Raw genomic sequence first — 57,671 nt, 5'->3', positions numbered from 1 at the left:
TGAGGCTTATTGAAGGGAAGTGGAAGTTAATAGAAATAAATCCAAGAATGTCTGGAGGTGCAATGAATAGAATTATTCAAGAGGGTACAGGAATCAATTTAATTAAAGAAACACTTAAACTTTACTTAGGGCAAGACCCTTATCTAGAAGCAACGAAAAGGACACATGTCTATGCAAAATTTCTCACTGTTAGTTCACGGGGCCGACTCATAAAAGTGACCGGAAAAACTAAAGCCTTAAATTATGTTGGTGTAAAGGAAGTTTATGTGAAACCAAGAAAAGGGGCGATCTTAACCAAGCCGTATTCACTAGGTGATCGATATGCCTATGTGATTGCCAGCGCTGATACACCTGAACAGGCCAAGGAGATTGCATTAATAGCTTCGAAGGAAATCAAGTTTTACTTAGAGCCATTTTAAGGATGTGATGATTTTGAAGTCGATTGGGATGCTTCACTATCGAAAAAATCCGCGAGAAGTTAAAAAAGCTTATCCCTTTGCTGCTGTCGCAAAAATGGAGGGAATCCCCTTTTTTTATTTTTCTTACAACAATGTTGATTTTAATCATTTGAAAATTAATGGCTGGGTGTATCAACATGGTGAATGGACACAAAAAGTTATCGACTTTCCAACAGTCATCATTAACAGCTGCAACCCTAAAACGAAAAGACAATCCGCCATTTTGAAAAAATTAAAGGAATATGCTATTTTTACAAGTTATCCTGTTGGAAATAAGTTCAAAGTGTACAAAAAAATCTTTAATGCGAAAGAATTCTCCAGTTATTTGATTCCTTCCACAAAATTAAATCATCCACAAAAATTTATCTCTTTTTTCCAGGAACATTCTCGAGTTGTAATCAAACCATTAACCGGTAATCAAGGTAAAAAAATATTATTTATCGAAAAACTTAATGAAAAGCAACTGTTCAAATTAACCGACGGTCAGAAAGTTAGCGTACTTAATCAAAAGGAAATGGAGGTTCTAATTGAAGGGCTGGTCCTTGAAAAAAAATATTTGCTTCAGCCTTTTATTGAATGTAAAACAAAAGCCGGATTAACCTATGATTTTCGCTTGCATGTTCAAAAAAATGGACGCGGTTTTTGGGAAATTACCTTAATTTATCCCAGGATCAGCGGTAACGCCCAATTGATTAGCAATATTAGCAGCGGAGGGTACCGCGGTGACTTAGAAACTTTTCTTTTGGATGAATTTGAGGAAGAGTCAGATCGAATAAAAACAGTTCTAGAGCAATTTGCATTAACATTTTCTGCTCATTTCGACACATTATACGAACATTCCTTTGATGAACTGGGTATTGATGTTGGGATGGATCAACTGCAAAGACTATGGTTATTTGAAGTCAATTGGAGGCCAGGTTGTAAGCATAGGGAATTTGAAGTGGCCAGGCGGCTTATTCCTTATTGCATCTATCTTGCGAATAGGCAAAAACTTTAAATAGAACTAGCTGTCTCGACAAGGGACAGCCAGTTTTTATGTTTGCGTCTATTTAGTGTTTTTTTTCTTTGCTGCATTTTCTAGTTTACTTTTTGGTTCTTCAGCGAACTCCGCATCTTGACCATATCCTTGAGGATTAACCCCTGGAGCTTTGACACCTCGATTAGTTTGACCATTTTTACCCATCTATGTTCACCTCCCACTTTTTTAGTATTTCCATGTGGAATAATAAAACACGGGCTTTCGAACAATATTAGCAGGGGTGATATGATGAACAAGGGTGTTTATTTAGCACTTTTCAGCATGGGACTAGCACAAGGGATGAAAATTCCTATTCATTATTATAAAAAGAAAGAATGGCGTCCAGAGCTGTTTTTTGGTACCGGTGGGATGCCTAGCTCACATTCAGCTGGGGTTTCTACATTAACAACATACATTGCAATGCAGCGTGGACTGCCAACTTTTGATTTTGCCCTTTCACTGATTTACGGATTAATTGTCATGTATGATGCGCAAGGGGTAAGAAGGCAAACTGGGGAGCTTACCTTAAAGGTAAATTCAATGAATGAATTAATTGAAAAAATTCATAAAGAGGAAAGTGTTGAATTTAAACAGGACTCTCCAAAAAAGCTAAAAGAAATGTTAGGCCATGAGCCTGAAGAAGTTGTAGGAGGGGCAATTCTAGGTGTTTTGGTGGGAGTCATAGGTCACCTATGTACAAAAAAGAATAGAAAATTATCAAAATTTAAGTTAAGATTCTAAGGGATGTTCACAGTTTGTTGGGAGAGGGATGGCAAAGTTATTGGGAACAGTCGAAGATTATTTGCACCACTTGGAAGGAAAAGGATTTCAATTCCAAGAGGATGCAATTGGCTTTATATTTTTTGGGAAACACTACACAAATGCTTCTGATGAAATGAGTATTACAGCCATTGAACTGACATTAAAAGCGCAAAAAAGTTTTGATGGCAGTTTTTATGTATCGTTACTGGAAACATTAATTTCGAACAGGATCAACTCAAGGAAAGAGGCCATTAGATTCGTTAAAGAAAAGGAACTGTTAGCGATATAATTAGATTAACTCCCTTCACTAAAAGGGAGTTTTTTTATGAGACCTTATCCTCTAGGGATTTTGTTTTTCTTAGTAAAGGGATTTTGTTTGTTGGCATTTCAGCAAAAATCATTCCTGCAAAAATGAGGCAGCACCCAACTAAGGCACTATAGGAAAGTCGTTCATTTGCCCAATAAAAACCTGTAATCGCGGCAAATACCGGCTCCATTGCAAAAATTAACGCAACTCGAGTTGCAGAGGTGTATTTTTGAAAATTTGTTTGAATCATAAATGCCAGCGCTGTTGCAAATATGCTTGTAATGACAAGGGCAACCAGAACATCTTGCTTGAGTAATATATGTGGATTAAATGACTTTTTCCAATCTTCAAATAGGAAAGAGGATAAAATTGATAATATCGCGACTGTTGAAATTTGAATGACTGTTAACAGCAAGGTTGGATATTTATTACTAAACTTACCTGTATAGATGATCTGTAGGGCGAAACTGATGGCGCAAATGAAAACGAAACCATCACCTCTATTTAATGAAGTAACATCAGTCATCGTCAATAGGAATAAGCCAATGGTCGCAGTTAACACGCCCAAGACAGCATTCCTGTTCGGAAACTGCTTTAATAACATCATTGAAAATATTGGAACAAGGACAACATTTAACCCTGTAATAAAGCCGGCTTTGGAAGAGGTTGTATATAACAGGCCGATTGTTTGGGTAGCATAACCAAGGAAAAGCCAAAATCCGATAAATACACCTGATAAAAGCAGCTTTAAATTCAATTGTTTTAACTGTTTTTTTTCAAATATCACAAGGCAGAAAATCAATAAAATCGCTGCCGCAAGAAAGCGAATGCTATTAAAGGAAAACGGTTCAAGAAAATCAATTGCATTTTGGACTAACACAAAAGTGCTACCCCAGATGATCGTTACAAGGAGCAAACTTAAATCGGCAAAAATAGGTTTTTTCATGATGTATCATTGCTCCTCGGGAATATTTTTTCTTATTGCCTGCCTTGCTAGTTCATCCGCCGCCTTATTTTCAGCACTTGGGATCCATTTCATAAAAAATAATTGAAACTTCTTTGATAAGTGTAATGCCTGTTCAAATAATGGTAAGTATAGTTTGTTTTTTACAAATTCCTTTTCTATTGCATTGTTAACTAATTGAGAGTCGGTCCGAAAAGACACGACGGAATTTTCAAATCCCTTTTCTAAACATATTTCCAAAGCCTTAATAAATGCATGATATTCTGCTTCATGATTCGTCATTTTTCCTAATGGAATTGAATATTTTTCTGTAATGCCGTTTCCTTTAATAAATATCCCGGCACCACTTGGTCCAGGGTTTCCGGCACTAGCTCCGTCAATATAAACCTCAATCAATTCTGTTTCCTCCATAAATGTAATAGTGAAAGTTTATCATATTTCTTTTAAGTCAGAAAATATTTATTCTTATAACTACTATGAAGAAGTGGGTATGATAAGAATATATATCAGAATAGGTTAGAATGATGTGGTCGATATAGTGGCATGGAATATGTTATTTAAAAAGCCCTTGAATTCTTTTTAGAAAGGTTGAGGACATTGAACTATAGGTTAGAGTGGATGTATAAAATAAAAAGTAATGAAAAGGTACAGTTTTCCTCTGAAATGGTATCAGGTGAAACGGCTATACAAATTGGTGAAGAGCTTGAAATGACTGGGAAAGTATCTGATTTGTTTTTTTATGATGAAAAGGGAACATCATGGATCTTAAAGGAAATGAAAAAGTTGATGACCGAAATTGAAGATGATCCTCATGAAATAACTGTTTACTTTGATGGAGGGTTTCAAAAGGAAACAAATCAAGCAGGTCTTGGGGCTGTAATCTTTTTTAAGCAGGGGAAGAAGAAATACCGTATCCGAGCCAATGAACGGATTGATGAATTGGAAACAAATAATGAAGCAGAGTATGCTGCTTTTTATTATGCACTAAATATTTTAGAGGATTTAGGAGTTCATCATTTATCTTGTGAATTTAAAGGTGACTCCCAAGTGGTTTTAAAACAGCTGGAAGGGGATTGGCCTTGTTATGAAGATACGCTTAATAGCTGGCTTGACAGAATTGAGGAAAAAATTAAAACGCTTGGTTTAGTCCCTAAATATACGTCCATTGCTAGAAAAGATAACAAAGAAGCAGATAAATTGGCGACACAAGCATTAGAGGGAAAAGAAATTTTTGCAAAAACATTGATTCTTTAGGAAATGGGTGTGAAACTCTTGTGAAGGACTTAAACAAAAGGCAATTATTGGTTCATGTAGAATCCTTAATGGTTCAATACTGTGAAGGCTGCTTTTTACACCAGCATTTGAAAAAAGAAGGTGGGCGGAGAGCAGCACACCGGTTTTGCATTTCAAAGTGTACAGTGGGAGAACAACTTCAGGAGTATGGGAAGAAACTGAGTTGAAAATTCACCTAAGTCCTGTTAGCGCCCATAAAAAAGGCTGACGAAAACGTCAGCCCTTGATTGATTATTTTAGATTATAGTTTTACAACGTTAGCTGCTTGTGGTCCACGGTTTCCTTCAACGATTTCAAAAGAAACTTCTTGGCCTTCTTCTAAAGATTTGAAGCCTTCGCCAGTGATAGCGCTGAAGTGTACGAATACATCGTCGCCGCCTTCTACTTCAATAAAACCAAAACCTTTTTCATTGTTAAACCATTTTACTTTACCGTTTTGCATGTACTTCTTCCTCCTAAGCCTTTCAAGCCACCCTTATTGGTGCCAAAGATAAATATTATCATGCAGCCACTTGCTATGCATATATAGTTACATGATGCTTTAAATATACAATATTGAAAATTTACAGTCAAGGAATGACTTGTCTCTTATATTGAAATTATGGTAGTTTCTATGAAAATATTTAAGTGTCTGATTTTGTCCGTACCCCTAACATGAAAAATACCTTTGCATCATATCTTAAATTAATCAATTTATTTACAGAGGCGGGGATAGGATGTACCGATTTTCCATTGAAGGTGATGAATGGATATTAAGATTTTCACCCCAAGTTTATATTGATTCTGATGAAAAGCAGACCATTTTATTTGCACTGCTCCATATGGGATTAGACCTAGATAATTATTCACATGGAAATGCCTTTATCATTTTTACAAAGAAAATTGGTGCGATTGTGTTCAATGTGGAGAGAATTCCATCCTTAATTTTAACAGTTTCGAATATTATCCCCGAGGGTAATTGGTATAGTCAGGATCTTCCTTCAATAAAGCCGTTGAGTTAACAATAGCAAGCATTATGGGTGATCATTTGATCACTCTTTTTTATTATTTAGTCTATTTGTCAAATAACAGAAAAAATACTAAGGAGATCTCGTGACGTAGTCTGCTATTTTAATAGTAAGAACTTTGAGAGTAATTCTAAAAATAATTATTATCATTATTACCACTGTACTTAGAAATTGAATGAATCTACAATTACTGAAAAGTAAAGAATGATACAGTCGATTATATAGTCTCGATAGACCACTATCATAAAATTGTAGAGGAAATTAGTGGATATGGTGATTATTTAGTCTTTACGTACACGGGATTTAATGGGTAAAATGGATTTCGGGATGCTTTGTAAAAAGGGAGCAATCATAATGAAATTAATTATTGCCGAAAAGCCGGATCAAGGGTCAACCTTAGCATCAATCTTTAAACATAAAAAACAAAATGGTTTTATCGAAATTTATCCAAATGATATTTTTCCTAAGGGAGCCTATGTGACTTGGGCAATTGGTCATGTATGCCAATTAGTCTCGCCCGAAAAATATCAGCAAGGCTGGAAAAAATGGTCGTTAGATAATTTACCAATTATCCCTGAACAGTTTGAATACGAAGTAACGAAAGATAAGGCAAAACAATTTGCGGTCATCAAAAAGTTAGTGTCTGATTCTAATGTGACTGAAATTATTCATGCAGGTGATGCGGGGCGCGAAGGTGAACTGATTATCCGCAATATCCTCAGGTTAACAAAATGTCACAAACCCATGAAAAGGCTGTGGATCTCGTCGTTAACAGCTAATAGCATTAGAGAGGGTTTTAAAAAGCTGTTGGACGAGCAAGAAACACGTAGTTTATTTTTTGAAGCATACACAAGGGCTTGTGCTGACTGGGTGGTTGGTATGAATGCTTCACGTTTGTATAGCTTACTTTTACAAAAACAAGGATTTTCTGATGTCTTTTCAGTTGGTAGAGTACAAACACCAACCTTAGCACTTATTGTTAAAAGAGAAATAGAAATAGAGAACTTTAACTCGGAACCCTTTTGGGAGGTTCTCGCACATTTTTTAATGAATGGAAAAAAATATACTGGAAAATGGCAGAACGATGGGGAAACCCGAGTGAATACAAAAGAGTTAGCCGAAAAAGTTGCTGCTTTTTGCAAGGATAAACCTGCCGAAGTAAGCGAGGTTCTATCAGAAAGGAAAGAGTTCTTTCCTCCACTCTTGTATAATCTTTCCGCCCTCCAAGCCGAGGCAAATAAACGCTTTAAATTCTCACCGAAGAAAACTCTCGATGTTATGCAAAAGCTCTATCAAAAGGGAAATGTCTCGTACCCTCGTTCAGATTCACGGTACGTTACAAAAGAAGAAGCGAATACTTTCCCGGAAGTCTTAAACAAATTAAGTCATATTAAAGATTACGAAAGTTTCTTCCCGTTACCATTTGCTTCGATTTCAGAAAACAAACGCTATGTGAATGAAAAGAAGGTCACAGACCACTATGCGATTATTCCGACGGAACAAATCCCAAATGTGGAGCGGCTCACCCCAGATGAGAAAAAAATCTACGATTTAGTTGTAACAAGTTTGATCGCCGCACACTACAATAAGGCCATAGCTGAATATACTACTGTGACAACATTGGTGGATGGAAGGGCAACGTTTATCTCGAAAGGGAAGGTTCAAATTGAAGAAGGCTGGCGTAAAGTACTGAATCCAAAAGATAACGAAGATGAACCTGCACTACCAATGCTAGCAGAAGGTGAGCAGGGTCGGTCGGATAAAGTGGAAGTTAAAGAAAGCAAAACTCAGCCGCCAAAACGCTATACTGAAGGTCAATTGATTACGTTAATGAAAACGGCTGGTAAGCATATAGATGATAAAGAACTCGAAAAAATTCTGACAAAGACCGAGGGCCTTGGAACAGAAGCAACCAGAGCAGGCATCATTACAATGCTAAAGGACCGTCTATATATTGAGGTTACTAAGAATTTAGTTTATGCTACAGCCAAAGCCAAAATCCTCATTGAGGCCATTGGGAAAGAAATTTTAGCTTCACCTGAAATGACCGCAAAGTGGGAGCAGAAACTAAAGGAAATATCTGAGGGGTCTGCTGCACCAAAGCAATTTATGGAGCAAACAAAGAAGATGGTCATTCATTTAATTTCGTCAAGTATTGGTCAAGCTACTAACTGGTCTTTCTCGGAGGAGATTCGCGAAAATTTTGCACCTGGGAAGCAAAAAGGGAGGAAGCAGGCTTTTACCAAGCTGGGTCCTTGTAAAAAATGTGATGGTTCAGTCGTAGATAAGGGCAGCTTTTACGGTTGTTCAAATTACCAAAAAAATCAATGCGATTTCACTATTTCAAAGAAAATATTAGGTAAAAATATTACCCAGAAGAACCTAAAGCTGCTTTTATCAGAAGGAAAAACCGAGCTGATTGAAGGTTTTACCAATAAAGAAAAAACCTTTAATGCCAGGCTTTTTATAGACCAAACTGAAAAAAAGGTAAAATTTTTATTCGAAGAAACGGCAGCAAAATAAAGAAATGTTATTTTATATAAGTGATAAAGTGCCTTGTCACTATTTTTTTTATATAGTAAACTTTTAGTTGAGTAATTTTTTGGAGGGTATGGGATGCCAACACCAAGTATGGAAGATTATATTGAACAAATATATATATTGATTGAAGAAAAAGGATACGCTCGAGTCTCAGATATTGCTGAAGCGCTGTCAGTACATCCCTCCTCAGTAACGAAAATGGTGCAAAAACTTGATAAAGATGAATATTTAGTCTACGAAAAATATAGAGGACTTGTGTTAACAGCCAAGGGGAAAAAGATTGGCAAGCGCCTGGTCTTCAGACATGATTTACTAGAACAGTTCCTCAAAATCATCGGTGTGAAAAATGAAAATATATATAACGATGTCGAAGGGATTGAACACCATTTAAGCTGGGATTCAATTGATCGAATTGGTGACCTGGTTCAGTTTTTTGAAGAAGACCAAAAGCGTATAGAGGCATTAAATGAAATACAAAAACAGAATGAAAGTGAATAATAAAGAAGCACCTAGCAGCAATTGCTAGGTGCTTTTAATATAAATCTGGGTATTGATCAAAAGATTGGTCGCTCTCTGGGATTAAAGACATTCTACCATGCTCTTCCTCAATAGCCTGAACCCCTTGAATTAAACCATTTTCTGCCTCTAGTATTGCCTTTCGATAAGAAATGATTCGTCCCTCAGAAGTGACAAAGTTGATAATTTCTCCAAAGGAATTACGGTGAAGTGCCACAATTGATTCCATGAAAATTCTCCTATTTAGATTATTATTAAAAGCAATACCTTGCTTTTTCCTATATTCTTTCTATTTTTACAAATAATAAACAAACAATTATAATAAAAAAACATCGGAATTTACCCGATGCTTAGTGTTAACCCCAAAAAAAAGGGGTCTCCTGGTATACATAATAATTAAGCCAGTTTGAAAAAAATAAATGACCATGAGAACGCCAGCGATTAATTGGCGGCTGGGTTGGATCATTGTTTGGAAAATAGTTCTCCGGTATATGGATTTCAAGGCCTTTATTCAAGTCTCTTTCATACTCTTGGGCCAGCGAATCTGATTCATATTCCAAATGTCCGGTAATCATGACATGCTTTCTATCCCGAGAGGCAATTAATAAGGCACCTGCATCTTCAGAGGCGGCTAATAATGTTAATTCTGGATTCTTGTTAATTGCTTCAATCGATACATCAGTATAGCGAGAATGGGGAGCATAAAACTGGTCGTCAAACCCTCGCAGCAAAGTGTCATTAGGTTCGAAAATCCGGTGAGGATAAATACCTGAGCATTTTCGCTGTAACTCAAATTTACCAATCCGATAATGGTAGTTAAGAGCAGCCTGCGCACCCCAGCAAATATGTAACGTCGAAGTGACATTTTGATTGGCCCAGTCCATAATCTCGGTTAATTCCGACCAATATTTAACTTGATCAAATTCTAATAGCTCTACTGGGGCACCAGTAATAATCATCCCATCAAATTTTATGTTTTTCACTTGGGAAAAGGTGGTGTAAAACTGTTCGAGATGCTGTTTACTCGTATGGGTGGATTCATAGGAGTTGGTTTTTAGAAAATTGACATTTACTTGTAAAGGCGAGTTTCCTAATAATCTTAAAAGCTGTGTTTCTGCTTTTTCTTTTTCAGGCATTAAATTCAGAATAAGGATATTTAATGGTCTGATGTCCTGAGCAATAGCACGTTCATTATCCATAATGAAAATATTTTCGTGTTCGAGAATTTCCCTCGCTGGAAGGAGTTTTGGAATGTTAATTGGCAAGTGATCAGCCCCTTTTTCAGGTTAATTAGGAGTATTTCTAAATACTCCATCCATTGATATAACTACCTACGATAAGGAGTCAATGAATATTTTAAATATTTGATATTTATATTATAAACATTATTGTAAATTCAGAAAAGTATTAATTAATTTGTCATAATTAATTATCGGATTGAAAGCGCTTATTTGATACAATGAAACCGTAAGTCCAATTCTAAATGCTGAATGCGGGGGATAAAGGTGGTATTGAAAACTGAAGTGAAATCAGACATTGATATTGCACAAGAATCAAAGATGAAGCCAATTGTTGAAATCGCCGAAAAAATTGGTTTAGAAGAGGATGATCTAGAACTTTTTGGTAAATACAAAGCTAAAATCTCAAATGAAGCTCTTGCTAAACTCAAAACGAAGGATAGCGGAAAAATTATCCTTGTCACTTCCATTAATCCAACACCAGCAGGCGAAGGTAAATCGACTGTGACAGTTGGACTGGCAGATGCTTTTAATCGGTTAGGTAAAAAAACGATGATCGCAATCAGAGAGCCTTCATTAGGCCCAACTATGGGTATTAAGGGTGGGGCGACTGGCGGTGGATACTCGCAAGTCCTGCCAATGGAAGACATCAACTTACATTTTACTGGAGATTTGCATGCGATTACGACTGCAAATAATGCCCTCGCAGCGTTAATCGATAATCATCTCCAACAAGGAAATGAACTTAACATAGATCAACGGAGAATAGTCTGGAAACGATCCCTTGATTTAAATGACCGTGCATTAAGAAAAGTTATTATCGGTCTTGGTGGGCCCCTTCAAGGTGTTCCAAGGGAAGATGGCTTTGACATTACGGTCGCTTCGGAAATTATGGCGGTTTTATGTTTAGCAACAGATCTAAAGGATTTAAAATTACGATTATCACGGATGGTTGTTGCCTATAATTATCATAAGGAGCCGGTAACGGTCGGTGACTTAGGTGTAGAAGGCGCATTAACGTTATTGTTAAAAGATGCGGTCAAACCAAATCTTGTTCAGACGATTGAACATACGCCAGCTCTTATTCACGGCGGTCCGTTTGCAAATATTGCCCATGGGTGTAATAGCGTCATAGCAACTAAAGCTGCGGCTCAGTTAGCGGATTATGTTATCACTGAAGCTGGCTTTGGAGCAGATTTAGGTGCAGAAAAGTTTTTACATATTAAATCAAGAAGTGCGAGGATCCAACCAGAAGCAGTTGTTATTGTTGCGACTATTCGTGCCTTAAAAATGCATGGGGGAGTAGCAAAAAGTGAGTTAGCAAAAGAGAATATTCCTTCACTAACACTTGGTTTTGCAAATCTAAAAAAACACATCGAGACAATCAATAGCTTTGGATTACCAGTAGTTGTTGCAGTTAACAAATTCATCACTGATACAGAACTTGAAGTAACAACATTACTTGGATGGTGTGAAAGAGAGAATGTTCCTGTTGCCTTAACAGAAGTGTGGGAAAAAGGCGGAGCAGGAGGCATCGAGCTAGCTGAAACACTATTGGCTGTCATTGACAAGAATGAAAACAATTTTAAGCCTTTATACGACCTATCTGATCCGATTGAACAGAAAGTTAGAACTATTGTCCAAAAGGTTTATGGTGGAAAAGATGTAGAATTTTCTTCAAAGGCTAAAAAACAATTGATTGATTTTGAAAAATTCGGCTGGTCTAATTTAGCTGTTTGTATGGCGAAATCTCAATATTCCTTGTCTGATGATCCTGAAAAGTTAGGTAGACCGACGGATTTCAGCGTGACGGTCAGGGAGTTTAAACCTTCGATTGGAGCTGGATTTATCGTCGCGTTAACTGGAGATGTTATGACCATGCCAGGCCTCCCGAAAAAACCTGCTGCCTTAAATATGGATGTGGATGAAAACGGGAATGCAGTTGGGCTTTTCTAATTCAAAAAAGAAAGTAATAAAATTTGAACTTAGATAACTGTCTAGCGCAAGCGGCCGAGCGGGTGCTTGCGCATTTCTTAAGAGGAGAGTAGATGGGATATGTTTGATCCGACAGCCTTTGATAACATGAAAGTGGTGATTGAAGGTGCTCTTTATGATTTAGATATTATCGGTGAGATTGTTATTACAGACCGAAACGATCTAATCAACATGGCTAAGATGTCTCGGAAATTTGATGTATCTTTCCGTTTACCTAAAAGCAGTGTAATAGCGAATATTGAAATGGCATCAAACCTGGTTAATCTAGCAGCAGAGCTTTTACCGGCCTTACAATCAGAACAGAAGGCAGGGTGTCATTTAAGGCTCCAATTTTTAATTGAACATAATGACATGGAAATAGACTTTCAAGCGGTTGAAAACATCCTACTAAACGTATGGGGGGCCACGAGAAAGATTACTCAAATTGTTCAGTATCAACCACTTGAAATCGCACGAAAGCATAATCATGTGATTAATGTTGATTTTGATCGATTGATTCGGGAAGACCAAGTGGATGATTTGGTTGAAATGACTGAGTTTATCATGACAACTCTTAAGCAACTGAACAGGAAATTTTAGCAATATGAAGCGAAACCAGCTTTTCATCCAAAGCTGGTTTTAATTAGGCTTTTAAAATATTTACAATATTCAAATTTTTATGTACGATTAATTTACATATCTGTTCATTTTTTTATAAAAAAGGGGAGATGACGTTGGTCAAAACGGCTTGGGTCACAGATAGTACAGCCTATTTAGACGAAGAATTAAAAAATCATCCAGATTTATATACCATTCCATTAACGATTTTACTTGATGGTGAGGAATTTTCTGATGGGATTGACTTAACCCCTGCTCAATTATTCGAAAGATTAAAGGAACTTAAATATCCACCTAAAACATCACAACCTTCTATTGGAGCTTTTCAAGCATTATACGAACAACTGTCTAAGGATTACGACCAAGTTGTCGCCGTTCTTTTATCAGGAAAATTAAGTGGCACGGTATCCTCGAGTGAGCAAGCTGCAATGCTTGTTGAGATTCCAGTAACCACCATTGATTCCAAAATCCTAACCTATCCAATGACGGCTTTACTTAAAGAAGGAATAAGGCTTCTTGAAGCAGGCGCTAGTCTTGAATCAGTAATCAGTCAACTCGAAAGAATTAAGAAAACCAACGAGACTTATGTTCTTGTTGGCAGTTTAGAACAGCTCCACCGAAGCGGCAGAATGTCAGGCTTGAAATTCTTTCTCGGCAGCATGCTTAACGTTAAACCAATTATTTCGATCGAAGATGGTGCGCTGAGTGTGAAAGAAAAAGCAAGAAGTGAGAAAAAGGCAAAGGAAAAAATATTGGATTACTTAAGGTCATCCTACGAGCAGCATCATTTTAAAGAGGTATATATTTTATATGGTTTGCACGAGAGTCACGCAGCTAATTGGATGGATGAATTAAGAAAGGAATTTCCTCAACTAGAAATCAACTGTTGTCCATTAGGCGCGGTAATCGGAGTGCATGCAGGTGAAAATACCCTTGGCATCAGTTGGCATAATGAGTTGAAATAACTTACTTCCAAACTGAGCATACTAAAATTGTATTAAATCTTAGATGAGAGGGAGATGCGCTATTAGTAAGCAAGGGAGACAAAATCCGAACCAAACGAGAGAACAAATTGAAAAGCAAGACAAACGAAATGATATTGAACTCGGAAGCGAGTTTCAAATTGGTAATAGCAAGTCGCAAAGTCAGAAAAAAAGCGGACGCCAAGCTAACAAAAAATAATCCCGAACATTCGGGGTTATTTTTTGTTTGTTTTTCATGTTAAAATAGCAAGGATAAAGGTAGGTGCTTTCAAGCAATGAAGAATCCGATAATTGTGCTAACAGAAGAATTTGTCCGTAATGAATTGGCTGAAGATGCGACAGGCCATGATTGGTTCCATGTCGACCGCGTTCGACGGAATGCCTTACATATTTGCAGGGAAGAAAAGATAGGAGAGGTGTTCATTATTGAAATGGCTGCATTACTCCATGACATCCCTGATGAAAAGTTGAATGAAAGTATCGAAAAAGGTGAAGAAAAACTGGAAACCTTTTTGCAAACCATTCCGCTAACAGATAATGAAAAAAAACATATAAAACAAATTATCGCAACGATTTCCTATAAAGGCGGCATAAATAGTGAGCTCTCAACGATTGAAGCCAAAATCGTCCAGGATGCAGACCGATTAGATGCGATTGGAGCCATCGGGATTGCGAGGGCGTTTGCCTATGGCGGTAAAAAAGGACAACCAATTTATAACCCCGGCATTAAAGTTCGAAACGAAATGAGCTTAGAAGAGTATCGAAAAGGTAAATCAACAAGTATTCACCACTTTTATGAAAAGTTGCTTAAATTAAAAGATTTACTAAATACAGAGTCTGCCCGAGAAATGGCAGAAAGCCGTCAACAAATGATGGAAACATTTTTAGAACAATTTTACCAAGAATGGGATGGACAAGAATGAAAATGCTCACAGGAGAAAATGTTTCGAAAACGTATGGGGAAAAACAGCTCTTTAACAATATCTCTTTCACAATTAAAGAAAAAGAGCGTGTGGGATTAATCGGGATCAACGGGACCGGTAAATCATCATTATTAAAAATTATTGCAGGACTGGATACTCCTGACGAAGGAAAAATTATCACAAGTAAAGACTATTCCATTACATTTTTAGACCAACAGCCGGAGTTAGACGGTGACAAAACGGTCCTTGAACAAGTCTTCCATGGCGATGCTCCCATCCTAAAACTAATGCGTGCTTATGAAAAAACTTTATTAGAACTGAATCTTTCTCCAAATGACACAAAAGTCCAAGAAGACCTTTTTGAATTACAAAAGCAAATGGATGCTTTAAATGCCTGGGATGCCAGTACCAATGCAAAGTCGATTTTAATGAAATTAGGGATTGAGGAATTTACAAAAAGAATCAGTGAACTTTCGGGCGGACAGAAAAAGCGCGTCGCATTAGCTCAAGTATTAATTGCCGAGCCGGATTTACTTATTTTAGACGAACCTACGAACCATCTCGATTTTGATTCGGTAAAATGGTTAGAGGATTATTTAAGTAGATACAATGGCTCGATCTTGCTTGTCACCCATGATCGCTACTTTTTAGATCGGGTTGCGAATCGGATGTTTGAGCTCGATAGTGGTCAATTATACAGTTATAAAGGGAACTATGCCGCCTTTTTAGAAGCAAAAGCGATTCGTGAAGAAAATGAGGCAGCTACCTATGAAAAAAGTAAGAATCTGTTCCGCAGGGAGCTCGAATGGATTAGGCGTGGTGCAAAAGCCAGGTCTACAAAACAAAAGGCGAGGATTCAACGATTTAATGAGCTCGATGAAAAGGTTTCGAGTGGGAAGTCATCTTCTGAAAAGATGGATATCTCGTTAAATGGCAGTCGGCTTGGCAAGCAGGTATTTGAACTGAAGGATGCTTCCAAGCGATACGGATCAAAAACGATTTTATATCATTTTGATTTACTTGTGAAGCCGGGGGATCGGATAGGTATTATCGGGAAAAACGGAACCGGGAAATCAACCTTATTAAATATCCTCGCAAAACATATCCCCCTTGATGAGGGTGAGTTTATCATGGGGCAAACGGTAAAAATCGCTTATTATACACAGGAAAGTGAAGATATGGATGAAAATAAGCGGATGATTGAATACATTAAAGAGACGGCCGAGATTGTCGAAACATCGGACGGGAAAACGATCTCTGCTGCTCAAATGCTTGAACGCTTTCTATTTCCTCCATTTTCGCACGGTACCCCGATTCGAAAACTATCGGGCGGGGAAAAACGACGTTTATATTTGTTGAAAATATTGATGACTGCACCAAATGTGTTATTGTTGGACGAACCAACCAATGATCTCGATACCCAGACTCTGACGGTTCTTGAAGATTATTTGGAAGATTTCCCGGGAGTGGTAATCACAGTTTCTCATGACCGCTATTTCTTAGATAAGGTGGCTGAACAGCTTCTCGTCCTACAAGGGGAAGGTACAATAGATTCATTCTTTGGGAATTATACAGAGTATCTTGAGAAGGAATCAGCGCTTGAAACACAAAAAACAGTCGCTGTTTCGGCCAAGCCATCTAAACCGGTTGAGAAAGAAAAAAAGAAAAAAATGACCTATTTAGAGAAAAAAGAATGGGAATCAATCGATGAAGACATTGCGAAAACAGAGACCCGTATTGAAGAAATAGGTGTTGAAATGGCGAAAACAGGCAGTGATTTTACGAAAGCACAGGATTTGATGAAGCAGGAAACCGAATTAAACGAAAAGCTTGAGTACTTAATCGAACGCTGGTCATATCTGGCAGAGCTGGCTGAAAAGGAATAAGAGTGCGTCCATGGACGTACTCTATTTTTCTTCAAGCATATCCAGTGATTGAAACTTATCCAATATGATAAACTTGAAAAAGAAATCATAAGAATTAGGTGATCTTGTTGAAAATTAAGGCGATTGAACCAACGCCAAGTCCGAATACAATGAAAATTAATTTAGATGAAGAACTTCCTATGGGGAAAAGCCATAATTATAAAAAAGAAACAGCAACAGATGCGCCAGCCGTTATCCAATCCATCCTTCAAATCGAAGGCATCAAAGGCGTGTACCATGTCGCAGACTTTCTTGCTGTCGAGCGGAATGCAAGATATGATTGGAAGGAATTATTACCTCAAGTTCGCCAGGCATTTGGAGAAAAAGCGAATGAAACTGCAAACACAGCAAAAATAGATGAACATTTTGGGGAAATTAAGGTTGAAATCCAAATGTTTAAGGATATTCCACTCCAAGTAAAGCTAACCGATGGCGCAACTGAAAGACGGTTTGGATTGCCGGAACACTTTTTAAAAGCAAGAGAAAGGGCACAGCTTCCTGAAGAGAACTATATCTTCTTGCGAAAGTGGCAAAATCAGGGAGTCCGCTATGGAGATTTTGACCAAATTGGCAAGGAGGTAGTCGATGAACTCATTGCCGCGTATCCACTGGAACGATTAGAAGAATTAGTTACAAATGCTCAATCAGCAGAATCTACTTCAGGACCAAAAATTAATCTGTCTCGCAAAAAGGTAACATTGGAGGATTTACTGAATCCCGATTGGCAGATTCGCTATCAACGCCTCGAGCAAATGGATGATCCGGTACTAGAGGATTTACCTGTGCTTGAAAAAGCATTATCTGATGAAAAGTCTTCGATTCGAAGGCTTGCAACAGTGTATCTCGGGATGATCAAAGAGAAAGAGGTACTTCCGCTTTTATACCAGGCACTGAAAGATAAAACTGTGACCGTTCGAAGAACCGCGGGAGATTGTCTATCAGATTTAGGGTTTCCAGAAGCAGCCGACGAGATGATGGAAGCATTGCAGGATAAGAGCAAGTTAGTTCGCTGGCGTGCAGCTATGTTTTTATATGAAGCAGGCGATGAAAAGGCCCTTCCAGCGTTAAAAGCTGCCGAAAATGATTCGGAATTTGAAGTCAGTTTGCAAATAAAAATGGCGATTGAAAGAATTGAAGGCGGTGAAGCAGCTAAAGGTTCTGTTTGGAAGCAAATGACCGAAGCAAGGAAAGTGACTGAATAAAATTGCAAAGAGCTAATAGATTAGGTATTCTAAAATGGATGAACCGAAACGGAGTGATTTAAAATGTCAAATGCTTATGATGAATATATGAAACAAATGGTTTTACCGATGCGCGAAGAATTAACAAGAGCTGGCTTCGAAGAGCTACCTACTGCATTAGATGTAGAACAATTTTTGGAAAATGTCAGCGGAACCACGCTTGTTGTCGTAAATTCTGTGTGCGGATGTGCTGCTGGATTGGCTCGTCCTGCTGCAACGCAAGCGGTGCTAAATAGCGAAAAAAAGCCAAACCACCTAGTAACAGTTTTTGCTGGACAGGATAAAGAAGCCACTGCGAAAATGCGTGAGTATTTCGAAGGAATTGAACCATCATCTCCATCAATGGCATTATTAAAAGATAAAAAAGTCGTTCATTTCATTCCTAGACACGATATTGAAGGAATGCCGATGGAAACAGTTATGCATAATTTACTTGGGGCATTTGAAGCCCACTGCTAATTAGGATGTCAGCCGACATCCTTTTTCTATGATTAAATTGTGATATTTAAACTGTTTTTTTCCATTTACAAGAAAAAAGAAGTATAATATTTTGTATAATAACTTATTTTTGAAAAAATAGATGATACATAATCTTGCTAAGAATAAGGTGAAATGAAAAATGAACAATTGGCTTCGTAAAACGTTATTTGTATTAGTATCTGTTTTAACTTTTGGACTTGTTACCCCCACTCAATTAATCAATACGGTAAATGCAGAGAATCTCGCCGATCGTGATGCCTTCGAAGCGCCATCGACCGAAAGTCACTTTGGACAAATAAATACGTTTATTGAAGAATCAGAGTTTGATAAAGAAAAGTTTATTGAAGAATTAATAAAACAAGCCGAATTCCAGTCATATCAAAAATTTGGTCCAAAGATTAAACCAGTCATTGAAAATGAATTCCGAGAAATTATTTTACCAAATATCGAAACTGCACTTGAAGAAATTGCTGTCCAATTTCCTGAAGAAGATTTGAAAAATCTCACCATAACCGAACATCCTGGTACCGGCCTTTCTGAAAAAATCTTTAATATTAACAATCGCGCTATCGGTAAAGATATACTTCGATTCCATGTAAGACGAGATAATCCACCGCAAGCAGGCTACTGGTTCAATTTTCATTACCACACCTACCATGATAATTACCAGAGCCATCATGAGTTAGGGTCCATTTTTTGGGCTAAAAATACACCACCTAAATGGATGAGTTAATGTGAATTTGCTTATTGGCAGGAAAAAATTTTATTATAATAAATGAAACCTTTTTATGACAAACTCGTAAATAGACTATTACCTAAATTGGAGGAATGAAAAATGGCAGTAAGTTTATCAAAAGGTCAAAAAGTTGATTTAACAAAAACCAATCCTGGTTTAACAAATGTTGTGGTTGGATTAGGATGGGACACAAACAAATATGATGGTGGAAATGACTTTGATTTAGATTCATCTGTTTTCCTATTAGGAGAAAATGGAAAAGTTACGAATGAAAGTGACTTTATTTTCTATAATAATCCACAAGGAGCAAATGGAGCTGTGGTACATACCGGAGATAATCGCACAGGTGCTGGTGATGGTGATGATGAAGGCATTAAAGTAAGTCTTACTACTATTCCAGCCAATATTCAGCGGATTGCGTTTACAATTACAATTCATGATGCAGAAAGCAGAAATCAAAACTTTGGACAGGTTTCAAATGCCTATGCCCGCATTTACAATGAGGCAAACGGTGAAGAATTGATTCGCTATGATTTAGGTGAGGACTTCTCGATTGAAACAGCAATTGTTGTTGGTGAATTGTATCGCCACAATGGTGAATGGAAATTTAGTGCCATCGGTAGTGGTTATCAAGGCGGATTAGCTGCACTTGCAACTGACTTTGGACTATCTATAGGTTAATATTTCAAAATGAAGAGACCCAATCAATAATGGGTCTTTTTACAAAAGCTTTGTTAACAATATGTCTAGCTGCTGCGCCTAGGGGCTCTATGGTCTACAGCCAATCCGTCATGAAGGTTAAAGAACAACCTTCACGCCGGCTCGACTTATGCTTGTCGCCCCTGAACAAGGCGCTTCCGCTTATCTATTCTAGGAGGAATTACTTTAATGTCAGTTTTGAATCATATCTTGGACACCTATGCGCAATTTTTTGATTTGAATATGTGGGGTCAAATATTGGCCGATCCAGTCAGCTGGGGACTTATTGGGACACTTATTATTTTAGAAGGATTACTTTCTGCCGATAATGCGCTTGTTTTAGCCGTTATGGTTAAACATTTGGAACCTAAAAAGCGTAAGAGAGCCTTGTTCTATGGTTTATTAGGAGCATATATATTCCGATTTATTGCGATTGGAATCGGAGTATATTTAATCAAGTTTTGGGTCATTAAAGCCCTTGGTGCCGCGTATCTTGCTTGGTTAGCGATTAAGTATTTCATCGATAAGTATAAAGGTGATGCTGGTCACGATGAAGAGGAAGCAGAAGGAATTAACCAAGGCGGCTTGCTAATACGCTTATTTGGTACCTTTTGGGGAACGGTAGCTGCCGTTGAATTAATGGATATTGCTTTCTCGGTTGACAGCGTTCTGGCGGCATTTGGGGTCAGCAATCAGGTATGGATTTTATTTGTAGGTGGGATCCTTGGCGTTTTAATGATGCGTGGCGTTGCCGGAGTTTTTCTTACACTAATTGATAGGATTCCTGAACTTGAAACTACCGCTTATATCTTAATCCTAATCATTTCTATTAAGATGGCACTAACCTTACCTTTATTCAACATCCATATTGAATCATTACATTTCTTTATTATTCTAGCCGTAACATTTGGAGCAACCTTTATTGTTCACTTCATGAATAAGAAAAAGGAAACTAGCAAAGAAAACTAAAAATTGTTGACTAAAAAGGGGAGCTGACGAGAGTCCGTCTCCTCTATTTTTTACCTTTAAAGAGGAGTAAATGGTTATGGAATTTTTTACATACTTTTACGAAAATGAAATTAAACGATTCTTCTTTCAAAAACCGCAGACTTATACAAAATATTCTCACCGTGAACTACTGTCCTATGGTTTAGGCGCCACGCTTTATATGCCTGCTACACGCCCTAATATTCATCAAGAAATCCTCTCTAAGAAGCATGAAGGTTTAACCTCCCTTGTCATCGACTTAGAAGATGCTGTTGGTGATAACGAGGTAACTGATGCTGAGGCAATGCTTATCAGTGAATTATTAAAGTTATTTTTTGAATTAAATAAGGGCTTTTTGAGCTATACGGATCTACCACTTATGTTTATCCGAATCCGAAACCTAGAGCAGTTAAAACGGGTTACCGAACAATTAGGGGATGCAATAAGTCTGCTTACTGGGGTCGTGCTTCCAAAATTCAGCGCTGAAATTGGTGAAGAACTATTAATGGAAGTAAACCGATTACATACAAAGGAGCACCCATTTTATGCTATGCCGATTTTGGAGACAGCAAAGGTCATTCAAAAAGAAACGAGAATGGAAGAATTAATGAGTATAAAGAATCTGCTTGATCGCTACAAGGACATTATTCTTAATGTTCGGATTGGGGCTACTGATTTTTGTGGATTATATGGAATTCGTCGTAGTGCGGATACTACCGTTTATGATATCGCTGTCTTAAGAGATTGCATTTCAGATATTATCAATGTCTTTCAACGCTTTGATAGTTCCTACGTTGTATCTGGTCCAGTTTGGGAGTATTTTTCCGCGAAAAAGAGAATGTTAAAGCCGCAGCTTAGGCAAACACCCTTCCGCGAACGGTACGGGGATGAAGGGTTGAAATGGAGAGCAAAATTAATCAATGAACATATGGATGGTTTAATCCAGGAAATCTTAATGGATATTGCAAACGGAATAACAGGAAAAACGATTATTCATCCTTCACATATCAAAGTAGTGCAAGCCTTAAATGTCGTTTCCTACGAGGAATTCATTGATGCTAGCAATATCATAAATGCGGCAAATGGGGATATTGGCGTTTTGAAAAGTAATTTTGCTAATAAAATGAATGAGATAAAACCTCATTATTATTGGGCAAAGAAAACCATTTTAAAATCACAGCTGTACGGGGTGTTACATGAAGAATTCACAACCATTGACCTTATCAAAAAAGAAGTATATGTATAATATCCTAGACTCGATTGAAACAGAGATAGAAGTTTCTGAAAATCCGTATGATTTGCCACTAGAAGAGTTATTTACAATGGCAGCCAGAATAAATAAGAAACGGTCGTTTTTGTTTGTAAGTAAAGTGCTCGGTAAACACTTACCAATTGATCCTAATAAGGGACTGCAAACTGGAGCACTTCTTGGTGCGAGATTCCTTGAAACGGTAAAGGAGATAAAATGTTTAGAAACTGAGAGTCTATTAACCTCCTTTAAAAATGGAGAATCATATCAGAGTAAGTCCTTTATCCCTGACAATATTCGTCCTGTAGTGATAGGATTTGCTGAAACCGCCACCTCACTTGGGCATGCTTTCTTTGATTGCTTTAAATCGGCAGAATACTTTCATACCACTAGAGAAGAACTCGAACAGGAAAAACCAAAAATTACCTTTGAAGAAGAGCATTCCCATGCGACATCACATCGTTGTTTTATTCCGTTAGAAATGATACAAAATGAACGAGAAATCATCCTCGTTGATGATGAACTGACAACGGGTAAAACCGCTTTAAATATTATCCAATCGATCCATGCTAAATTCCCAAGACGTGTTTATACTGTTGTTTCCATTTTGGATTGGCGTTCAGAAGAAAATCGATATGGTTTTATCCGTCTTGAACAGGACCTGGGGATAAAAATCAATGTGGTAAGCCTTTTGGCTGGTACAGTACAGGTTAAACAGCATAATGAAATGAATAATTGGTCAGTAAAAGTGGAATCGAACATGCGCGTCGAGTCATCTGTCGAACGAATAGACCTTTCACCTTTTTTTACCATGACCCCCTATTCAGCATATAACCCGATGAATAAGGCAGCATTTATTAAAGAGACAGGTCGATTCGGCCTAAGCAGTACGGAAAATAGGAGTCTTCAACAGAAAGCCTCTGCAGCTGCGGCCGTTTTATACAAAAAAAGGCTTGGAAAAAGGACGCTTTGTCTAGGCACTGGAGAGTTTATGTATCTTCCGATGAAATTAGCTGCCGAGATGGGTGAAGGTGTTTATTATCAATCAACAACCCGAAGCCCGATTTTTATTGAAGACAAAGTAGGATACGGAGCGAGGTATGGTGCGTCTTTTCCTAATCCTGAAGACCAAGATATTACTAACTTTTTTTACAATATTCCACCAGGATTCTACGATGAAATATTTATCTTTTTTGAAAGAACAGTAAAGTTAGAGAATCTTCAACCATTACTGAAAGAACTAAGTAAATTACAAATAAAGATGATAAGACTCGTCTTTTTTTCTGAATATCGAGGTGAACAAGTTGAAAACCACAATCAATAAACCGGCAAAAATCGGAAGCTATAATGCGGAGGATGTTCAATTTCTATTAAAGGATTTAAGTGATATAAAGCTAGAGGATTCGACTGAAAATCGGGAATTGATGGTTCAATCAGGTGTTCACTACAGCGAATCACTGCCAATAGAGTACCAGCCGCCAAAGGCGTATGTGGATTTATTTTGGGAAACCTTACAGGAATACAAACAAAAAGTTGCCCTATGTATTGGTGTTGTGGCTGAACAAATCTATCAATCTAAGGGTGATCGGGCCGTTCTTGTTTCTCTGGCTCGTGCAGGAACGCCTGTGGGGATATTAATAAAAAGGTATATTCACATGCATTACCATGTATTATTGCCGCATTACAGTGTTTCAATTATCCGCGACAGAGGGATTGACGAAAATGCCCTTCAATATATACTTAGCCAACATCCAGAGGCCGATATTCAATTTGTTGATGGGTGGACAGGTAAAGGGGCAATTTCGCTTGAATTGACCAAAGCCTGTCATGATTATCAACAAAAATATGGGATAAACCTAGACGACACATTAGCAGTCATCGCAGATCCAGGTTATTGTACCACTTTGTTCGGAACTCGCGAGGATTTTTTAATTCCTAGTGCATGTCTGAACTCAACTGTATCTGGGTTGGTGAGCAGGACGGTTTTAAATGATCAATATATCGGGAAGGATGAATTCCATGGAGCTAAGTATTACGAGGAATTGATTCCTGTTGATGTTTCCAATAAATATATTGATTTGATTAGCAATGAATTTGTAAACATTGCAAGCGAAGCGGCGGAGATGGCTACACATAAGGAAAATGAGAAAATAGAAACTGGATTCTTGGGGATGGAGGACGTCAAGCGAATTCAATCTGAGTTTGAAATTGAAAGTACCCATTATATCAAACCAGGAGTCGGAGAAACAACAAGAGTTTTGCTTCGCAGGGTTCCATGGAAGATACTGATGCGCGATCCGTCAAGTCCATTTGTCAAACATATTCTAATGCTTGCCGAAGAAAAGGGTGTAGAGGTTGTACCATATCCAAATTTAAAGTATTTATGCTGCGGCTTAATCAAGTCGGTTAAGGGGATTAAAAAATGATCTTTGCATCTGACCTTGATCGTACATTGATTTATTCGAAACGGGCTATAGAGGAACTAGGAGAACTAGATAAAACAGTCATAAAACCCGTTGAAAAAAAAGATAATAATTGGGTTGCCTATATGACAGAACGATCCTTTTTTGCTTTAAAAGAGCTATCACTAACTAGTCTTTTTGTTCCGGTTACAACGAGGACAACAGAGCAATTTAACCGTTTCTACATTTTTAAGGAGGACATACAGCTAAAATATGCAATTACTTCAAATGGGGCCAATATTATTAATAAAGGTGAAATAATGAAAGATTGGTCGACCTATATTTTTCAGCGTATGAACGCGGAATCGGTTCCCCAAAATGAGTTACTTGCGCTTTTAAAAAGAGAAGGCTTTCAATTTGATGGGCAAATAAAGCAGGCGGAGAATTTATTTTTCTATTTCATCTTAAACAGTCTTCCACCTGCTTCAGATCGAAAAGCGATTAATGATTTGGCCGTATCAAATGGTTGGAGGATCTCCATACAGGGGAGAAAGCTCTACTTTATCCCTCTTGCGATCAGCAAAGGTGATGCACTTGAATTTATCTCTAAGCGAGAAGGTTTGGAAGTCATTGCGGGTGCGGGGGACTCCGTACTAGATTGGGACTTTCTGAAAAACTGCCAATATCGATTTGTCCCAGCCCACGGTGAGCTTGCAAGGGTGTTAGGCACTAGTAATTTTACACTTACAAAAAATTATGGTATTAGTGCAGGGGAGGAGATTACCCAACAATTTTTACAGCTGCAACAACTTATAGTTTAATCTATTTCACTTTTCGGTTAAAAACAAATAAGTATACGCAAGAAAATAAACTATAGGATCCAAAAAAGAATAGAATTGACATGGCTAGTGAATGCAATGTTGAAGAAAGCAGCATCGTAAAGATTAAGCTAAACACAAATAAATCTAGGTAAATAAAAACATCGGAAACCATCACTTCCATCACGGTATTTAATTCTTCCTGAATGTGTTCCATCCTAGGCCGCTTATATAAAAATCTCATTCGAGTCACCTACTTTAACGTCAGTACTCAAATAGTATGTAAGGACAAGGAAAAAGGTGAAAAATGAGGAAATGGTGAAAAAGACGAAACATTTTTTTATGACATTCGTATAAACAAATGAACCAATTAAATAACTATGATATGATGTTATGGAAACCTTACATAATTTTCTAGCGCTAGAAAAATAGCTTTCTTTTTTGAGGAAGGGATTATGAATGCATCCATCATTAAATCAGCTAATCGCCCATCCAGTATCCCTTTCATATGAAAATTGGCACGCCTTGCTGAAAAAACCGCTGCCTGAACGGCCAGATTATTCATTAGAAAATGGGAAAATTCACATTGGGCAAGTACTTGGAAAGTTCCTTGGGATACCAATCGATACGGATACCTATTATAACCAGCTTTTTGATTATGTTAATAATGAGGAATGGAGACTTCATTTGCTAAGTGAGGAATCACTAGACAAAACAATTAACAACACTCACTTTCAATCCATTCAAAAAGTCATAAATATTAATCGTGAACAAAAGCTGTCCATCAACCGATTTACGGCTTTTCTAGATGGGGAACAGTTATTGTTGAAATCAAAGGTACCGGTAATCCATAGGAAGATAAGAGAAGCGATGATCGCAACACTGGAGTTGTACGCAAAACTTGAAAGGGACGGGCTAAAGAACCACGAGCTTAGGCGGGTGCTTGTTGACATTGTTAAATGGTCTATCAATCATTTACAGCCCGTTTTGGAAATGGCTGATCCACAAATCGAAATGCCTAAATTTTTGTGGTACGGCGACTTTAAGAAAAGCCACCAATATTTTTTATATTATTTAAGCAGGCTTGCCTGTGATATTGTTATTTTCCATCCAGAAGGTAAGGATATTTTAGAAGGTATGATGGAGGACCCAATCTTCTCGCATCAATTTCAAAATAAGCTGCCTGCGGAACCGTTCCCTAAGGAAAAGCGCAGTCGTAAGGCAACGGTTGCATATAGGGCCTCAAAAGAAATTGAAACGATTTTAAACCAAGAGGGTTCAGGTCTTTACAAACCATGGCAATTAAGGGATTATACTCCGTCCTCGATTACATTAAAAACGACCTATGATGAACTATTTATTCTTGGGAAAGAAATGGCGATGGTAAGACCAGATTTTGAGGTGGGGAACGGACAAGTCAAAATACCTTCTATCTTTGCTAAAGTACAGGGTGTTAGTAAAAATCGCAAAGAGTACTGGGACCGTCTGCAATCCCTAAGTGAATTAGAGCATAGTTTACTGATTCGCCGTTTGCCAATCACGATGACAAGCACAAGTGATTTTCGCTTTCATTATCGAAATGCCCTTGATAAGGATGGCTTAATTAATCCGGCTACTATGATGCAAGCACATTACTGGCCATATTCCTTTTTATCTTCAGGCTTACAAAAAGGAATCGCTAATGCCGTTAGGAAAATCTGTGAAAAACCAGGTTTAAAGCCCTTACCGAAGGAAAGTATAGAAGACGTAAAGATGTATTTATTTACACAGGCCTTGTTTATGCCAAAACCCATCATTCAGTTAATCGAGAGATTTGACTACTCGCAACATATACCTAAATTAATCATTTACAATAATGAATTAGCAGGTATACTCTCAAGGTCAGATGCAGCACTTATCTTGCTATTAAATCAATTTGGTATTGATATCATCCTATATAATCCTCCTGGGCATAATGATATTGAAAATTTCTTGGACGATCGTTTATTTGACAAGCATTGGCTTGAAGACGTTGTTTTTGATTTAGAATTTAAAGAACCGTCCATTTTTAAAAAGGGGCTTTTTCAAGGAATCTTAAAAAATTTAAGGGGAGATTAATAAGTGACTCTTACGCCGAATCCATCAAGCGGTTTAACGCCAGCAGGTACGGATGACATCCTAACAGAAACAAAAGTCTCTGACATTAAACTTGCACTTCGGAAAGAACCAGAAATTCAAAATTTAGCCCGTACGATTGATGAGCGTGACCAAATCCAAGTTTTAGAGTTTGGGAAGGAACCAGCCGTCCAAATTTCCCGTTTTTCGGATCAGATATTAAACAATATGAAGACTTCAAAAGTGGAGGATTCTGGTGAACTGCTTAAACAACTGGGCCGGATTATGGATAAGTTTGATGCTAAGGACTTTCAAAAAACTTCAGGTGGATTTTTTGGTAAGCTCTTTAAAAAGGGTGAAAAGGTGGTCGAAAAGCTGTTCGGCAAATACCAAACCATGGGCTCCGAGATTGACAAGGTATACATAGAAATATCGAAATATCAGCATGAAATGGTTGATTCAACAAATATGCTCGAGCAAATGTATGAGCAAAATTATCAATTCTATTTAACGCTTGAAAAGTATATTGTTGCGGGTGAGATAAAAGTTGAGGAACTAAAAAATAATCAACTTCCCCAGCTTGAATCCCGAGCTGGAGCAGGTGATCAACTTGCCTCCATGCAATTGGACTCGCTGAAAAATGTCATTGAGTTATTAGAACAACGCATCTATGATCTAGAAATGGCCAAAATGGTCTCACTGCAGACTGCTCCGCAGATTCGTCTTTTGCAAAGAGGAAATACGAAACTGATTGGAAAAATTAATTCGGCATTTGTGACGACCATCCCGATTTTTAAAAATGGTCTGATTCAAGCGATGGCGGCGAAAAGACAAAAGCTGGTTGCTGATTCAATGAGTGAACTTGACCGCAGGACAAATGAAATGCTTCTGAAAAATGCGCAAAACATTTCCCAGCAAAGCACGGATATTGCTAGGCTTGCCGGAGGTCCAAGTATAAAAATCGAGACGATTGAAGAATCTTGGAATATTATCATCAAAGGCATGCAGGAAACAAGGGCTATCGAAGATGAAAATAAACGGATGCGGATTGAAGGCACCAAACGTTTAGAACAACTGCAAAATAACTTTAAACAGTTGAAACAATCTTAGTTAATAAATAGATTTTGATTTACTAAATTTCTTATTGGGGTGATTGAATTGGCTATTAATTTACAAAAAGGGCAACGTGTTGATTTAACGAAGAGTAATCCAGGATTATCTAAAATCATGGTAGGTTTGGGCTGGGATCCAGTACAAAGCGGCGGTGGCGGCGGCTTATTCGGCGGTTTATTCAGCGGCGGTGGTGCAGCTAATATAGATTGTGATGCTTCCGTTATTATGCTTGGTGCAAACGACAAGCTCCAAAACAATAAGGACGTTGTTTATTTTGGAAACTTAAAGAGCAATGACGGCAGTGTACAACACTCAGGAGATAATTTAACAGGCGACGGAGACGGTGATGACGAGCAGGTAATGATCGATTTAAGCAGAGTACCGTCCAATATTCAGAAACTTGTTTTCGTTGTTAATATCTATGACTGTGTGAAGAGAAAGCAGCACTTTGGGATGATGAAAAATGCTTTTATCCGAGTCGTGAATCCTGGGAATAATCAAGAGCTCATCCATTATAATTTATCAGATAATTACAGCGGGCTAACATGCCTTGTGACAGGAGAAATTTATCGTCATGGCAATGATTGGAAGTTTGCGGCAATCGGCAGCGGTACAAATGCAGCCAGCCTTAGTGAAGTTGTTCGTTCCTTTAGTTAGGTAATTAAATAAAGTTCAAATAGAGGTGATACGTTTGGGTATAAACTTAGCAAAGGGACAAAGAATTGATTTAACAAAAACGAACCCTGGGCTAACCAAGGTAATTGTTGGCCTCGGCTGGGATACGAATCGTTATCATGGTGGAAATGACTTTGACTTGGATGCATCCGCGTTTTTAACAGATGCGAATGGCAGAGTTATCCAGGATTCCGACTTTATTTTTTACAATAATTTGATTCACTCTTCAGGCTCTGTTGAACATACGGGTGATAACCGAACCGGAGAAGGCGACGGCGACGACGAGCAAATCAAGATTGACTTTAGTAAAGTTCCCACGCATGTGCATCGAATTGCGATTACTGTGACCATTCATGATGCGGACGCAAGATTCCAGAATTTCGGCCAAGTTTCTAATGCCTTTGTTCGCTTGGTTGACGAAGATACTAATAATGAGGTCTTAAGATTTGACCTTGGCGAGGATTTTTCGGTCGAAACAGCGGTTGTTATTTGTGAACTTTACCGCCATAACGGTGATTGGAAATTTAACGCGATCGGCAGTGGTTTTGCAGGTGGATTAGCTTCCCTTTGCCGAAATTATGGATTAGAAGTTTAAATTTATTAAAATTGTGAAGCTGCCGTATTCGGCAGCTTTTTTTCCTTTATTCCCCACTTTTGGCTTGTAAATTCAAATTAACAAACTAAGTCCTATGTTATAATTCAATTAATATATTGAATTATTAGGGGATGATAATTTGCGTAAATCGGTAATTACTCTACTAATCGCTGGTTTATTCCTATCATCCATAACTACATCACAAGCTTCTTATGATGGTATTTTGCTTGGAGATTATCCTAGAAATTCGCTAATCTACCAATCTCTTAAAGATGATCGGTCAGTAGCACTTTTAGATCAAATAATTGTATTACCAAAGGAGCACTTTGATCAACAAGAAGCGGCTGCTATGATTTCCAGAATCAATTCTTTACCTTTCTCTCTTTTAAAAAAAATAAACAATCAGGGAATTAACCTGAAACTTTTTAATGGAAAGCTAACGGATAATCCCACTGCAAGGCAATTAGCTGGGCAGGTTCCGCGGGGTTATACATCTAACGTAACCTGGGATGATGTCCCAGGGATTGGAGGATCGAAGGTGGTCCTTGTTAAGATTGGTTCCAGTGAATCAGGAAAGGGTCATAGTTCTGTAAATCTAGAATTACATGAGTTGGCCCATTCGATCGATCGCTATGTGTATGGGGAGATTAGTGGTTCCAAGGACTTTATGAGCGTATGGGAAAAGGAACATGAACAATTATTTCCGGGAAACAGCTATTTTTTATATCCGGAAGAATATTTTGCAGAGACCTTCGCAATGTACTATTTAAATAATGAAACAAAAGAACTATTACGGAAGAAAGCACCAAAAACATTTGAATTTTTGAAACAGCTATCGCTTCACTAATTTGCCCTTGATTGTTAAAATAGATAAATATGTGCAGATAAGGGAGTGTCCACGGTGAAGCAATATTTAGAATTATGTAAGCATGTACTTGAAAATGGAAACATAAAGGGCGACCGAACTGGTACGGGTACAATTAGCACCTTCGGTTATCAAATGAGATTTAAGTTGGCAGAAGGATTTCCACTCGTGACGACCAAAAAATTACATTTAAAATCGATTATCTATGAACTGCTTTGGTTTTTAAATGGGGATACGAATGTTCGGTATCTACAGGAAAACGGGGTCCGCATTTGGAATGAATGGGCAGACGAAAATGGGGAATTAGGTCCTGTCTATGGTCACCAATGGCGATCTTGGACAGGTGCGGATGGAAAAACCGTTGACCAAATTACGGAGCTTATCAACCAGATTAAAACGAATCCCAACTCAAGAAGACTACTTGTCAATGCCTGGAATGTTGCTGAAGTAGATAATATGGCGTTACCGCCGTGCCACTGTATGTTCCAATTTTATGTGGCAGATGGGAAGCTGTCCTGCCAGCTTTACCAACGCTCAGCCGATGTATTTCTTGGCGTCCCGTTTAATATCGCATCCTATGCACTGCTAACAATGATGATTGCCCAAGTGTGCAACTTGGAGCCAGGTGAATTTATCCATACCTTTGGTGATGTTCATATCTATCAAAACCATATGGAACAAGTTAAGTTGCAAATGGCGAGAGAGCTGAGAGCATTGCCGACTCTTAAAATTAATCCACAAGTCAAGGATATCTACTCTTTTGAGTATGAAGACTTTACACTAGAGGGATATGATCCACACCCTCACATTAAGGGAGTAGTGAGTGTATGATTTCCTTTATTGTCGCGATGGACGAAAATGGAGTAATAGGGAAAAATAACCAATTACCATGGCATTTGCCGGAGGATTTAAAATTCTTTAAGAGGGTGACGATGGGCCACCCAATTGCGATGGGAAGAAAAACGCATGAATCCATTGGTCGTGTCCTTCCTGGCAGAGAAAATATTGTGATCACCCGCCAGGTTAATTATCAGAGTGAAGATTGTACGGTTTTTTATTCCATTGAGGATTTTGTAAAGAACAGCAAAAAGCAAAGCGAAGAAATCTTCGTCATTGGTGGAGCGGAAATATTTAACGAGACATTTGAGTTTGCGGATCGTCTATATATCACGCTTATTCATGAAAAATTTGCAGGGGATACGTTTTTTCCTGAATTTGATCGTAGCAAATGGGAACTAGTGTCTAGTGAAAAGGGCTTAATGGATGAGAAGAATCCGTACGATTATGAATTCAAAATATATGAAAGAAAATCGTAGCGCGGATTGATCAGGTTTGGACTCATAAAAATAAGCATCAGCGCATCGCTGGTGCTTTCTTTTGTTTGATATTAGAAATAGGATCCATTTAATTCGTAATCTGCTAATTTAGCAAGCATACCCCTAAATTCATGTGGATGGCAAAATTCTCTTTCGTTGAAATGTGTTTTAACCCAGCTTATTAATTCCAGTGGGCTATTAAAATATTCCCCACTACGATCGCTTTTACGAATGGTGTATCTTCCATTATCATCATCAAGTGTTACCTCAACAGGAAGAGCCCCATCATAACTGCAAAGTGAAAATTCCATCCTCATCACATCCTATCCTTATTATTTATCATTTTAAAAATTATATGTTAGTAATGAACCAATTATATTCAAATAAAAGAAAGTTATCAAAATATTTTAATAATTCCTTAAACGCATTTAATCATTGACTTCGTTAGTTGTAATTGTTAAATTGTCATTAGTAATTAATAATGTGATACGAAAATGCTATATATCACTATTGTTTTACTTTTTCTAGATATTGTGAATTTACTATGAATTATTGCATATAACTAACTCAAAACGATTTTTCGGTACTATAATCATAGTAGATATAATACAACAATTAAAGGGGATGTAAATCCATGTTTTCTAATATCGGTATACCAGGATTGATTTTGATTTTAACACTTGCATTGATTATTTTTGGGCCTAAGAAACTTCCGGAAATTGGCCGCGCCTTCGGACAAACATTAAAAGAATTTAAAAAGTCAACCCGTGAACTAACAGACGATGTTATGAATGATATTGATGAAGAAAAGAAAAATTTGATTAAATAAGGTGTGAGATTTTAAGTCTTACACCTTTTTCTTCTCTAGGTTTAACCTATAAAAACGCATGAAAACTTGTTCATCTTATTAAAACAATGGCACTATTTCGTTTAGAGTCAACTCTATGAGCGATATATACGTGCACATCTTTAACCTTTTGAAATTGGCAGGGGAAGTACATGGAAGATAAAGAATTAAATTTAGTTGATCATTTAGAAGAACTACGTAAAAGAATTATTGTATCTGCACTTGCATTTGTAGTCTTTTTTATCGCCGGTTTTATTTATGTAGACGATATCTATAAATGGTTTGTTGGAAATACAAAACTGATGGTTCTCGGACCAAGTGATATAATGTGGATTTATTTCATGCTGGCAACTGTTGTAGCTGTGGCGGGTACTATTCCAGTTCTCGCTTTGCAAATTTGGCTATTTGTTAGACCAGCATTAAGACCGATAGAAAGAAGAATAACGATTTCTTATGTTCCGGCTTTATTTTTCTTGTTTATCATTGGTCTTGCCTTCGGCTATTTTATTATCTTTCCGATGGTTCTAGACTTTTTGGTGAGTATGGGAAAAGATATGTTTGTCACAAACTTCACTGCCGAAAGATATTTTAGCTTTATCATGAATATGACCTTGCCATTCGGGGTACTGTTTGAGCTTCCAGTCGTCGTTATGTTTTTGACTTCACTTGGCATCATTAATCCGTTTGTTTTAGCAAAAATTCGTAAATATGCGTATTTCGTTCTGATTATTATTGCAATCGTTATTACACCTCCAGACTTTATGTCTGATTTTGTGGTAACCTTGCCACTCTTGCTCCTTTATGAAATCAGTATTAATTTATCGAAGTTTGTCTACCGCAAACGCTTGAAAAATCTGCAGGAAGAAGACAAAGAAGATGAGGTAGTCGAAGCATAAATGGAATGCAAAAAGGCCTTAAGGGTTAAATCCTTTAAGGTCTTTTTTTTGTTGAGTTACCAATATTTCCAACTTAATATCTAAAAATATTGTAAAAATGCAGTTAAGGATAGTTTGTGTACTTTTTTTAATATTCAGGACGAAAGACCTGCCATTATAATACAATTTTCCTGTAATTAAGTTTTTTACTTTTTTTGATGATAAGTGGAGGGGAAGCGGATGAAGAGCCAAAAAACAATATATGAAGCCGCGATCGACCATGGATTTACCCGGCGTGATTTAAGGAAGAAGTACATGGAGTTTGCGATCTATTAGGCTTTGACCCTCTTTATCTTGCCACCGAAGGAAAAGCAATTATCATTGTTGCCGATAAGGAAAAAGAGAAGGTGCTAGATATATTGCGGGAATCTCCTGAAGGCAAGGACGCTATTGTGATTGGTTCGATTATCGGAAAAGAAAAAGGCCGGTTATTATTGGAAACTCCACTGGGTTCAAAGCGATTGCTTTCTAGGTTATCAGGAACTATGTTTCCTAGAATATGTTGAAAAAAGTGACTTATTTTTTCTTGAACTACAACACATACTGTGGACTTTTAATTCATAAATATTTTTTAATCCATGCATAATTAGACACAATTCGTCGTCCAAAGAGTGTATAATATACTCAAACGGGTGAAAAAGAGGATTGATATTTTGTTATTCAAAAGCCTAGAGTTCAAAAATGTTGTTGGACAGAAGGTTAAAGTCATGGACATTCCTGTATTGGAGGAAGATAGCACTTATAAATTTATGATCCAAGTCCGTTTACAGACGTTTGTTACGTCGCTTTACAACGAAAAAAACTTGAAAAAATGCTACTCCTTTAAAGATTATTTGAAAAAGGTCATGAAGTGGCCGGATTATGAACAATTGTTTAAAGTTGGAGAATTAAAGAATAACGCTTAATGCCATTCGAGCACCGCAGGGTATACCCCAGCGGTGCTCTTTTATTTTGACTATATCATTGTTGATTTTGTCACTATGTTGATTGGAGCGTAAGGCGCGAAGACTTCTGCGGGAGGACGGGGCAGAGGAGACCCCGCAGGCTCAAGCGCCGAGGAGGCGGTTAGTACCCGCGAACCGCACGCACCTGGAGCGGAAATCAACAACCAAGTTTAACAGAACCTATTTTAAAAAACATGAAAAGTGATGGATGTATTCCTTTCAATAGTAGTTAACTGTATAATACATAGCAGTACTGTTAGGGAAGTGATTGTTATGAGCAAAATTAAAATTGTAACCGATTCAACAATGGACATGCCGCTAGAAATGGCCGAAAAACTGGGTATTGTGGTGGTGCCATTGTCCGTAACGATAAATGGTGAATCTTACTTAGACAGAGTGGAAATTGATGCAGCTGAATACATAGAAGTAATGAAAAAATCTGAGGAATTACCGAAAAGTTCCCAACCTTCTGCGGGTACTTTTCTTGAAGTTTACGATCGGCTTGGAGAAGAAGGCTATGAGGTATTATCGATCCATATGACAGGCAAAATGAGCGGTACCGTACGTTCAGCTGAAAGCGCAGCCCAAATGACGAAAACGAAAGTCACGGTTATTGACTCGATGTTTATCTCGATTGCCCTCCAGTTTCAAGTGAAAGAAGCTGCCGAAATGGCGAAACAAGGGAAAAGCATGGAGGAAATCCTTAAACGTCTTGACGAGGTGCGCGAACATACAAAGCTGTATATTATGATTGATACACTTGAGAACATGGTAAAGGGCGGACGGATCGGTAAAGGGAAGGCCTTTATTGGATCGTTATTAAATATCAAGCCAATTGCCTCACTTGAAGGAGCGGAATACAACCCAGTAGCCAAGGTGCGCAGTCATTCACAAGTTGTTAAATATATGGCCAAGCAAATTGCGGAGGATGTCCAAGGAAAAACAATATGTGGTGCTGGCATTGTTCATGCGGAAGCATACGAATTATCCTCTAAACTAAAAAAGGCAATTACTGAATTAACCGGGTATAAAGATATTTCGATTGATTACACGGGTCCTACGATAAGCACTCACACTGGACCTGGGACAATTGCCCTCATGTATTATTTTGAATAAATTTATCAGACGAAGGGTGTCAGGCACCATGTGAAGTTTTCACATGGTGCCTGACACCCTTTATTTTCTTTTGGTTAATATTAGAGTTTTTGGTAAAGATAAAAAAAATTGAAGAGTTAAGGTGCTGCCAATGTTTAAGCGTAAGTCAGAGAATAAAAAGTCAGAAGATAAAAAACCTCATAGTTTGAATGTGGAAGACCTTAAATTAGAACTACAAAATGAGATAGGTGCCTGTTCAGACCTTAATTTTCGGACTTTAAAAAAGAACGGGAAAAAGATTGTTTTTTGCTTTTTAAGCAGCCTTATAGATAAAACTAGCTTTGATGAATTTGTCTTGTTACCAATTCAACAAAATACTCAAAGTGAATGGACCACCGAGAGTATTGCACAAATTTTGCCGATTGCCGAAATTTCTGCTGCCAATCAATTAAAAGAAATCGTTTCATCGTTAATAGAAGGAAAAGCATACATTTATGCGGATGGTGAGCCGTACGGGATCCTAGCAAATGTCGGGACAACTGTTGAAAGGTCCCTTGAAAAGGCAGAAACAGAGTCCCTTGTTTATGGTCCGAAGATTTCTTTTACAGAATCATTAATTGGAAATTTAAATATTATAAGGAGTAATTTGAAAGATCCACAATTGTGCATGGAAGATATTACGATTGGGAAAAGGGTGAAAACACCAGGAAAGCTGGTCTATATTAAAGATATTGCCGATGAAGCTAATGTAAATACCTTTAGACAACGGATAACTGATTTAGAATACGATTATATACCGGATACAACGGTGCTTGGCCAGTTGATAGAGGATAATAGTTGGACGATTTTCCCACAAATCATGTCAACGGAATTACCAGATCGGGTCACTCTTTCCTTAATGAGGGGACGGGTTGCAGTGCTAATGGACCGTTCCCCGTCTGCTATTTATGGACCGACACCTTTCCTTAGTTTCTTTGAATCAACCGAAGATGTTTACATGCGTTGGAATATGGGTTTTTTCTTAAGAATGCTGCGAATTGTTTCAATTTTTTTATCGATTCTGTTGACGCCAGCCTATGTGGCTGTATTGTCCTATCATTATGAGATTATTCCATCAGCATTGCTTATTTCTCTTGGTCAATCTAGGGCGAATGTACCGTTCCCACCAGTACTTGAAGCCCTTCTCTTAGAATTTGTCATCGAGCTATTAAGAGAAGCTGGAGCAAGACTTCCTACAAAAGTTGGTCAAACAATGGGTATTGTCGGTGGTATTGTTATCGGTCAGGCAGCGGTCCAAGCGGGCTTTACAAGTAATATCTTAATTATCATTATCGCACTAAGTGCCCTCGGTTCCTTTACTTCTCCCAGTTATATCATGGGTACTGCTGTTCGTATGATTCGTTTTCCAATTATCATTTTAGCAGGTATATGGGGGGGGGTTGGAATTATGTTATCTTTTTGTTTTGTGCTCATTCACCTGTTGAAATTAACCACAATAGGCAGACCCTACCTTATGCCTGTCTATCCATTTAGGTGGAAGGACTTAGGATACAGTATTATCAAATTTCCGTCTCAATTTCTATCTTACAGGCCATTAACGAACCGTCCGGTAGACAACAAACTTTTTCCAAAACAAAAAGGTCGTGAAAAAAAGGATGTAGATGAATAGGAGCGGTCAGGATGAAAGTGAATTTGCAACCAAAGGAAGGATTATTGGTAAATGCATTCCTAGTCATGTTTTTTATAAACGCTACGCAAACTGGCGTCGGAATTGTCGGATTACCGAGGGTTGTATTCTTGGCGGCAAAACATGATGCTTGGATATCTGTCTTTCTTGGGGGAGTCTTAACAGCCTTTGTCTTAGCGATGATGGTTTTTATGCTTCAAAAATATGATAGTGCTGATTTATATGGAATCCAGGTAGATGTTTTTGGAAAATGGCTTGGGAATGCCATGAACATTTTTTATATGCTCTATATGACCTTAAGTTTTTTTGTTATAGTGATGAACTATGTTGAAATTGTCCAAGTGTGGATTTTTCCAGATTTACCAACATGGCAACTCGCTCTTGCACTAATCCTTTTAACAACCTATGCCGTTAATGGCGGCATTCGTATCATTGTCGGAGTTGCTTTTCTTTCTGTAATAGGGACTATCTGGTTGATGTTTGTCTTAATCGTTCCGATGCAATATGCAGACCCTAAGAATCTGCTTCCTCTTTTAAATACAGATTTGAAGCATATTGTGAATGGTGTGTATAAAACATCCCTTTCGCTAATGGGCTTTGAACTACTTATGTTTTTATATCCATATGTGAAAGAGAAAAAAAAGGTCTTTCTGTACTCGCAAATAGGGAATTTTTTAACAACCATTCTTTTCACGTCGATTACAATGATATCCATTACATTCTTTGCTGAAAATGGATTAGCTCGGACTATTTGGCCTGTTTTATCAATGTTTAAAATCGTTAGGTTACCAAACTTAGAACGGTTTGAATTTATTGCTGTTTCTTTTTGGATGTTAGTCATCTTGCCAAACATGTGCTGTTATTTATGGGCTGCATCTAAGGGATTTAAACGGATCATAAATTGGAAACAAAATCATGGGATATGGATCCTTGGCATCCTTGTTTGGGTGGGTTCATTCTTTATCAAAGCAAGGTATCAAATGAATGAAATGACTGATTTTGTTGGTAAACTGGGCTTTTTCACTGCCTTCTGTTATCCGGTACTCCTTTCAGTGCTCGTTTTGGTTAAAAAATGGTTCCTAAGGAGGAAGAAATCAAGTGCGGAAGCTTCATAATGGCAGACATAGACTATTGTTGGTTTGTTCGATAACGATGGTTATCAGTGCTGGTTGTGTTGAGCAAAAGCCTCTTGAAAAATTAGGGCTAATTACAACATCAGGGTACGATATGGAAGGGACAAATCAAATTAGAGGAACAGCAGTCGTTCAAAAATTTGATCCGATGACCCAATCCGCTACAAAAGTAATCACTTCTGTGGCAAAAACAAGCAAAGGATTAAGACAACAACAAAATCTTCAATCAAACCAAAAACTCGTTTCAGGACAGCTCCGTTCGGTTGTCTACAGTAGAGAGCTTGCCAAAAAAGGAATTATCCAGCTTGTCGACACGTTGAATCGTGATGCCGCCATTGGGAATATGGTCTATTTAACGATTGCTGATAAATCCGCTTCAGAAATTATGGAAATAGAAACTAATAATAAAGGGCGTTTAAACCTTGGTACATATATGTACAATTTAATTAAACAAAATGTGGAGGGTGAACAAATTATCTCCCCGACCCTGCATGAGTTTAACCATAATTATTATGACATTGGGAAGGACCCTGTTCTCCCAATCCTTAAAGTAAAGGATAAAGATGTTATTATTTCTGGGGTGGGTCTTTTTAAAGGTGACCGTTTAGTTGATGAATTAAGGCAAGGGGATCTTTTTTATTTGAAAGTATTAATTGATAAATATAAAGCTGGTACAAAAGAAATGGGTTATAAGACAGATCAATTAAAAAAAATCATTATAAAAAACGAAAATTACACTAAAAAACCAATATTCAGTAAAATATATGTCAGCATTGATAACATTCGAAGTAAGACTAAAATTGAAATAGTCGATAAAAAAAACCTCCGTTTTAGAGTGGATGTAGACTTAGATTCAAGGGTATTAGAAATGACCGAAGCCTTAGATTTAGGTAAACCGACTTCGGTAAAGTTTCTTGAAAAAAAGTTAGATGAGTCGATGAAAAAAAAAATAGAAAGTTTACTTCTTCATTTTAAGGAATTAGAAATAGACCCAGTCGGTCTTGGAAATGAATACGAAGCCCACTTAAGGGGCAAACCGATCACGCAGGAGGAGTGGGACCGCAAGTATAAGGATGTTACCTTTGATGTCCATGTAAAGAATACGATTGAACGAACGGGTGTTATCGATTAACAAGCCATTTCCTTTCATCTTCATCAAACCTTTGTTAAACTATTCACGATATGGAATAGAAAAAAAGGTTGCAGGTGATGGTATGAAAGCTCGGTTTTTAGTAGTGGTCTTAGTTCTTACAACACTCATTATGTCGGCATGTGGACAAAAAGAAATAGAAAATGCCGTCGACTGGCCAATAAAGGACTTTACAGCTACAAATCAAGACAATAAATCCTTTGGATTAAAGGATTTAAAGGGTAAGGTATGGATTTCAGACTTTATTTTTACAAGCTGTGCAGATGTTTGTCCGCCAATGACTTCTAACTTGACAAAATTACAAAAAATGGTCAAGGATGAAGGCTTGAAGAATGTTGAATTGGTCTCCTTCAGTGTCGATCCAGTTGTCGATACCCCTGAAGTATTAACCCGTTATGGGGAACAATTTCAAGTGGATTTTAAAAATTGGACCTTTGTGACTGGATACTCGCAGGAGTTTATTGAAAACTTCGCCCTGAAAAATTATAAAGCACTTGTCAAAAAACCTGTCGAGGGTAATCAAGTGATTCATGGGACCTCTATATATTTAGTAGACAAAGAAGGACATATTAAAAAATCCTATGATGGTTACAAGAATGTACCCTTTGATGAAATAATTCATGATATGAAAGCATTACAATAGACCTTCGGACAGGTCTATTTTTTTTGGCAGGAATAGGATATAGTACATATTGTTTTGAATGATTCAAGCCGTGTTATAATAATTATAATCTAGAAGGCAGGTGAATTTAAGATGAAAAAGCTCTTCCCCCTTCTAATTCTCACGGTATTATTCCTATGTTCATGTAATCAAGTTAGCCAATGGGCGTTACATTCTGAAAAGAAAACTGCAGCACAGGCATTTGCACAAGTTCCCGCTGACTTCGTCCCCCGCAAATTAACAGTTTTATCAGCAGGCGATTCACTTACTCAAGGGGTAGGCGATAGTACAAACAAAGGCGGCTACTTGCCATATTTAGAATCAATGCTTGAAAAAGAAAAAGGGATAAAAGAAGTTGACTTCTATAATTATGGCGTAAAAGGTAATCGGACAACTCAACTTTTAAAACGATTGAAAACGCCAGAAATGAAAGCTGTGATACAAAAGGCAGATCTTGTTATTCTAACGATAGGTGGAAACGACATTATGAAAGTCGTCAAGGACAATATTGAAAACCTTCAACTTTCCACGTTTACCACCGAAAAAGAATCCTATCGAACTCATTTAAAGCAAATTATCAAGGTTATCATTAAGGAAAATCCCCATTCTCAGGTTGTATTAGTGGGGTTATATAATCCATTTTCTAAATGGTTTTCAGAAATTAAAGAGTTGGATGAGATTGTTGCTGATTGGAATAAGACTGGTCAAAGGGTGGTTGCTAATTACCCCAATGCCTATTTTGTCTCGATAGAAGACATGTTTTTAAATGCTAACGAAAATTTATTATTTACAGATAATTTTCATCCAAATGACAAAGGCTATGAGTTGATTGCGCAAAGGTTGAACAAGACATTAGAAGAACAAGTATTACCTGAATTGGACAAAACGCCATATATGGTCAATACAGAGGAGAATTAGATGAAAAACAAATGGAAAATCGGATTCCTGCTGTTGATGGGAATCAACCTTTTGTTCGCTATTGTTATGTTGTCGCTGGTCATGTTCCCGTCGGATGGCCGGCAATCGAGCAAATTGAATGTGCCAATGGGTGAACATGTTTCCTTCCATGTTAATTCAAATAAGAATGATTTAAATAAACTCATCAATCATTATTTAAAGGAAGAGGCCGCTGTTTCACCGATTGATTATCGAATCATTTTGGGAGATGAGGTTGAATTATATGGTACCTTGCCCTTCTTTAGTGAGGAATTGAATATGAGGTTAACCTTCGAGCCTAAGGCACTTGAAAATGGTGATTTGGTTTTAAGACAGAAATCAATGACAATCGGCAGTTTACACCTCCCCATTTCATATGTCCTAAATTTTATTAGCGAAAATTATAAGATTCCAAAGGGAGTCGACATAAGACCTACAGATAAAGTTATTTATGTTAATATGCAACAGTTAAAACAAAAAAGTGATATAAGAATAAAGGCAGATAAATTTGATTTAAAGAAGGATGATATTGCCTTTACGATTTTAGTACCAGTGAAATAGGCGCCTCATCACTAGGAGGCACCTGTTTTTTATTCCTTGATAGTGATGAATTGGAATTCTGGTTGACCATTGGCTAAGCCAATAAAAACAATTGTGTAGCTTTCATTTGCCATAAATTGAACCCTCGGCAGGGGTAGAAGTATGGTCCTACTGCCAGTGGCCCTTGCTTCCAAATCGACTGTCATCGGTGTTAACCCTAAATATTGGGTTGCCTGCTTATAAGAAACATTTGGGAAAATCACATCTCGTTCTTTGACTGCAATGTCTAGTGGCGAAGTATCTGGTGATAAGTGGATAAAGCGAACCTTCGATTCATTTCTTGGTACTGATGGTTGATTCTGAAACACGAGCAGACGCAATTTCTTAACAGAGTCAATTGCAGCAAGTGTATAGGAATTTCCAGCTTCAACAGTTATCGTTTTATTTAAAACGCTGTCCACCATATTTCCCGTTTGGTAAATGTCAATATGATGTTTTCCAGCAGGTAATGACAGAACCGCACTTACATTTTTAAATGGTAAGTCCCTTATTACTCGTTTCCCGTCTATATAAATATCAACGTTCGTAGAATCTGGGGAGGTGTGAAGGAAACGCACCTTCGCTTCTAATTGTATTGGTTGGGAATTTGTACGCATGAAGTTCATCGCTTTATTCATGTATTTTATATGTTTTAAATAATACTGCATGTGTAAGTTTGGAAATGAGTATTTATAAAATTGAGCTAACAAATCATACATCGCCGCTTTTTGAAGATAATCGGAATGAGTTCTTTTCTCGGTCATTTTATCAACTCCTATCTAATGGATTACACCATAATTTATTCAAGCTTAAATAGGTAGGTGTCTAACTTATATCGCAGTAATTTGGAAATTTTTCATTTTTTATTTACAAATGGGAATATTACACATATACTGATAACAAATATGATTGAAAGTGGGTGAAGTGCAATGGCAATTGAATCGATGAGTCCAAACCGTAATTTGAATATTGTTGTTTGCACAGCCCAAAGATTTTCATGTTAGGGATCCTTTGTACCCTTTATTCCATTATGCGAATAAAACCATGGGCTGTGTGTGCCTATGGTTTTTTATTTTGAAAAATAATGATTCGCTGGAGGAATAAAGATGAATTTAGTAGCAATGGGTTTTACTGAAACTGTAAAAAATGATTTTCATAAATTAAATACAAATGATGAGATGATTCTTGGCCGTGTGGCACTCGAGCACAAACGAATGTATAGGGTGTGGACAGAACAGGGTGAATTATTATGTGAGGTATCGGGCAGGTTTAGCTTCAATGCCCTTAACAGAGAGGACTTCCCAGCTGTAGGTGATTGGGTTGCTCTAATGCCGAGGAGTAACGAAGGAAAAGGCACCATTTTGGCCATCATGCCGCGAAAAAGTAAGTTCTCGCGAAAATCAGCTGGTCTTACCGCACAAGAGCAAATCATTGCGACCAATATCGACACTGTCTTTCTCGTAAATTCACTGAATGAGGATTTGAATCTAAGAAGAATCGAACGCTACCTTTTGCTTGCTTGGGAAAGTGGGGCAAACCCAGTTATTGTTTTAAGTAAGGCAGACCTTTGTCAGGATCTCGAAAATATGCTGGCTGAGGTTGAAGCGATTAGCCTTGGCGGAGTTCCAGTTATTGCAGTTAGTGCCGAAACGATGACTGGCTTTGAGGAACTAGAACCTTTCTTGAAGCCAGGAAAAACAATTGCCTTGCTTGGTTCTTCAGGGGTTGGGAAATCGACTTTAACGAATCGTCTCTTAGGAGAGGAGAAACAGCTAGTTCAGGATATTCGAATGTCAGATGATAAAGGGCGTCATACAACTACCCACCGTGAACTAATCCTTCTCCCGAATGGCAGTGTTTTGATTGATACGCCAGGAATGAGGGAACTGCAACTTTGGGAAAGCTCAGACGGTTTAACAGAGACCTTTTCAGAAATTGAAGAATTAGCTACCCAGTGTCGCTACCGAGATTGTCAGCATAAGAATGAGCCCGGCTGTGCTGTGGTGAAGGCAATTGAAGAAGGATTGATTGCGGCTGAGCGGCTGACAAGCTACAACAAGCTGCAAAAGGAGTTGGCGTTTATCGAAAGGAAAGCTGATAAACGTCCACAAGCAGAAGTTAAAAAACAATGGAAAAATATAAACAAACAGATGAAGCAGCGAAAGAGCTATTAAAATAGGAAAGGCTGAACAAGTTAGGTCGATGTCGACCCTGACTTGTTTAGCCTTTTATTATTGTCTAGCCCCAGGCCCAGCGTTTAGAGGACTCTGCCTTTCTTCAGTCAGGAGATTTTATTTTTCCTAAAACATTCTGTATACTCATACTCAAAGTGAAATAAAGTTAAAGGGGTGTGGGAACTTGGAAAAAACAAATCAAGTTGCAACGTTTGCTGGCGGCTGTTTTTGGTGTATGGTGAAACCATTTGATGAACAGCCCGGAATTATTAGTGTTACTTCAGGCTATACAGGGGGATCCGTAGAAAACCCGACATATCAACAAGTTTGTACGGATACTACTGGCCATTTGGAAGCCGTGCAAATCACCTATGATCCAGAGATTTTTCCTTATGAAAAACTATTGGAGTTATTTTGGCAGCAAATTGACCCTACCGACCCGGGCGGCCAATTCCATGATCGAGGGCAATCGTATCAAACGGCAATTTTCTACCATGATGACACACAAAAAAGGCTTGCCGAACAGTCCAAGCAAGCATTACAAGAAAGCGGCCGTTTTACTAAACCGATTGTGACGCCGATCTTGCCAGCACAGACCTTTTATCCAGCCGAAGATTATCATCAGCAGTACTATAAAAAAAATCGGGCCCATTATGAATCCTATCATGTAGGCTCGGGTCGCGCCGGCTTTATTCAAAGTCATTGGGGGGAGAAAAATGAAAAATAAGGATGTAGAACAGCTAAAAAAGGAATTAACACCGATCCAGTATGAAGTCACACAAAATAATGGCACAGAACCTCCGTTTCGAAATGAATACTGGAATGAAACGAGAGAGGGGATTTATGTAGATCTTGTTTCTGGGAAGCCGCTGTTTAGTTCGTTGGATAAATTCGATGCCGGCTGCGGCTGGCCGAGCTTCACTAAACCGATTCAAGACGAAGAAGTGATTGAAAAAGCTGATTTCAGTCATTATATGACTCGGACAGAAGTAAGGAGTAAATCAGCTGATTCCCATTTAGGTCACGTCTTTAATGACGGACCAAACCCAACTGGATTGCGTTATTGTATCAACTCTGCCGCATTGCGGTTTATTCCAAAAGACGAGCTCGAAAAGCAAGGATACGGGGAATTCACGAAACTTTTCGGAGCAATATAAAAAGCCGCGATTTTGCGGCTTTTTTATTTTACCTTTTGTTTTGAACTTGACGTCATTCCGCCTGATAAGATAAATTTCATCGCTTCCTCGGGTTTGACGTCGATAATTTCTACTTGTTCCTTTGGTATAAGAAAGGTAAACCCGGCCACCTGGAATGTTTGCGGGATATAGACAGCCACATGGTCCTTTAAAGGAGAATAAAATTCCTCTAATTGTTCAGAAGTAATAAACCCCAGACTGCGCATTTCTGTTCCTGGAATCACCACTAGAGCTACCTTGGAAAAGGACTTTTTCTCGCCAAGGAAGGATTGGACCGTGTCTTTAATTACGGAATAGATGGTCTTAACAACTGGAATCTTGTCTAAAAGAATATCGATCAAGCGGATGATTTTACCCGAAATATATTTTGTAGATAGCCACCCTAAAACAGTTATTAAGATGAAGGTAGTTAGTAAGCCAATCCCAGGAATGTAGTCTTCCTTTAAATAAGGCTTTAGAGTGTTACCAAGTAAACCGTCTAAAAATAGAAACGTTTTGTAAATCACATAAATTACAAGGATGATAGGGACAATCGTTAAAATACCGTTAATAAAATTTTTCAAAATACCTTTCATGGTTTCACCTACAATTTTTATCATTGTATTTCATATTATAGGCGAATGCACATACGGGTCAAGTACCTACTACATAAAGTACAGTGTTAAGAAACAATTTCGTTAGGAGTGAAGTGTATGTATTACGGACATGGTGGATGTGGTTACCCTGCATACCCTGTAGGAGGTTGCGGTTACCCTGTAGGAGGTTGCGGAATCGGCAGTGGATTTGCGTTAATTGTCGTCCTGTTTATCTTATTGATTATTATCGGGGCAAGCTGGGGCTATTAATTTGATGAAAAAAAGGCTGACTCAAAACGAGTCAGCCGTTTCTTTTTATATAATTTTCTGATAAACGCGCGAAATCCGAACGATATAATATTTTTTAAAAGAATAGTTCGTATTTAATGTTGACTTAACAAAAATAGTCTGATATATTTACAAATGTTGAGTAAAACGACTTTGGAGGTAATTGGACAATGGATACGAGATATGATGTGATTGTAGTGGGTGCTGGCCCTGCAGGGATATTCGCCTGCTATGAACTGACACTAAAAATGCCGAACGCAAAGGTTCTATTAGTGGATAAAGGACATGATATTTATCGGAGAAATTGCCCGATTTTACAAAAGAAAATTGAAAAATGCCCACCGGCTGCGGGGAAAAAAGAATTTGCTGGGTGTCTGCCGGCATGTTCGATTACTAATGGTTTTGGTGGAGCTGGTGCTTATTCGGACGGGAAGTTTAATATCACAAGTGAATTTGGCGGCTGGATGACAGATTATCTTCCAGATTCACAGGTAGTTGAATTAATTCGTTATGTTGATGAAATCAATTTACAGCATGGGGCGACGAAAAGCATTACTGACCCATTAACAGATGAGGTAAAAGACATCGAACGCCGCGGCTATGCAGCTGGATTAAAGCTATTACGTGCGCAGGTACGACACCTTGGTACGGAACAAAATCTTGAAATCATGAAAAGTATCTACGAATACTTAAAGACAAAGATTGACATGTCATATAAAACAGAAGTGGTGGATTTAATTACTGAAAAAACACCAGATGGTCTTGTGGTGAAAGGTATTAATCTAAAAGGGGACCAAAATATTTATGCGGATAAGGTGGTCATTACACCAGGCCGAGATGGTTCTAAATGGCTTTCTGGTATCTTAAAATCGCGCAGATTACGGATGATAAGTAACCAAGTAGATATTGGTGTTCGTGTTGAAACTTCCAATATTGTCATGCAAGAAATCAATGAGCAATTGTATGAAGGGAAATTTATTTTTAATACATCCGTTGGGACAACTGTACGAACATTTTGCAGTAACCCATCTGGGCATGTGGTGGTTGAAAATCATTCCGGGATTATGCTTGCCAACGGACATGCCTACAAAGATCCGAAACTTGGCAGTCCGAACACAAACTTTGCCTTACTTGTTTCCCATACGTTTTCAGATCCATTTGATAAGCCGAATGAATATGCACATGAAATTTCCCGCTTAGCTAACAGCCTTTCAAATGGCGGTCTAATCGTCCAAAAATACGGAGATATTTTAAAGGGCAGAAGATCCACTGCAAAAAGGATTAAAGAAGGTTTCCTTGAGCCGACATTGAAAGAAGCTGTCCCAGGTGACCTTGGATTAGTTCTTCCTTATAATACATTAAAAAGCTTAATAGAAATGACCGAGGCGTTGAATCAGGTGACACCAGGTCTTGCTTCAGAGCATACCTTGTTCTACGGTGTTGAGGCTAAGTTCTATTCGGCACGACCACGCTTAAACGACCGATTTGAATCAGAAATCAGCGGACTTTATGTCGGTGGCGATGGAGCTGGGATTACTCGTGGTCTTGCGCAAGCAAGTGCATGCGGAGTCTGGATTGCTAGAGACATTATTCAAAAAACAACAACTGAACGAAAACAAGAAACTGTACTTGTCTAACCCGCAAATTTTTGCGGGTTATTTTTTTATGGAAGGGGTCGATTTTTGAAAAAACCGAAAGATGAGTTCATGTGGACAGATTTCTGAAGAATCGGGCGTGACCTGTTCTCATGAGATCTCTAAGCGGACAATCTCCACTCCTGCAATTAATGACTTTTACCCAATGGTAACCTTTTCCTTAGGGTAGTTGAACTTTTCCTTGCTGCCTTTGCCTCTTAAGATAAGTAAACAGGTAACAATGCCTACTCTTCCAATAAACATCAGGATAATGATGAGTATTTGTCCAAAGGTAGTAAGTCTTGGTGTTAAACCCAACGATAATCCATTGGTGCCAAAAGCAGAAGAAACTTCGAAAATAACCTCTATCACAGTTCCTTGTTCTGTAATCGATAGGATTAAAATGGAGAGGAGAACAAACATAAAAACGCCCCGGTCGCGATCACGATAAATGATTTAAGGACATCCTCACTTAGCAGTTCACGTCTAAAGATTTTGATTGAGCTTTTTCCTTGTGCGTAAAATACGATCGCTAAAATAACAATGGCAAACGTGGTGGTTCGTATACCTCCGCTCGCACTGCTTGGAGAACCGCCAATAAACATTAAAATCGACAGAAAAAGTTGGTTGCTCGGAGTAAAATCATTGATATCCATTGTTGCTAATCCAGCACTTTTAGTTGTTACGGAATTAAATAAAGAGTAGAAAAAGGATTCATGCCAATTTTTATCAGAAAAAAAGTGTTGATTATCAAAACAGTAAATCAAAAATGCACCTACTATGGTAAGGAGAACAAACGTTATCGTGGTTAACTTAGTATATAAGGTGAAATGAAATTTCTTCCTTTTATTTAAGTTTAAAAAGAATTCAAAAACCTCAACTATCACGGGAAAGCCAATTGCCCCAACAATCATCAACAAAATTATTATCGTCTGAACAAAATAATCCTCACTATATGGACTGAGTGACGCATCTGTTAGATCGAATCCCGCATTGGTCGTGGCGCTGATGGATGAAAAAAATCCATGTTTAAAAGCAGACAATGGGCTTTCGAAATAGTTTAAAAAGCGAATCCCTAAGATAATTCCTCCCACAAATTCAAACGAAATAAAGATAATCAGAATCCGTTTTGCCAGGTGGACCAAACCAGCTAGGTTGGATTGATTTTGATCAATCATAATCAGTTGTCTTTCTTTTAATCCCACTTTTTTACCTAGCATAATCCATAGGAATGTACTTAAGGACATAACCCCTAAGCCTCCCAATTGCAGAATTAAGCATAAGAGAAAGATTCCAAAGTTACTAAAGGTATCCTTAATTGAAATGACACTTAAACCGGTTACACTGATCGCACTAGCGGAGGTAAACATCGCATCAATAAAACTTAGCGAAACATTTGGACGATGAGCCATTGGGATTTTTAATAAAAGAGTAGAAACGATTAATGCGGATAAATAAAAAATAACGATTAATTGAATGGTTGAAATATCTTTCGTTTTTAACTTTATTTTTTTTATTGTGCTCATAGGATCCTTTCCTTCTGTAATTCTAAAAGTAATTTTATATTAATCATCTTGAAAAGTAAAAGTTCATACAATTTCTATAAGGCCTGCCTAATTTAATAAGGAAGTGTTTCCCTATGGATCATTCGTTTCTAATAAAACCAGTACTCGATGACATTTACCCTGTGATTGACTATGGCAAAGGAATTTATTTATTTGATGTGGATGGAAAAAAGTATTTAGATGCTGCTTCCGGCGCTGTAACTGCCAATATTGGTCATGGTGTAACAGAGATTATTGAGGCAATGAATGAACAAGCAAAAAAAGTTTCGTTTGTGTATCGCTCACAATTTACGAGTGATGCTGCTGAAAATTTAGCGAAAAAAATTGCAAACATGCTTTCAGGAGATCTCAATTGGTGTTTTTTCGTTAACAGCGGTTCTGAAGCAACTGAAACGGCCATGAAAATGGCGATTCAATATTGGCAGGAAAAGGGTGTTCAAACGAAAACCAAGGTTTTATCGAGATGGGTAAGCTACCACGGGATTACCCTAGGTGCGCTTTCGATGTCAGGTCATACAGGGAGGAGAGCAAGATTTGTTCCACTTTTAGAGGATTTCCCTGTCATTAATCCCCCGTATTGCTACCGTTGCCCTTATAACCTCGAGGCACCTAACTGTGGCTATTTATGTGCCCATGAGTTTGAGACAGCTATTAAGCGGATTGGCGCCGAACAAATCGCCGCTTTTATCGCAGAACCCGTCATCGGAGCTGCAGGCGGAGCAATTGCCCCACCAAAAGATTACTACAAGGTCATAAAGAAAATCTGTGAGGATTATGACATTCTTTTTATCGCTGATGAAGTCATGACTGGCTGTGGCAGGACTGGCACAATGCTTGCGAGTGAACAGTGGGGAATCAATCCTGATATTGTCGCATTAGGAAAAGGGATGGGTGCAGGCTACGCACCGATTGCAGCTGCTATTGCAACCGATAAAGTCATCGAGCCGATAATGGCAGGAACAAAGATGGTCATGAGCGGCCATACCTTAAGTGCCAATCCACTGGCTTGTGCAACTGCCTTAGCTGTTCTCGAATATTTAGAACAAAACAATATTATTCAAGAGGTTGAAAGTAAAGGTGCCTATTTAAGAGCACAACTTGAAGGATTAAAACCACTTTTCACGTTTATTGGTGATATCCGCGGCAAAGGGCTGTTACTGGGAATAGAGTTTGTCCAGCAAGTAGAATCCAAAACACCCTACCCTAGAAACGCCCAGATCACACAAAGGATTGTAGCTCTTGCAAAGAAAAAGGGACTGCTTGTTTATCCAGCTGGTGCTGGCATTGATGGGATAAACGGAGACTCTATTATTATTTCTCCTCCTCTTACTATCACTCAAAAAGAAATGGAGGAATTGGTCCACTTATTAAAAGAAACATTTGAAGATTTTTCTAACCAACTAAATGAAGGGAAGGGGTGATGTAAATGGAAAATCCATTCAGAAAAATTACAACCTTAGCAGCTGTTATGGAATATTTTCATGACGGAATGACATTGATGTTTGGCGGGTTTGGCGGGGTCGGCTCTCCGCCGGCATTAATCGATGGTATTCTTGAAAAAGGAGTTCGTAATATTACTTTAATTGGGAACGACACGGGATTCCCGCAAATTGGCATAGGGAAATTAGTTAGTCAACAAAGGGCAGCGAAAGTAATTGCTTCTCATATTGGCTCCAATCCCTTTGCTGGCCAGTTCATGCATGAGGGAAAGCTGGAGGTAGAGTTTTCACCGCAGGGAATATTAGCAGAAAGAATACGCGCGGGCGGTGTTGGCCTGCCAGCGATATTGTCAGATATCGGTACAGACAATGAAATGGTTACGAAAAACAAACCATTTTTTACTCTAGGAGATAAGAAGTTTCTTGTTGAAACAGCTTTAACGGCTGAGGTGTCGATTGTTTATGCGAAAAAGGCAGATGAGTATGGGAATTTAATTTATGACAAAAGTGCCCGCAATACAAATCCGCTCGTTGCTATGGCAGGGGATATCACGATAGCAGAAGTAGAGGAAATTGTCCCGCTTGGTAGTCTTGACCCCGATGCCATCATTACGCCAGGAGTGTTTGTAGATTATGTGATTCCATCTAAGGGGGTGAATTGGAAATGGGCATGGCAGTAGATATGAGAAATCAAATGGCTAAAAGGGCTGCAGAGGAAATTCAAACGGGAATGGTTGTCAACCTTGGAATTGGGATTCCCTCGCTCGTTCCGAACCATCTATCAACCGAGACAAAGGTGATGTTTCACGCTGAAAACGGCATTACCGGCATGGGACCTACCCCAGTAAAGGGAGAAGAAGATGAAAACTTGTGTAATGCAGGAGGATTTCCAGTCACCCTAAACTGGGGCGGATCTTACTGTGATAGTGGAATTTCTTTTGGAATGATTCGCCGGGGCAGAGTGGATATAACGATTTTAGGATCGCTAGAGGTCAGTAAAAAGGGCGACCTTGCTAACTGGATTGTCCCAGGAAAGAAGGTTCCAGGGATGGGCGGAGCGGTGGAACTTGCTCAAAAAGCTAAGAAAGTCATTGTTGTCATGAATCATTGTGATAAACAAGGTAGGCCCAAAATTGTCACATCATGCACGTTACCATTAACATCGTCAGCCTGTGTCGACTTAATTATCACTGATCTAGCTGTTTTCAAGGTAACTGAGGAGGATTTACTATTAACAGAATTGTTTGCCCCCTACAGTTTAGAAACTGTTGTCAACAAAACTGGGTGCGAATTTAAGATACGGGAAACTGTTCGTATGATTCCGTATTAAGCTGAATCATTTCTAAAAGGAGTGAATCGTTTGGACAATAATGAAATATGCATAAAACAATGGATAAAAGAGAATCGAGCGCGAGGGGCAAGACTGTTACAAATTCTCGTCCGAGAAAACAGCACACGGGGAAACGAAAGTAGTACCCAGGCGATTATCATTGAAAAATGCAGACAGTTAGGATTAACACTCGATATTTGGGAAATAGGTGGTGATGAATTAAAATCCCACCCTGCTTATTGTTGTGACCGCCAGAACTTCGGCGGGAATCCTAACCTAGTAGCGGTGTTAAAAGGTACAGGCGGCGGCAAATCGATGATTTTAAATGGTCATATTGACGTGGTCCCAGTTGGTGATGAATTAAGCTGGAAACATGACCCATTTAGCGGGACCATTGAGTGTGGCAAGCTTTATGGAAGAGGCGCGACGGATATGAAGGGTGGGAATGCTGCCCTGTTAATGGCGATTGAGTCCTTGATAGCAAATGGTATCAAACTTAAAGGGGATGTTATTTTTCAAAGTGTCATTGAAGAAGAAAGCGGCGGAGCTGGTTCCCTAGCAGCCGTTCTTAGAGGTTACCAGGCGGATGGGGCCATTATTCCAGAACCGACCAATTTGAAGATATTCCCGAAGCAGCAGGGCTCAATGTGGTTCAGAATTACCGTAAAAGGCAAAGCAGCACACGGAGGAACCAGGTATAAAGGTGTAAGCGCAATTGAAAAAGCACTAGTAGTCATTCAAAGTTTACAACAGTTAGAGAACGATAGAAATGCGAGGATTTCAGACCCTCTCTTTGAAAAAATCCCCATTCCTATTCCAATTAATATCGGAAAGCTTTCAAGCGGCGAATGGCCTTCTTCGGTGCCTGACACCGCAATTATTGAGGGGAGAATGGGAGTTTCTCCGGAAGAAACGATTCAATCAGCACAACTTGAAATGGAAACTTGCTTAAGAGAAATATGTGAAAATGATGAGTGGCTCAGGGAAAATCCGCTTAGGATAGAATGGTTTGGCGGCAGGTGGCTGCCAGGAAGTCTTGAAAATGACCATCCTTTAATGAATGAATTGACAAAGAGTTTTATAGAAGTAAAGGGTAGTAGTCCTATCATCGAGGCAAGCCCTTGGGGAACAGACGGAGGTATCCTTTCTAATATTGGTAATACTCCCGTGGTCATTTTCGGACCTGGGATAACAGAAACTGCACATGATGCAAATGAGCATATTGTACTTGAAGATATGTTTATCGCCAGTGAGATTATTGCCCTTACTTTATTAAAATGGTGTGAGGCGGCAGAGTAAACATCAGATTTTTTCCATTTATATATCAAAAGATTGATATAATTGATTTATACCGACCTAGTGGGAATGTCTGGCTAATCTAGGCCAGACATTTTTTCGAGAATGCTAGAGAAATTATCATTTACCGATGGGGTGAACTCGATGAATCAAACGGCATCCACTATTTTTCTAGAGGAAAACGGCTATTTCCTTGAAATATATCTTGATCCATTTAATAAACGTATTCGTGTGGATGATTATCGTGGAAATACAAAATTGCTAATTGAGCGAGCGGAAGAGCTCGTAGCAAAGCACAAGGCTGAAAAGTTAATTGTCAAGGTCAGAAGCGAGGATTTTATTAGTTTTTTGGAAAAGGGACTTCAGCCAGAGGCTGTTGTTGATCGTTATTTTCTTGGCTCAGATGCCCATTTTTTTTCAAGATATTACACGTCAGACCGGAAGAAAAATGATCATTGGGTGATCGAAGACGGGATGGTCAACAGTATATATCAATTAGACACGTCCATTCAGAAAGGGTATCCACCAAAGGAATATGAATTACGAGAGGTCGACGAGGGCAGTGCTGTGGAACTTGCAGTACTGTACAGGCAAGTGTTTCAAATTTACCCAACCCCTTTGCATGAACCGGAATATATAATAAAGACCATCAAGGATGGGACCATCTATTACGCTTTTTTCCTTCAAGGAAAAATAGTCAGTGCAGCTTCAGCCGAAGTGAATTCTTTTTATAAAAATGCAGAATTAACGGATTGTGCAACATTATCTGAACATCGGAAATATGGGCTTATGAAAATTATTCTTCATGAACTTGAAGGTGAGTTGAAAAGGAAAGGAATCTTTTGTGCCTATTCGATTGCAAGATCGTTATCCTTTGGGATGAATGCTGTTTTATTTCAGCTGGGATATTCGTATCGGGGCAGGCTGATGAATAATTGCTTTATCTATGACAAGCTTGAAAATATGAATATGTGGGTAAAGAATCTGGCAAACTGCTAAAATTTCGGCTTACCGTGCCAATTTTTCGGCACCTTGTTAAATTGGAAAGATGGGCAGGTGAATGAAATGGTTCCGTTAACCGCTTTAACGCAAGAAGTTCTGACAGCCATTCTAAAAGGGATTGATGAAGGAATTCATGTGGTCAATACTGAGGGAAAGACAATTTTTTATAATGAAGTAGCAGCAAAGCACGATGGGATGGAAGTGAAGGAAGTGCAGGGAAAGCATTTAATTGAGCCATTTCCCTCCCTAACGGAAGAGTCCAGTACCTTGCTTAAAGTGATTAAAACGGGAAAGCCGATCTACAACCAAACACAGGTTTATATGAATTTGCATGGGACAAGAATTGATACCATCAATACAACCCTGCCAATCTTTCTCGGGGAAGAAATTATTGGAGCGGTTGAAATAGCGAAAGATTATTCCCGAATGAAACTACTTGCGGAACGACTATTAGATTTACAAAAGGGATTAAATAAAAGCAGTAAAAAGAAGGTAAACATTCAAGTAAACTATACATTAAATGATCTATTGACGGTTAATCCACCATTTCAGAGCATCAAAAATGAGGCTAAGAAACTGGCGAAATCGGATTCTCCTATTCTCGTCTATGGCGAGTCCGGAACAGGGAAAGAATTATTTGTTCAAGGAGTGCATCATGAATCCCCTCGCTCATCTGAACCGTTTATTGCTCAAAATTGCGCCGCCATACCTGAAACACTGTTAGAAAGTATCCTGTTTGGTACGGCTAAAGGAAGCTATACAGGGGCAATGGACCGCAAAGGGTTATTTGAATTTGCGGATGGGGGAACGCTATTCCTTGATGAAATACATACGATGCCGATAGAACTTCAAGCGAAGCTATTACGGGTTTTGGAGGATGGAATGGTAAGAAGAGTTGGAAGTTCGCAAAGCGTTTCTGTAAATGTACGAGTAATTGCAGCCATGAATGTCAATCCAAACAAGGCCCTTCAAGAGCAAACGCTTCGTGCGGACCTTTACTACCGATTAAATGTATTTACCTTTTCACTTATCCCCTTAAGAGAAAGAAAAGAAGATATTCTTTTTTTAGCAGATCATTTTATCAAGGAATTTAATCAAAAACTCTATAAAAATATTAGCGGATATGAGAAGAAGCTTGAGCTATTCTTGATGAATTATCAATGGCCTGGTAACGTAAGGGAACTGAAACATACGATTGAATACATGATGAATGTGTGTGAAGAAAAGCAGTTGAAGTATAAAGATTTACCAAGCATGTTAAGACATCTTCCAAGCACAACCACAACTAACAATGTCGTAATGGAAAGTCTATCATTAAGGAAAAATATTGAAACATTAGAGAAGGATCTAATTTTGAATGCCCTTGAATTATCTGAAGGGAACATTAACCAAGCAGCGAAGCTTTTAGAGATTCCTAGGCAAACCTTACAATATAAATTGAAAAAAATAATAGACTAAGCTGCCGAGTTTTCGGCGTTTTTTTTTTGCAAAAAGCTAAAAGAGTAAGTTCTAAGCCTTTTTATGACATTGGCACATATCTTGCATATATATTTTAGTGAAGCAAGATGGGAGGAACTTATAGTGAAACAATTTTTATATAAACCACAAAGGCATTGGAAAGATATAGAACTTTGGAAAGATGTTACTTCAGTGCAGTGGAATGATTGGCTTTGGCAACTAACGAATACGATCCGTACGTTAGATGATTTAAAAAAGGTGATCCATTTAACTCCAGATGAAGAGGAAGGTGTAAGAATTTCTACAAAAACCATCCCCTTAAATATCACACCATATTATGCTTCCTTAATGAACCCTGATGATCCACGGTGTCCGATCAGAATGCAGTCTGTGCCTATTTCGAAGGAGATTAATAAAACTAAATATGATCTTGAGGACCCATTATATGAGGATGAAGATTCACCTGTTCCTGGGTTAACGCACCGCTATCCAGACCGGGTCCTCTTTCTTGTTACCAATCAGTGTTCGATGTATTGCCGCTACTGTACAAGGCGACGTTTTTCAGGGCAAATTGGCATGGGTGTTCCGAAGAAGCAGCTTGATGCAGCTATTTCATATATTAGGCTAACCCCTCAGGTAAGAGATGTATTAATTTCTGGCGGGGACGGCCTGCTGATTAATGATACTATTTTGGAATATATCCTTAAAAACCTGAGGGAAATTGATCATGTTGAAATTATCCGGATTGGGACAAGAGCACCTGTTGTATTCCCGCAGCGAATTACCGAAAACCTTTGTAATATCTTGAAAAAATATCATCCAATTTGGCTGAACACTCATTTTAATACTTCGATCGAAATTACCGAGGACTCAAAAAGGGCTTGTGAAATGCTTGCCGATGCTGGTGTTCCAGTAGGTAACCAGTCTGTTATCCTTGCAGGAATCAATGACAGTGTGCCAATCATGAAAAAACTAATGCATGATCTTGTCAAAATTCGCGTCCGGCCTTATTACATTTATCAATGTGATTTATCTGAAGGGATCGGTCATTTCAGGGCTCCTGTATCAAAAGGACTTGAAATTATCGAGGGGCTTCGCGGACATACTTCTGGTTATGCCGTACCGACCTTTGTCGTCGATGCACCAGGCGGAGGGGGTAAAATTGCCCTTCAGCCGAATTACTTGATCTCGCAAAGTCCAGAGAAAGTGGTCCTTCGGAATTTTGAAGGCGTAATCACCTCATACCCAGAGCCAGAAAATTATGTGCCTGGAAGGGCAGAGGGTTATTTTCTAGAGGTTTACCCTGATATGGACGAGAAAAGGTCTCTTACAGGAATCTCAGGTATTATGAATGATCAACACTTTAACCTTGTTCCAGAGGGATTAACAAGGTTAAATCGCCGTAAGGATTATTACCAAGACCCGGCACACACGACGTTAAAGGATAGGCGCAGCAAACGGGATGAATTAAAGGATAAGAAATTTAAAGCATTGTCTCATAAAGAAGCAGGTAGTCAGGAAACAAAAAGGGATGGAACATCAGCCGAGACGTTGAAGGAATAGGAGGAGTGTAATTGGAAACCGTATGTGAATGGTGTTCAAGCACAAATGTAGAAAGTGTAACCACTTCAGTTTTTTGGGAGCTGCCAGATGGGACGCGAGCGATTGAAATCTCAGAAACCCCCACCTTTTCCTGCCCTGATTGTGCAATGATTTATCAAAGTGAACCAATTGTAAAAGAAATTGAGAATCAGTTGTATTTAATTGATTGTAAACTGATTGGAAAAGTGGTCAGCTTCGAAGAGTTAATGGCGGTTCCAAGGTTATTAAAGAAAAATTATTTTGACTTTTCATCATAATGAAAGCAGCCTCAATTTGATGTGACCCCCAAAAGTTAGAGTTTTATATTAAACAGCTAATTGGCTGGTATGGATTCGGTATTGAACCGGA

At 38.3% G+C, this 57,671-nt stretch carries 62 protein-coding genes and 2 pseudogenes (1 of these 64 running past the window's edge); 54 read left to right on the top strand and 10 right to left on the bottom strand.

Annotated features, from left to right (window positions below; genetic code table 11):
* Positions 1-419: the 3' end of an ATP-grasp domain-containing protein gene (locus AB7942_RS24340; RefSeq protein WP_369448882.1), read on the top strand. It extends 805 nt beyond the left edge of the window; the window shows 419 of its 1,224 coding nt (coding positions 806-1,224); its start codon lies beyond the left edge, outside the window; its stop codon occupies positions 417-419.
* Between the two features lie 13 nt (positions 420-432).
* Positions 433-1,455, top strand: a complete 1,023-nt coding sequence (locus AB7942_RS24335; RefSeq protein WP_369448881.1) for a YheC/YheD family endospore coat-associated protein — start codon at positions 433-435, stop codon at positions 1,453-1,455.
* Between the two features lie 48 nt (positions 1,456-1,503).
* Here AB7942_RS24335 and sspL read toward each other — a convergent pair whose 3' ends face one another.
* A complete protein-coding gene (gene sspL / locus AB7942_RS24330) occupies positions 1,504-1,641 on the bottom strand; it encodes a small, acid-soluble spore protein L (protein WP_088088727.1) in 138 nt (45 codons plus the stop codon).
* Positions 1,642-1,725: 84 nt separating this feature from the next.
* Between sspL and AB7942_RS24325 the strand changes: the two genes are divergently transcribed.
* Together AB7942_RS24325 and AB7942_RS24320 are read left to right on the top strand one after the other, a co-directional pair.
* Positions 1,726-2,217 (top strand): divergent PAP2 family protein, encoded by a 492-nt coding sequence (locus tag AB7942_RS24325; protein WP_088088726.1) that lies wholly within the window; start codon positions 1,726-1,728, stop codon positions 2,215-2,217.
* A 28-nt stretch (positions 2,218-2,245) separates the two neighbouring features.
* Positions 2,246-2,527: a DUF6123 family protein gene (locus AB7942_RS24320; protein WP_179195908.1), complete on the top strand. Its 282-nt coding sequence runs from the start codon at positions 2,246-2,248 to the stop codon at positions 2,525-2,527.
* 34 nt (positions 2,528-2,561) lie between these two features.
* Here AB7942_RS24320 and AB7942_RS24315 read toward each other — a convergent pair whose 3' ends face one another.
* Entirely contained in the window at positions 2,562-3,491 is a 930-nt protein-coding gene (locus tag AB7942_RS24315) for a DMT family transporter (protein ID WP_335396816.1), read from the bottom strand.
* A gap of 6 nt (positions 3,492-3,497) precedes the next feature.
* Positions 3,498-3,905, bottom strand: coding sequence for a reverse transcriptase-like protein (locus tag AB7942_RS24310; protein ID WP_088088724.1), 408 nt, complete (start codon positions 3,903-3,905; stop codon positions 3,498-3,500).
* A 201-nt stretch (positions 3,906-4,106) separates the two neighbouring features.
* Here AB7942_RS24310 and AB7942_RS24305 point away from each other — a divergent pair, with 201 nt between their 5' ends.
* Together AB7942_RS24305 and AB7942_RS24300 are read left to right on the top strand one after the other, a co-directional pair.
* Positions 4,107-4,763: a reverse transcriptase-like protein gene (locus tag AB7942_RS24305; protein WP_088088723.1), complete on the top strand. Its 657-nt coding sequence runs from the start codon at positions 4,107-4,109 to the stop codon at positions 4,761-4,763.
* A 20-nt stretch (positions 4,764-4,783) separates the two neighbouring features.
* Positions 4,784-4,969 (top strand): zinc-finger domain-containing protein, encoded by a 186-nt coding sequence (locus tag AB7942_RS24300; protein ID WP_168244852.1) that lies wholly within the window; start codon positions 4,784-4,786, stop codon positions 4,967-4,969.
* Between the two features lie 74 nt (positions 4,970-5,043).
* Here the strand turns inward: AB7942_RS24300 and cspD are convergent, their stop codons facing one another.
* Positions 5,044-5,244: a cold-shock protein CspD gene (gene cspD / locus AB7942_RS24295; RefSeq protein WP_026563856.1), complete on the bottom strand. Its 201-nt coding sequence runs from the start codon at positions 5,242-5,244 to the stop codon at positions 5,044-5,046.
* A gap of 274 nt (positions 5,245-5,518) precedes the next feature.
* On the opposite strand from cspD, the gene AB7942_RS24290 reads away from it, so the two are divergent.
* From AB7942_RS24290 to mntR, 3 genes are all read left to right on the top strand, one after another.
* On the top strand, positions 5,519-5,803 hold the full coding sequence (locus tag AB7942_RS24290; protein WP_088088721.1) for a hypothetical protein: 285 nt from the start codon (positions 5,519-5,521) through the stop codon (positions 5,801-5,803).
* 360 nt (positions 5,804-6,163) lie between these two features.
* Positions 6,164-8,332, top strand: coding sequence for a DNA topoisomerase III (locus tag AB7942_RS24285; RefSeq protein WP_369448880.1), 2,169 nt, complete (start codon positions 6,164-6,166; stop codon positions 8,330-8,332).
* 93 nt (positions 8,333-8,425) lie between these two features.
* Positions 8,426-8,848: a transcriptional regulator MntR gene (gene mntR / locus AB7942_RS24280; protein ID WP_088088719.1), complete on the top strand. Its 423-nt coding sequence runs from the start codon at positions 8,426-8,428 to the stop codon at positions 8,846-8,848.
* Positions 8,849-8,882: 34 nt separating this feature from the next.
* On the opposite strand, the gene AB7942_RS24275 is transcribed toward mntR, so the two are convergent.
* Positions 8,883-9,095 carry a DUF3892 domain-containing protein gene (locus tag AB7942_RS24275; RefSeq protein ID WP_088088718.1) on the bottom strand — a complete coding sequence of 71 codons (213 nt, stop codon included), beginning with the start codon at positions 9,093-9,095 and terminating at the stop codon, positions 8,883-8,885.
* Between the two features lie 127 nt (positions 9,096-9,222).
* Positions 9,223-10,131, bottom strand: coding sequence for a homoserine O-acetyltransferase MetA (metA, locus tag AB7942_RS24270; protein ID WP_369448879.1), 909 nt, complete (start codon positions 10,129-10,131; stop codon positions 9,223-9,225).
* A 240-nt stretch (positions 10,132-10,371) separates the two neighbouring features.
* Between metA and AB7942_RS24265 the strand changes: the two genes are divergently transcribed.
* The 21 genes from AB7942_RS24265 (at position 10,372) to AB7942_RS24165 (ending at position 31,797) form a co-directional block, all read left to right on the top strand.
* On the top strand, positions 10,372-12,060 hold the full coding sequence (locus AB7942_RS24265) for a formate--tetrahydrofolate ligase (protein ID WP_369448878.1): 1,689 nt from the start codon (positions 10,372-10,374) through the stop codon (positions 12,058-12,060).
* Between the two features lie 99 nt (positions 12,061-12,159).
* On the top strand, positions 12,160-12,678 hold the full coding sequence (locus AB7942_RS24260) for a hypothetical protein (RefSeq protein WP_369448877.1): 519 nt from the start codon (positions 12,160-12,162) through the stop codon (positions 12,676-12,678).
* Positions 12,679-12,812: 134 nt separating this feature from the next.
* Entirely contained in the window at positions 12,813-13,661 is an 849-nt protein-coding gene (locus tag AB7942_RS24255; RefSeq protein WP_369448876.1) for a DegV family protein, read from the top strand.
* Positions 13,662-13,954: 293 nt separating this feature from the next.
* Positions 13,955-14,602, top strand: coding sequence for an HD domain-containing protein (locus tag AB7942_RS24250; protein ID WP_088088713.1), 648 nt, complete (start codon positions 13,955-13,957; stop codon positions 14,600-14,602).
* Complete coding sequence (locus tag AB7942_RS24245; protein WP_369448875.1) at positions 14,599-16,488, top strand: ABC-F family ATP-binding cassette domain-containing protein; 1,890 nt, start codon at positions 14,599-14,601, stop codon at positions 16,486-16,488. The genes AB7942_RS24250 and AB7942_RS24245 overlap by 4 nt, the downstream gene beginning before the upstream one ends.
* Positions 16,489-16,595: 107 nt before the next feature.
* Positions 16,596-17,729: a conserved virulence factor C family protein gene (locus AB7942_RS24240; RefSeq protein ID WP_369448874.1), complete on the top strand. Its 1,134-nt coding sequence runs from the start codon at positions 16,596-16,598 to the stop codon at positions 17,727-17,729.
* A gap of 63 nt (positions 17,730-17,792) precedes the next feature.
* A complete protein-coding gene (locus AB7942_RS24235; RefSeq protein ID WP_335711593.1) occupies positions 17,793-18,227 on the top strand; it encodes a BrxA/BrxB family bacilliredoxin in 435 nt (144 codons plus the stop codon).
* Between the two features lie 160 nt (positions 18,228-18,387).
* Positions 18,388-18,981 (top strand): YpjP family protein, encoded by a 594-nt coding sequence (locus AB7942_RS24230; protein ID WP_369448873.1) that lies wholly within the window; start codon positions 18,388-18,390, stop codon positions 18,979-18,981.
* Positions 18,982-19,083: 102 nt separating this feature from the next.
* Complete coding sequence (locus tag AB7942_RS24225) at positions 19,084-19,665, top strand: TerD family protein (protein WP_088088708.1); 582 nt, start codon at positions 19,084-19,086, stop codon at positions 19,663-19,665.
* A gap of 207 nt (positions 19,666-19,872) precedes the next feature.
* Positions 19,873-20,652 (top strand): TerC family protein, encoded by a 780-nt coding sequence (locus tag AB7942_RS24220; protein WP_088088707.1) that lies wholly within the window; start codon positions 19,873-19,875, stop codon positions 20,650-20,652.
* 76 nt (positions 20,653-20,728) lie between these two features.
* The gene (locus AB7942_RS24215) at positions 20,729-21,916 is read left to right on the top strand and encodes an HpcH/HpaI aldolase/citrate lyase family protein (protein ID WP_369448872.1); all 1,188 of its coding nucleotides are present in this window, start codon (positions 20,729-20,731) and stop codon (positions 21,914-21,916) included.
* Complete coding sequence (locus AB7942_RS24210) at positions 21,867-23,243, top strand: phosphoribosyltransferase family protein (protein ID WP_369448871.1); 1,377 nt, start codon at positions 21,867-21,869, stop codon at positions 23,241-23,243. Before AB7942_RS24215 ends, AB7942_RS24210 begins: the two co-directional genes overlap by 50 nt.
* Positions 23,224-24,345, top strand: coding sequence for a cysteine protease StiP family protein (locus AB7942_RS24205; RefSeq protein ID WP_369448870.1), 1,122 nt, complete (start codon positions 23,224-23,226; stop codon positions 24,343-24,345). The genes AB7942_RS24210 and AB7942_RS24205 overlap by 20 nt, the downstream gene beginning before the upstream one ends.
* The gene (locus AB7942_RS24200; protein ID WP_335713442.1) at positions 24,342-25,142 is read left to right on the top strand and encodes an HAD family hydrolase; all 801 of its coding nucleotides are present in this window, start codon (positions 24,342-24,344) and stop codon (positions 25,140-25,142) included. Before AB7942_RS24205 ends, AB7942_RS24200 begins: the two co-directional genes overlap by 4 nt.
* Before the next feature lie 456 nt (positions 25,143-25,598).
* Positions 25,599-27,236: a YceG family protein gene (locus AB7942_RS24195; RefSeq protein ID WP_335711812.1), complete on the top strand. Its 1,638-nt coding sequence runs from the start codon at positions 25,599-25,601 to the stop codon at positions 27,234-27,236.
* Between the two features lie 3 nt (positions 27,237-27,239).
* Positions 27,240-28,343 (top strand): toxic anion resistance protein, encoded by a 1,104-nt coding sequence (locus tag AB7942_RS24190; RefSeq protein WP_369448869.1) that lies wholly within the window; start codon positions 27,240-27,242, stop codon positions 28,341-28,343.
* Between the two features lie 48 nt (positions 28,344-28,391).
* Complete coding sequence (locus tag AB7942_RS24185) at positions 28,392-29,003, top strand: TerD family protein (protein ID WP_215003176.1); 612 nt, start codon at positions 28,392-28,394, stop codon at positions 29,001-29,003.
* A gap of 34 nt (positions 29,004-29,037) precedes the next feature.
* Positions 29,038-29,616, top strand: a complete 579-nt coding sequence (locus AB7942_RS24180) for a TerD family protein (protein ID WP_088088701.1) — start codon at positions 29,038-29,040, stop codon at positions 29,614-29,616.
* 139 nt (positions 29,617-29,755) lie between these two features.
* The gene (locus AB7942_RS24175) at positions 29,756-30,463 is read left to right on the top strand and encodes an anthrax toxin lethal factor-related metalloendopeptidase (protein ID WP_369448868.1); all 708 of its coding nucleotides are present in this window, start codon (positions 29,756-29,758) and stop codon (positions 30,461-30,463) included.
* Between the two features lie 54 nt (positions 30,464-30,517).
* Positions 30,518-31,312: a thymidylate synthase gene (locus AB7942_RS24170; RefSeq protein ID WP_369448867.1), complete on the top strand. Its 795-nt coding sequence runs from the start codon at positions 30,518-30,520 to the stop codon at positions 31,310-31,312.
* Positions 31,309-31,797 (top strand): dihydrofolate reductase, encoded by a 489-nt coding sequence (locus AB7942_RS24165; RefSeq protein ID WP_335711816.1) that lies wholly within the window; start codon positions 31,309-31,311, stop codon positions 31,795-31,797. Before AB7942_RS24170 ends, AB7942_RS24165 begins: the two co-directional genes overlap by 4 nt.
* Positions 31,798-31,868: 71 nt before the next feature.
* Here the strand turns inward: AB7942_RS24165 and AB7942_RS24160 are convergent, their stop codons facing one another.
* Positions 31,869-32,108, bottom strand: coding sequence for a hypothetical protein (locus tag AB7942_RS24160; protein WP_088088697.1), 240 nt, complete (start codon positions 32,106-32,108; stop codon positions 31,869-31,871).
* A 323-nt stretch (positions 32,109-32,431) separates the two neighbouring features.
* Here AB7942_RS24160 and AB7942_RS24155 point away from each other — a divergent pair, with 323 nt between their 5' ends.
* The 11 genes and pseudogenes from AB7942_RS24155 (at position 32,432) to AB7942_RS24105 (ending at position 41,746) form a co-directional block, all read left to right on the top strand.
* Positions 32,432-32,626, top strand: coding sequence for a twin-arginine translocase TatA/TatE family subunit (locus AB7942_RS24155; RefSeq protein WP_088088696.1), 195 nt, complete (start codon positions 32,432-32,434; stop codon positions 32,624-32,626).
* Positions 32,627-32,796: 170 nt separating this feature from the next.
* Positions 32,797-33,540, top strand: a complete 744-nt coding sequence (tatC, locus tag AB7942_RS24150; protein WP_369448866.1) for a twin-arginine translocase subunit TatC — start codon at positions 32,797-32,799, stop codon at positions 33,538-33,540.
* Between the two features lie 350 nt (positions 33,541-33,890).
* A pseudogene (locus AB7942_RS24145) lies at positions 33,891-34,085 on the top strand (hydrogenase expression/formation protein HypE); the annotation flags it as partial.
* Between the two features lie 147 nt (positions 34,086-34,232).
* Positions 34,233-34,484 carry a DUF2535 family protein gene (locus AB7942_RS24140; RefSeq protein ID WP_088088694.1) on the top strand — a complete coding sequence of 84 codons (252 nt, stop codon included), beginning with the start codon at positions 34,233-34,235 and terminating at the stop codon, positions 34,482-34,484.
* Between the two features lie 312 nt (positions 34,485-34,796).
* A complete protein-coding gene (locus tag AB7942_RS24135) occupies positions 34,797-35,639 on the top strand; it encodes a DegV family protein (RefSeq protein ID WP_369448865.1) in 843 nt (280 codons plus the stop codon).
* A 130-nt stretch (positions 35,640-35,769) separates the two neighbouring features.
* Positions 35,770-37,287 carry a spore germination protein gene (locus AB7942_RS24130; RefSeq protein WP_335711633.1) on the top strand — a complete coding sequence of 506 codons (1,518 nt, stop codon included), beginning with the start codon at positions 35,770-35,772 and terminating at the stop codon, positions 37,285-37,287.
* Between the two features lie 11 nt (positions 37,288-37,298).
* Positions 37,299-38,420 (top strand): GerAB/ArcD/ProY family transporter, encoded by a 1,122-nt coding sequence (locus tag AB7942_RS24125; protein ID WP_369448864.1) that lies wholly within the window; start codon positions 37,299-37,301, stop codon positions 38,418-38,420.
* Complete coding sequence (locus tag AB7942_RS24120) at positions 38,404-39,570, top strand: Ger(x)C family spore germination protein (RefSeq protein ID WP_369448863.1); 1,167 nt, start codon at positions 38,404-38,406, stop codon at positions 39,568-39,570. Before AB7942_RS24125 ends, AB7942_RS24120 begins: the two co-directional genes overlap by 17 nt.
* Before the next feature lie 82 nt (positions 39,571-39,652).
* A complete protein-coding gene (locus AB7942_RS24115) occupies positions 39,653-40,231 on the top strand; it encodes an SCO family protein (RefSeq protein WP_335396871.1) in 579 nt (192 codons plus the stop codon).
* A gap of 111 nt (positions 40,232-40,342) precedes the next feature.
* Positions 40,343-41,167: an SGNH/GDSL hydrolase family protein gene (locus AB7942_RS24110; protein ID WP_369448862.1), complete on the top strand. Its 825-nt coding sequence runs from the start codon at positions 40,343-40,345 to the stop codon at positions 41,165-41,167.
* The gene (locus AB7942_RS24105; RefSeq protein ID WP_369448861.1) at positions 41,168-41,746 is read left to right on the top strand and encodes a YpmS family protein; all 579 of its coding nucleotides are present in this window, start codon (positions 41,168-41,170) and stop codon (positions 41,744-41,746) included. It begins immediately after the preceding gene.
* Between the two features lie 29 nt (positions 41,747-41,775).
* Here the strand turns inward: AB7942_RS24105 and AB7942_RS24100 are convergent, their stop codons facing one another.
* On the bottom strand, positions 41,776-42,528 hold the full coding sequence (locus AB7942_RS24100; RefSeq protein ID WP_369448860.1) for a DUF4397 domain-containing protein: 753 nt from the start codon (positions 42,526-42,528) through the stop codon (positions 41,776-41,778).
* A 342-nt stretch (positions 42,529-42,870) separates the two neighbouring features.
* Here AB7942_RS24100 and rsgA point away from each other — a divergent pair, with 342 nt between their 5' ends.
* The 3 genes from rsgA (at position 42,871) to msrB (ending at position 45,095) form a co-directional block, all read left to right on the top strand.
* Complete coding sequence (gene rsgA, locus AB7942_RS24095; protein ID WP_369448859.1) at positions 42,871-43,938, top strand: ribosome small subunit-dependent GTPase A; 1,068 nt, start codon at positions 42,871-42,873, stop codon at positions 43,936-43,938.
* 235 nt (positions 43,939-44,173) lie between these two features.
* Positions 44,174-44,665, top strand: coding sequence for a peptide-methionine (S)-S-oxide reductase MsrA (gene msrA / locus AB7942_RS24090; protein WP_483310908.1), 492 nt, complete (start codon positions 44,174-44,176; stop codon positions 44,663-44,665).
* Positions 44,655-45,095 (top strand): peptide-methionine (R)-S-oxide reductase MsrB, encoded by a 441-nt coding sequence (gene msrB, locus AB7942_RS24085; RefSeq protein ID WP_369448857.1) that lies wholly within the window; start codon positions 44,655-44,657, stop codon positions 45,093-45,095. Before msrA ends, msrB begins: the two co-directional genes overlap by 11 nt.
* Positions 45,096-45,118: 23 nt before the next feature.
* Here the strand turns inward: msrB and AB7942_RS24080 are convergent, their stop codons facing one another.
* Positions 45,119-45,709: a DUF502 domain-containing protein gene (locus AB7942_RS24080; protein ID WP_369448856.1), complete on the bottom strand. Its 591-nt coding sequence runs from the start codon at positions 45,707-45,709 to the stop codon at positions 45,119-45,121.
* Positions 45,710-45,904: 195 nt separating this feature from the next.
* Here AB7942_RS24080 and AB7942_RS30590 point away from each other — a divergent pair, with 195 nt between their 5' ends.
* Together AB7942_RS30590 and AB7942_RS24070 are read left to right on the top strand one after the other, a co-directional pair.
* On the top strand, positions 45,905-45,979 hold the full coding sequence (locus AB7942_RS30590) for a YjcZ family sporulation protein (protein WP_142292237.1): 75 nt from the start codon (positions 45,905-45,907) through the stop codon (positions 45,977-45,979).
* 188 nt (positions 45,980-46,167) lie between these two features.
* The gene (locus AB7942_RS24070) at positions 46,168-47,634 is read left to right on the top strand and encodes an NAD(P)/FAD-dependent oxidoreductase (RefSeq protein WP_369448855.1); all 1,467 of its coding nucleotides are present in this window, start codon (positions 46,168-46,170) and stop codon (positions 47,632-47,634) included.
* Positions 47,635-47,790: 156 nt separating this feature from the next.
* Here the strand turns inward: AB7942_RS24070 and AB7942_RS24065 are convergent.
* A pseudogene (locus AB7942_RS24065) lies at positions 47,791-49,148 on the bottom strand (TrkH family potassium uptake protein).
* 122 nt (positions 49,149-49,270) lie between these two features.
* Between AB7942_RS24065 and AB7942_RS24060 the strand changes: the two are divergent.
* The 8 genes from AB7942_RS24060 to AB7942_RS24025 all read left to right on the top strand — a co-directional run bounded on the left by AB7942_RS24060 (position 49,271) and on the right by AB7942_RS24025 (position 57,580).
* On the top strand, positions 49,271-50,617 hold the full coding sequence (locus AB7942_RS24060) for an aspartate aminotransferase family protein (RefSeq protein WP_369448854.1): 1,347 nt from the start codon (positions 49,271-49,273) through the stop codon (positions 50,615-50,617).
* Between the two features lie 5 nt (positions 50,618-50,622).
* Entirely contained in the window at positions 50,623-51,315 is a 693-nt protein-coding gene (locus AB7942_RS24055) for a CoA transferase subunit A (RefSeq protein WP_088088678.1), read from the top strand.
* A complete protein-coding gene (locus AB7942_RS24050; protein ID WP_369448853.1) occupies positions 51,300-51,965 on the top strand; it encodes a 3-oxoacid CoA-transferase subunit B in 666 nt (221 codons plus the stop codon). Before AB7942_RS24055 ends, AB7942_RS24050 begins: the two co-directional genes overlap by 16 nt.
* 30 nt (positions 51,966-51,995) lie before the next feature.
* The gene (locus AB7942_RS24045) at positions 51,996-53,264 is read left to right on the top strand and encodes a peptidase (protein ID WP_369448852.1); all 1,269 of its coding nucleotides are present in this window, start codon (positions 51,996-51,998) and stop codon (positions 53,262-53,264) included.
* Positions 53,265-53,405: 141 nt separating this feature from the next.
* On the top strand, positions 53,406-54,260 hold the full coding sequence (gene ablB / locus AB7942_RS24040; RefSeq protein ID WP_369448851.1) for a putative beta-lysine N-acetyltransferase: 855 nt from the start codon (positions 53,406-53,408) through the stop codon (positions 54,258-54,260).
* A gap of 66 nt (positions 54,261-54,326) precedes the next feature.
* Entirely contained in the window at positions 54,327-55,721 is a 1,395-nt protein-coding gene (locus tag AB7942_RS24035; protein ID WP_369448891.1) for a sigma-54 interaction domain-containing protein, read from the top strand.
* Positions 55,722-55,844: 123 nt separating this feature from the next.
* A complete protein-coding gene (gene kamA / locus AB7942_RS24030; RefSeq protein ID WP_369448850.1) occupies positions 55,845-57,284 on the top strand; it encodes a lysine 2,3-aminomutase in 1,440 nt (479 codons plus the stop codon).
* A gap of 11 nt (positions 57,285-57,295) precedes the next feature.
* Positions 57,296-57,580, top strand: coding sequence for a YokU family protein (locus AB7942_RS24025; RefSeq protein WP_369448849.1), 285 nt, complete (start codon positions 57,296-57,298; stop codon positions 57,578-57,580).
* The last annotated feature ends 91 nt before the right edge of the window (positions 57,581-57,671 follow it).

It is taken from the genome of Neobacillus sp. BF23-41, assembly GCF_041106275.1.
The sequence above is the reverse complement of the archived record's forward strand: the minus strand, read 5'-3'. Positions and strand labels throughout refer to the sequence as shown.

Coding starts and splice junctions, on each gene's coding strand:
- AB7942_RS24125 (WP_369448864.1), top strand. CDS start 37,299: ATGAAAGTGAATTTGCAACCAAAGGAAGGATTATTGGTAAATGCATTC.
- AB7942_RS24105 (WP_369448861.1), top strand. CDS start 41,168: ATGAAAAACAAATGGAAAATCGGATTCCTGCTGTTGATGGGAATCAAC.
- AB7942_RS24110 (WP_369448862.1), top strand. CDS start 40,343: ATGAAAAAGCTCTTCCCCCTTCTAATTCTCACGGTATTATTCCTATGT.
- AB7942_RS24215 (WP_369448872.1), top strand. CDS start 20,729: ATGGAATTTTTTACATACTTTTACGAAAATGAAATTAAACGATTCTTC.
- AB7942_RS24220 (WP_088088707.1), top strand. CDS start 19,873: ATGTCAGTTTTGAATCATATCTTGGACACCTATGCGCAATTTTTTGAT.
- rsgA (WP_369448859.1), top strand. CDS start 42,871: ATGAATTTAGTAGCAATGGGTTTTACTGAAACTGTAAAAAATGATTTT.
- AB7942_RS24200 (WP_335713442.1), top strand. CDS start 24,342: ATGATCTTTGCATCTGACCTTGATCGTACATTGATTTATTCGAAACGG.
- AB7942_RS24100 (WP_369448860.1), bottom strand. CDS start 42,528: ATGACCGAGAAAAGAACTCATTCCGATTATCTTCAAAAAGCGGCGATG.
- AB7942_RS24130 (WP_335711633.1), top strand. CDS start 35,770: ATGTTTAAGCGTAAGTCAGAGAATAAAAAGTCAGAAGATAAAAAACCT.
- AB7942_RS24245 (WP_369448875.1), top strand. CDS start 14,599: ATGAAAATGCTCACAGGAGAAAATGTTTCGAAAACGTATGGGGAAAAA.
- ablB (WP_369448851.1), top strand. CDS start 53,406: ATGAATCAAACGGCATCCACTATTTTTCTAGAGGAAAACGGCTATTTC.
- sspL (WP_088088727.1), bottom strand. CDS start 1,641: ATGGGTAAAAATGGTCAAACTAATCGAGGTGTCAAAGCTCCAGGGGTT.
- AB7942_RS24070 (WP_369448855.1), top strand. CDS start 46,168: ATGGATACGAGATATGATGTGATTGTAGTGGGTGCTGGCCCTGCAGGG.
- AB7942_RS24160 (WP_088088697.1), bottom strand. CDS start 32,108: ATGGAATTTTCACTTTGCAGTTATGATGGGGCTCTTCCTGTTGAGGTA.
- AB7942_RS24250 (WP_088088713.1), top strand. CDS start 13,955: ATGAAGAATCCGATAATTGTGCTAACAGAAGAATTTGTCCGTAATGAA.
- mntR (WP_088088719.1), top strand. CDS start 8,426: ATGCCAACACCAAGTATGGAAGATTATATTGAACAAATATATATATTG.
- AB7942_RS24230 (WP_369448873.1), top strand. CDS start 18,388: ATGAACAATTGGCTTCGTAAAACGTTATTTGTATTAGTATCTGTTTTA.
- AB7942_RS24135 (WP_369448865.1), top strand. CDS start 34,797: ATGAGCAAAATTAAAATTGTAACCGATTCAACAATGGACATGCCGCTA.
- AB7942_RS24080 (WP_369448856.1), bottom strand. CDS start 45,709: ATGAAAGGTATTTTGAAAAATTTTATTAACGGTATTTTAACGATTGTC.
- AB7942_RS24195 (WP_335711812.1), top strand. CDS start 25,599: ATGCATCCATCATTAAATCAGCTAATCGCCCATCCAGTATCCCTTTCA.
- tatC (WP_369448866.1), top strand. CDS start 32,797: ATGGAAGATAAAGAATTAAATTTAGTTGATCATTTAGAAGAACTACGT.
- AB7942_RS24315 (WP_335396816.1), bottom strand. CDS start 3,491: ATGAAAAAACCTATTTTTGCCGATTTAAGTTTGCTCCTTGTAACGATC.
- AB7942_RS24035 (WP_369448891.1), top strand. CDS start 54,327: ATGGTTCCGTTAACCGCTTTAACGCAAGAAGTTCTGACAGCCATTCTA.
- AB7942_RS24275 (WP_088088718.1), bottom strand. CDS start 9,095: ATGGAATCAATTGTGGCACTTCACCGTAATTCCTTTGGAGAAATTATC.
- AB7942_RS24060 (WP_369448854.1), top strand. CDS start 49,271: ATGGATCATTCGTTTCTAATAAAACCAGTACTCGATGACATTTACCCT.
- AB7942_RS24320 (WP_179195908.1), top strand. CDS start 2,246: ATGGCAAAGTTATTGGGAACAGTCGAAGATTATTTGCACCACTTGGAA.
- AB7942_RS24290 (WP_088088721.1), top strand. CDS start 5,519: ATGTACCGATTTTCCATTGAAGGTGATGAATGGATATTAAGATTTTCA.
- cspD (WP_026563856.1), bottom strand. CDS start 5,244: ATGCAAAACGGTAAAGTAAAATGGTTTAACAATGAAAAAGGTTTTGGT.
- AB7942_RS24050 (WP_369448853.1), top strand. CDS start 51,300: ATGGGCATGGCAGTAGATATGAGAAATCAAATGGCTAAAAGGGCTGCA.
- AB7942_RS24115 (WP_335396871.1), top strand. CDS start 39,653: ATGAAAGCTCGGTTTTTAGTAGTGGTCTTAGTTCTTACAACACTCATT.
- msrB (WP_369448857.1), top strand. CDS start 44,655: ATGAAAAATAAGGATGTAGAACAGCTAAAAAAGGAATTAACACCGATC.
- AB7942_RS24260 (WP_369448877.1), top strand. CDS start 12,160: ATGTTTGATCCGACAGCCTTTGATAACATGAAAGTGGTGATTGAAGGT.
- AB7942_RS24210 (WP_369448871.1), top strand. CDS start 21,867: ATGAAGAATTCACAACCATTGACCTTATCAAAAAAGAAGTATATGTAT.
- AB7942_RS24155 (WP_088088696.1), top strand. CDS start 32,432: ATGTTTTCTAATATCGGTATACCAGGATTGATTTTGATTTTAACACTT.
- AB7942_RS24165 (WP_335711816.1), top strand. CDS start 31,309: ATGATTTCCTTTATTGTCGCGATGGACGAAAATGGAGTAATAGGGAAA.
- AB7942_RS24325 (WP_088088726.1), top strand. CDS start 1,726: ATGAACAAGGGTGTTTATTTAGCACTTTTCAGCATGGGACTAGCACAA.
- AB7942_RS24285 (WP_369448880.1), top strand. CDS start 6,164: ATGAAATTAATTATTGCCGAAAAGCCGGATCAAGGGTCAACCTTAGCA.
- AB7942_RS24055 (WP_088088678.1), top strand. CDS start 50,623: ATGGAAAATCCATTCAGAAAAATTACAACCTTAGCAGCTGTTATGGAA.
- AB7942_RS24235 (WP_335711593.1), top strand. CDS start 17,793: ATGTCAAATGCTTATGATGAATATATGAAACAAATGGTTTTACCGATG.
- msrA (WP_483310908.1), top strand. CDS start 44,174: ATGGTGAAACCATTTGATGAACAGCCCGGAATTATTAGTGTTACTTCA.
- AB7942_RS24225 (WP_088088708.1), top strand. CDS start 19,084: ATGGCAGTAAGTTTATCAAAAGGTCAAAAAGTTGATTTAACAAAAACC.